This window comes from Massilia sp. UMI-21, from assembly GCA_015277795.1.
Lineage (GTDB): Bacteria > Pseudomonadota > Gammaproteobacteria > Burkholderiales > Burkholderiaceae_D > Telluria.
The window spans coordinates 2,235,608-2,291,099 of the sequence record CP063848.1 but is presented as its reverse complement, the minus strand read 5'-3'; the positions used below and the strand labels follow the sequence as shown (position 1 = coordinate 2,291,099).

At 67.7% G+C, this 55,492-nt stretch carries 55 protein-coding genes and 1 pseudogene (2 of these 56 cut by a window edge); 24 read left to right on the top strand and 32 right to left on the bottom strand.

What is annotated here, in order from left to right; genetic code table 11:
• On the bottom strand, nt 1-1,924 hold the 5' portion of the coding sequence (locus IM543_10150) for an EAL domain-containing protein (GenBank protein ID QOY96151.1). It extends 1,259 nt beyond the left edge of the window; the window shows 1,924 of its 3,183 coding nt (coding positions 1-1,924); the start codon lies at nt 1,922-1,924; its stop codon lies off the left edge, out of view.
• Between the two features lie 210 nt (nt 1,925-2,134).
• On the opposite strand from IM543_10150, the gene IM543_10145 reads away from it, so the two are divergent.
• Entirely contained in the window at nt 2,135-2,641 is a 507-nt protein-coding gene (locus IM543_10145) for a DUF1993 domain-containing protein (protein QOY96150.1), read from the top strand.
• 16 nt (nt 2,642-2,657) lie between these two features.
• Here the strand turns inward: IM543_10145 and IM543_10140 are convergent, their stop codons facing one another.
• Complete coding sequence (locus IM543_10140) at nt 2,658-2,867, bottom strand: DUF1289 domain-containing protein (protein QOY96149.1); 210 nt, start codon at nt 2,865-2,867, stop codon at nt 2,658-2,660.
• A complete protein-coding gene (locus tag IM543_10135; GenBank protein ID QOY96148.1) occupies nt 2,848-3,417 on the bottom strand; it encodes a DUF1415 domain-containing protein in 570 nt (189 codons plus the stop codon). Before IM543_10135 ends, IM543_10140 begins: the two co-directional genes overlap by 20 nt.
• A 429-nt stretch (nt 3,418-3,846) precedes the next feature.
• Between IM543_10135 and IM543_10130 the strand changes: the two genes are divergently transcribed.
• Both IM543_10130 and IM543_10125 read left to right on the top strand, forming a co-directional pair.
• A complete protein-coding gene (locus IM543_10130) occupies nt 3,847-5,112 on the top strand; it encodes a transglycosylase SLT domain-containing protein (GenBank protein QOY96613.1) in 1,266 nt (421 codons plus the stop codon).
• 380 nt (nt 5,113-5,492) lie between these two features.
• Nucleotides 5,493-7,148 (top strand): DEAD/DEAH box helicase, encoded by a 1,656-nt coding sequence (locus IM543_10125; protein QOY96147.1) that lies wholly within the window; start codon nt 5,493-5,495, stop codon nt 7,146-7,148.
• Between the two features lie 100 nt (nt 7,149-7,248).
• Here the strand turns inward: IM543_10125 and ltrA are convergent, their stop codons facing one another.
• Nucleotides 7,249-8,616 (bottom strand): group II intron reverse transcriptase/maturase, encoded by a 1,368-nt coding sequence (gene ltrA, locus IM543_10120; protein QOY96146.1) that lies wholly within the window; start codon nt 8,614-8,616, stop codon nt 7,249-7,251.
• A gap of 501 nt (nt 8,617-9,117) precedes the next feature.
• Here ltrA and IM543_10115 point away from each other — a divergent pair.
• Together IM543_10115 and selD are read left to right on the top strand one after the other, a co-directional pair.
• Entirely contained in the window at nt 9,118-10,104 is a 987-nt protein-coding gene (locus tag IM543_10115; protein ID QOY96145.1) for a TIGR04348 family glycosyltransferase, read from the top strand.
• Nucleotides 10,105-10,116: 12 nt separating this feature from the next.
• The gene (gene selD, locus IM543_10110) at nt 10,117-11,172 is read left to right on the top strand and encodes a selenide, water dikinase SelD (protein QOY96144.1); all 1,056 of its coding nucleotides are present in this window, start codon (nt 10,117-10,119) and stop codon (nt 11,170-11,172) included.
• Nucleotides 11,173-11,223: 51 nt separating this feature from the next.
• On the opposite strand, the gene IM543_10105 is transcribed toward selD, so the two are convergent.
• The 4 genes from IM543_10105 to IM543_10090 all read right to left on the bottom strand — a co-directional run bounded on the left by IM543_10105 (nt 11,224) and on the right by IM543_10090 (nt 13,433).
• Complete coding sequence (locus tag IM543_10105) at nt 11,224-11,859, bottom strand: DUF1906 domain-containing protein (protein ID QOY96143.1); 636 nt, start codon at nt 11,857-11,859, stop codon at nt 11,224-11,226.
• 33 nt (nt 11,860-11,892) lie between these two features.
• A complete protein-coding gene (locus IM543_10100; protein ID QOY96142.1) occupies nt 11,893-12,594 on the bottom strand; it encodes a DUF2589 domain-containing protein in 702 nt (233 codons plus the stop codon).
• A gap of 65 nt (nt 12,595-12,659) precedes the next feature.
• On the bottom strand, nt 12,660-13,169 hold the full coding sequence (locus IM543_10095; GenBank protein ID QOY96141.1) for a DUF2589 domain-containing protein: 510 nt from the start codon (nt 13,167-13,169) through the stop codon (nt 12,660-12,662).
• A gap of 18 nt (nt 13,170-13,187) precedes the next feature.
• Nucleotides 13,188-13,433, bottom strand: a complete 246-nt coding sequence (locus IM543_10090) for a hypothetical protein (protein QOY96140.1) — start codon at nt 13,431-13,433, stop codon at nt 13,188-13,190.
• A 220-nt stretch (nt 13,434-13,653) separates the two neighbouring features.
• Here IM543_10090 and IM543_10085 point away from each other — a divergent pair, with 220 nt between their 5' ends.
• Nucleotides 13,654-14,622, top strand: a complete 969-nt coding sequence (locus IM543_10085; GenBank protein QOY96139.1) for an IS1595 family transposase — start codon at nt 13,654-13,656, stop codon at nt 14,620-14,622.
• Between the two features lie 58 nt (nt 14,623-14,680).
• Here IM543_10085 and IM543_10080 read toward each other — a convergent pair whose 3' ends face one another.
• The 3 genes from IM543_10080 to egtD are packed head-to-tail and all read right to left on the bottom strand — an operon-like array spanning nt 14,681 to nt 17,837.
• Nucleotides 14,681-15,616 (bottom strand): YihY/virulence factor BrkB family protein, encoded by a 936-nt coding sequence (locus IM543_10080; GenBank protein ID QOY96138.1) that lies wholly within the window; start codon nt 15,614-15,616, stop codon nt 14,681-14,683.
• Nucleotides 15,613-16,854 (bottom strand): ergothioneine biosynthesis protein EgtB, encoded by a 1,242-nt coding sequence (locus IM543_10075; GenBank protein QOY96137.1) that lies wholly within the window; start codon nt 16,852-16,854, stop codon nt 15,613-15,615. Before IM543_10075 ends, IM543_10080 begins: the two co-directional genes overlap by 4 nt.
• A complete protein-coding gene (gene egtD / locus IM543_10070) occupies nt 16,854-17,837 on the bottom strand; it encodes an L-histidine N(alpha)-methyltransferase (GenBank protein ID QOY96136.1) in 984 nt (327 codons plus the stop codon). Before egtD ends, IM543_10075 begins: the two co-directional genes overlap by 1 nt.
• 210 nt (nt 17,838-18,047) lie before the next feature.
• Here egtD and IM543_10065 point away from each other — a divergent pair, with 210 nt between their 5' ends.
• The 6 genes from IM543_10065 (at nt 18,048) to IM543_10040 (ending at nt 22,559) form a co-directional block, all read left to right on the top strand.
• Entirely contained in the window at nt 18,048-18,935 is an 888-nt protein-coding gene (locus IM543_10065; protein ID QOY96135.1) for a putative selenate ABC transporter substrate-binding protein, read from the top strand.
• A gap of 20 nt (nt 18,936-18,955) precedes the next feature.
• Entirely contained in the window at nt 18,956-19,774 is an 819-nt protein-coding gene (locus IM543_10060) for an ATP-binding cassette domain-containing protein (protein QOY96134.1), read from the top strand.
• The gene (locus IM543_10055) at nt 19,774-20,598 is read left to right on the top strand and encodes an ABC transporter permease (GenBank protein QOY96133.1); all 825 of its coding nucleotides are present in this window, start codon (nt 19,774-19,776) and stop codon (nt 20,596-20,598) included. The genes IM543_10060 and IM543_10055 overlap by 1 nt, the downstream gene beginning before the upstream one ends.
• Nucleotides 20,595-21,395 (top strand): phosphonate ABC transporter, permease protein PhnE, encoded by an 801-nt coding sequence (phnE, locus tag IM543_10050; protein QOY96132.1) that lies wholly within the window; start codon nt 20,595-20,597, stop codon nt 21,393-21,395. The genes IM543_10055 and phnE overlap by 4 nt, the downstream gene beginning before the upstream one ends.
• Before the next feature lie 54 nt (nt 21,396-21,449).
• Nucleotides 21,450-22,094 carry an ABC transporter ATP-binding protein gene (locus IM543_10045; GenBank protein ID QOY96131.1) on the top strand — a complete coding sequence of 215 codons (645 nt, stop codon included), beginning with the start codon at nt 21,450-21,452 and terminating at the stop codon, nt 22,092-22,094.
• Between the two features lie 177 nt (nt 22,095-22,271).
• Complete coding sequence (locus tag IM543_10040; protein QOY96130.1) at nt 22,272-22,559, top strand: hypothetical protein; 288 nt, start codon at nt 22,272-22,274, stop codon at nt 22,557-22,559.
• A 70-nt stretch (nt 22,560-22,629) separates the two neighbouring features.
• Here the strand turns inward: IM543_10040 and IM543_10035 are convergent, their stop codons facing one another.
• The 9 genes and pseudogenes from IM543_10035 to IM543_09995 all read right to left on the bottom strand — a co-directional run bounded on the left by IM543_10035 (nt 22,630) and on the right by IM543_09995 (nt 32,388).
• The gene (locus IM543_10035; GenBank protein QOY96129.1) at nt 22,630-23,169 is read right to left on the bottom strand and encodes a hypothetical protein; all 540 of its coding nucleotides are present in this window, start codon (nt 23,167-23,169) and stop codon (nt 22,630-22,632) included.
• A 91-nt stretch (nt 23,170-23,260) separates the two neighbouring features.
• Nucleotides 23,261-24,189 (bottom strand): annotated as a pseudogene (locus tag IM543_10030) (HD domain-containing protein).
• Nucleotides 24,186-27,296: a response regulator gene (locus IM543_10025; GenBank protein ID QOY96128.1), complete on the bottom strand. Its 3,111-nt coding sequence runs from the start codon at nt 27,294-27,296 to the stop codon at nt 24,186-24,188. Before IM543_10025 ends, IM543_10030 begins: the two are co-directional and overlap by 4 nt.
• A 17-nt stretch (nt 27,297-27,313) precedes the next feature.
• Nucleotides 27,314-28,168 carry a transporter substrate-binding domain-containing protein gene (locus IM543_10020; protein QOY96127.1) on the bottom strand — a complete coding sequence of 285 codons (855 nt, stop codon included), beginning with the start codon at nt 28,166-28,168 and terminating at the stop codon, nt 27,314-27,316.
• A 97-nt stretch (nt 28,169-28,265) separates the two neighbouring features.
• Nucleotides 28,266-29,207 carry a hypothetical protein gene (locus IM543_10015; protein QOY96612.1) on the bottom strand — a complete coding sequence of 314 codons (942 nt, stop codon included), beginning with the start codon at nt 29,205-29,207 and terminating at the stop codon, nt 28,266-28,268.
• 101 nt (nt 29,208-29,308) lie between these two features.
• Entirely contained in the window at nt 29,309-29,746 is a 438-nt protein-coding gene (locus tag IM543_10010; protein QOY96126.1) for a hypothetical protein, read from the bottom strand.
• Between the two features lie 292 nt (nt 29,747-30,038).
• Entirely contained in the window at nt 30,039-30,770 is a 732-nt protein-coding gene (locus IM543_10005) for a CPBP family intramembrane metalloprotease (GenBank protein QOY96125.1), read from the bottom strand.
• 154 nt (nt 30,771-30,924) lie between these two features.
• The gene (locus IM543_10000; GenBank protein ID QOY96124.1) at nt 30,925-32,097 is read right to left on the bottom strand and encodes a GGDEF domain-containing protein; all 1,173 of its coding nucleotides are present in this window, start codon (nt 32,095-32,097) and stop codon (nt 30,925-30,927) included.
• A 15-nt stretch (nt 32,098-32,112) separates the two neighbouring features.
• Nucleotides 32,113-32,388 (bottom strand): hypothetical protein, encoded by a 276-nt coding sequence (locus IM543_09995; GenBank protein ID QOY96123.1) that lies wholly within the window; start codon nt 32,386-32,388, stop codon nt 32,113-32,115.
• Between the two features lie 108 nt (nt 32,389-32,496).
• On the opposite strand from IM543_09995, the gene IM543_09990 reads away from it, so the two are divergent.
• The 3 genes from IM543_09990 to IM543_09980 all read left to right on the top strand — a co-directional run bounded on the left by IM543_09990 (nt 32,497) and on the right by IM543_09980 (nt 36,663).
• Complete coding sequence (locus IM543_09990) at nt 32,497-33,276, top strand: fused MFS/spermidine synthase (GenBank protein ID QOY96122.1); 780 nt, start codon at nt 32,497-32,499, stop codon at nt 33,274-33,276.
• 132 nt (nt 33,277-33,408) lie between these two features.
• Nucleotides 33,409-36,297: an EAL domain-containing protein gene (locus tag IM543_09985; protein ID QOY96121.1), complete on the top strand. Its 2,889-nt coding sequence runs from the start codon at nt 33,409-33,411 to the stop codon at nt 36,295-36,297.
• A 126-nt stretch (nt 36,298-36,423) separates the two neighbouring features.
• On the top strand, nt 36,424-36,663 hold the full coding sequence (locus tag IM543_09980) for a hypothetical protein (protein ID QOY96120.1): 240 nt from the start codon (nt 36,424-36,426) through the stop codon (nt 36,661-36,663).
• A gap of 87 nt (nt 36,664-36,750) precedes the next feature.
• Here IM543_09980 and IM543_09975 read toward each other — a convergent pair whose 3' ends face one another.
• Both IM543_09975 and IM543_09970 read right to left on the bottom strand, forming a co-directional pair.
• Entirely contained in the window at nt 36,751-37,128 is a 378-nt protein-coding gene (locus IM543_09975) for a hypothetical protein (GenBank protein ID QOY96119.1), read from the bottom strand.
• A 60-nt stretch (nt 37,129-37,188) separates the two neighbouring features.
• Nucleotides 37,189-37,326, bottom strand: coding sequence for a hypothetical protein (locus IM543_09970; protein ID QOY96118.1), 138 nt, complete (start codon nt 37,324-37,326; stop codon nt 37,189-37,191).
• 166 nt (nt 37,327-37,492) lie between these two features.
• Between IM543_09970 and IM543_09965 the strand changes: the two genes are divergently transcribed.
• The gene (locus tag IM543_09965) at nt 37,493-37,690 is read left to right on the top strand and encodes a hypothetical protein (protein QOY96117.1); all 198 of its coding nucleotides are present in this window, start codon (nt 37,493-37,495) and stop codon (nt 37,688-37,690) included.
• Between the two features lie 450 nt (nt 37,691-38,140).
• Here the strand turns inward: IM543_09965 and IM543_09960 are convergent, their stop codons facing one another.
• The gene (locus IM543_09960) at nt 38,141-38,326 is read right to left on the bottom strand and encodes a hypothetical protein (protein QOY96116.1); all 186 of its coding nucleotides are present in this window, start codon (nt 38,324-38,326) and stop codon (nt 38,141-38,143) included.
• Nucleotides 38,327-38,552: 226 nt separating this feature from the next.
• Here IM543_09960 and IM543_09955 point away from each other — a divergent pair, with 226 nt between their 5' ends.
• Complete coding sequence (locus IM543_09955; protein ID QOY96611.1) at nt 38,553-39,383, top strand: alpha/beta hydrolase; 831 nt, start codon at nt 38,553-38,555, stop codon at nt 39,381-39,383.
• Here the strand turns inward: IM543_09955 and IM543_09950 are convergent.
• Nucleotides 39,380-39,670 (bottom strand): 2Fe-2S iron-sulfur cluster binding domain-containing protein, encoded by a 291-nt coding sequence (locus IM543_09950; GenBank protein QOY96115.1) that lies wholly within the window; start codon nt 39,668-39,670, stop codon nt 39,380-39,382. The genes IM543_09955 and IM543_09950 overlap by 4 nt on opposite strands.
• Before the next feature lie 124 nt (nt 39,671-39,794).
• Between IM543_09950 and IM543_09945 the strand changes: the two genes are divergently transcribed.
• Nucleotides 39,795-40,802 carry a murein L,D-transpeptidase gene (locus IM543_09945; protein QOY96114.1) on the top strand — a complete coding sequence of 336 codons (1,008 nt, stop codon included), beginning with the start codon at nt 39,795-39,797 and terminating at the stop codon, nt 40,800-40,802.
• A 28-nt stretch (nt 40,803-40,830) separates the two neighbouring features.
• Entirely contained in the window at nt 40,831-41,565 is a 735-nt protein-coding gene (locus IM543_09940) for a M23 family metallopeptidase (GenBank protein ID QOY96113.1), read from the top strand.
• On the opposite strand, the gene IM543_09935 is transcribed toward IM543_09940, so the two are convergent.
• Both IM543_09935 and IM543_09930 read right to left on the bottom strand, forming a co-directional pair.
• On the bottom strand, nt 41,559-43,355 hold the full coding sequence (locus tag IM543_09935; GenBank protein ID QOY96112.1) for a M4 family metallopeptidase: 1,797 nt from the start codon (nt 43,353-43,355) through the stop codon (nt 41,559-41,561). The genes IM543_09940 and IM543_09935 overlap by 7 nt on opposite strands.
• A 157-nt stretch (nt 43,356-43,512) precedes the next feature.
• Nucleotides 43,513-45,612, bottom strand: coding sequence for a TonB-dependent receptor (locus tag IM543_09930; protein ID QOY96610.1), 2,100 nt, complete (start codon nt 45,610-45,612; stop codon nt 43,513-43,515).
• Nucleotides 45,613-45,766: 154 nt separating this feature from the next.
• Between IM543_09930 and IM543_09925 the strand changes: the two genes are divergently transcribed.
• Nucleotides 45,767-47,056, top strand: a complete 1,290-nt coding sequence (locus IM543_09925) for a PepSY domain-containing protein (protein ID QOY96609.1) — start codon at nt 45,767-45,769, stop codon at nt 47,054-47,056.
• On the opposite strand, the gene IM543_09920 is transcribed toward IM543_09925, so the two are convergent.
• The 4 genes from IM543_09920 to IM543_09905 form a co-directional block, all read right to left on the bottom strand.
• Nucleotides 47,053-47,682 carry a hypothetical protein gene (locus IM543_09920; protein QOY96111.1) on the bottom strand — a complete coding sequence of 210 codons (630 nt, stop codon included), beginning with the start codon at nt 47,680-47,682 and terminating at the stop codon, nt 47,053-47,055. The genes IM543_09925 and IM543_09920 overlap by 4 nt on opposite strands.
• 9 nt (nt 47,683-47,691) lie before the next feature.
• Nucleotides 47,692-48,876 (bottom strand): glutathione-dependent formaldehyde dehydrogenase, encoded by a 1,185-nt coding sequence (locus IM543_09915; protein QOY96110.1) that lies wholly within the window; start codon nt 48,874-48,876, stop codon nt 47,692-47,694.
• Nucleotides 48,877-49,066: 190 nt separating this feature from the next.
• On the bottom strand, nt 49,067-49,927 hold the full coding sequence (locus IM543_09910; GenBank protein QOY96109.1) for a neutral zinc metallopeptidase: 861 nt from the start codon (nt 49,925-49,927) through the stop codon (nt 49,067-49,069).
• Nucleotides 49,928-49,959: 32 nt separating this feature from the next.
• Nucleotides 49,960-50,148, bottom strand: a complete 189-nt coding sequence (locus tag IM543_09905; GenBank protein QOY96108.1) for a hypothetical protein — start codon at nt 50,146-50,148, stop codon at nt 49,960-49,962.
• A 177-nt stretch (nt 50,149-50,325) separates the two neighbouring features.
• Between IM543_09905 and IM543_09900 the strand changes: the two genes are divergently transcribed.
• Nucleotides 50,326-51,261: a class I SAM-dependent methyltransferase gene (locus IM543_09900; GenBank protein QOY96107.1), complete on the top strand. Its 936-nt coding sequence runs from the start codon at nt 50,326-50,328 to the stop codon at nt 51,259-51,261.
• Between the two features lie 55 nt (nt 51,262-51,316).
• Here IM543_09900 and IM543_09895 read toward each other — a convergent pair whose 3' ends face one another.
• On the bottom strand, nt 51,317-51,739 hold the full coding sequence (locus IM543_09895) for a DoxX family protein (GenBank protein ID QOY96106.1): 423 nt from the start codon (nt 51,737-51,739) through the stop codon (nt 51,317-51,319).
• 71 nt (nt 51,740-51,810) lie between these two features.
• Complete coding sequence (locus IM543_09890) at nt 51,811-52,530, bottom strand: noncanonical pyrimidine nucleotidase, YjjG family (protein QOY96105.1); 720 nt, start codon at nt 52,528-52,530, stop codon at nt 51,811-51,813.
• A 188-nt stretch (nt 52,531-52,718) separates the two neighbouring features.
• On the opposite strand from IM543_09890, the gene IM543_09885 reads away from it, so the two are divergent.
• The 3 genes from IM543_09885 to IM543_09875 all read left to right on the top strand — a co-directional run.
• Complete coding sequence (locus IM543_09885; protein QOY96104.1) at nt 52,719-53,195, top strand: nuclear transport factor 2 family protein; 477 nt, start codon at nt 52,719-52,721, stop codon at nt 53,193-53,195.
• 137 nt (nt 53,196-53,332) lie between these two features.
• Entirely contained in the window at nt 53,333-54,733 is a 1,401-nt protein-coding gene (locus tag IM543_09880; protein QOY96608.1) for a nodulation protein NfeD, read from the top strand.
• On the top strand, nt 54,730-55,492 hold the 5' portion of the coding sequence (locus IM543_09875; GenBank protein QOY96103.1) for a slipin family protein. The gene runs 8 nt beyond the window's last position; 763 of the gene's 771 nt are visible here — the first part of the coding sequence; its start codon is at nt 54,730-54,732; the stop codon falls past the right edge of the window. Before IM543_09880 ends, IM543_09875 begins: the two co-directional genes overlap by 4 nt.

Below are 55,492 nucleotides of genomic sequence, written 5' to 3'. Positions count from 1 at the left end.
CGCGGACCATGGCATGCTGCAGGCGATCGTGGAACAGCAGGCGGTTCGGCAGCGCGGTGAGCGGATCGTGGTGGGCCAGGTGGTCGAGCTTGTCCTGCGATTCCCGGGCCTTGGTGATGTCGCTGAACACGCAGACATAATGCGCCAGCCCGCCGGCCTCGTCGTGCACGCTCGACACGGTCAGCGCTTCGAGGTACACCTCGCCGTTCTTGCGGGTTTCCCAGATCTCGCCGCGCCAGAAGCCGCGCTCGGCCAGGTCGCGCCGCAGCTCCTGGTGGAACGCGGCCTCGTGCTGGCCGGCGCGCATCAGCGTCGACTGCTGGCCCAGCGCTTCGCGTTCGGTGTAGCCGGTGATCCGGGTGTAGGCGGGGTTGATGGCCACCACGCGGCCGTCCACGTCGAGCACCATCACGCCGTCGGCGATGTGTTCCAGCACGGTGGCCGACAGGCGCAGCTTTTCGTCGGCCAGCTTGCGCTCGGTGATGTCGGCGAACACCCAGATGCTGCCGTCGTCGGGGCGGGCGCTGTCGAGCGGGCATCCGCTCACCAGCAGCCAGGACACGCTGCCGTCGCGGCGCCGGAACTGGATCTCTTCGCCGGCATCGGGGCCGCCCGCCATCTTCGGGCTTCGTTCGAACCACGGGCGGCCGTCGCCGGCGCGGCCGGGGAACAGGATCTCGGCCGAACCGCCCGCCATGCCGCCCTCGGCATAGCCGAACAGGGCTTCGGCGCGCCGGTTGGCCGAGACGATGCGGCGCTCGCGCACGAACAGCACGCCGAACATGACGTTATCCAGAATCGCACCCTGCTCGGTGAGCAGGGCCTCGATGCGCATCTCGTCGTGCTTGCGCTCGCTGATGTCGTAGATGATGCCGTCGATGCGGAAGTCGGCGCTGTCCCATGCGCCCTGCGGCTGGCCGGTCTCCAGCACCCAGCGCTCGATGCCTCCGGCGTCGATGATGCGGTATTCGATTTCGTAGCGGCTGCCGGCCAGCAGCGCCTGCTTGGCCAGGTAGCGGTGCATGCGCCGGTCTTCCGGATGGATGATATCGGCCCAGTCGTCGGTCGTGGCCAGCATGAAACGCTCGGCCGGGTAGCCCGAGATGCCTTCGATGGCCTCGCTGACGAAATCGATCTGGCCGCCGGGGCGCGAGCGGAACACGGCGCCCGGCACCTGCGCGACGATGGTGCGGAACTGCTCTTCGCGGCGGCCGATGTCGGCGAACAGCTGGCCGATCGCCATGCGCATGCGCTCCATCTGGCCCCCCAGGCGCCCCAGCTCGTCGTCGGCGGGGAGCGCCAGCGGGGTGTCGAAGTCGCCGCGCGCCAGGCGGTCGGAAAAGCCGGTGAGCGTGCGCAGCGGGCGCAGCAGGCGGCGCCTGATCAGCAGTGCGATCAGGAGCAGCGACACCGCCAGCTGAACCGCCAGCACCACCGCATAGTTGCGCTGCTTGCGGCGTAGTTCCTGCTGGCTGAGGTGGTCGTCCATTTCGATCAGCACATGACCGATGGCCTGGCCGCGCACGACGATGTCGCGTTCGGCGCGATACAGACGCGCGCCCTCCACCACGCCCGCGTGCCGGCTGATGAACTCGTTCTGCGACAGGTCGCGCACCGCGACATGCACCACGGCCGGGTCGCGCACGAAGGAATCGACCAGCGCACTCGCCGCTTCGAGATTCATGTCCCATAATGATTCCCGCAGCGCGAGCGCAAGCAGGTCGGCATTGCGCTGCAGCGCGTCGTTCATGGTGCCGGCGGCCGATTCGCGCTCCTGCACCGCGACCAGGAAGTAGCTGCCGACAACGGCAGGCACGGCCAGGCCGATGAACACCGCCAGCAGCAGCGCGCCATGGATCGAGCGGCCATACAGCTTGCGCAGCCTGGTGCGGACGGCGCGGCGTGAAAAGCGTGGCAGGGACATCGGATAGTGGGCCTGAGCCCCGCCGCGCGGCAGGGATTAGTCTATGAAAATGAGGTGCGGACAATGACATGCAGCAATGGAATTGCTTGATTATGCATGTTACATGTCCAAGAGTCATCAACTTGAACCCGCCCCCCGGCTTGCCGCCTGCGCAGGTGTCGGCAGGACGCGACAAGACTTGTTATGATTGAATCTTTCAAAGGGGAAACTATGAGCCTGTCCATGTACACCGCGTCGGTTCCGGTGTTCCAGAAAATGCTGCGCGCGCTGGGCGCGGTGCTGGAGAAAGCCGAGGCGCATGCCCAGCAGCACAAGATCGAGCCGGACGCCCTGTTGCAGGCGCGCCTGTACCCGGACATGTTCCCGCTGGTCGGCCAGGTCCTGATCGCGACCGACTTCGCCAAGGGCGCGAGCGCGCGCCTGGCCCGCCAGGAAGTGCCGCGCTACGACGACACGGAGCAGAGTTTCGTCGAGCTGCAGCAGCGCATCACCAAGACCCTGGGCTTCATCGAATCGCTGCCGCACGCCGCGTTCGACGCGGCCGGCGAACGCCCCGTCACCCACGGCGCCGGCGAGCGCGCCCGCCATTTCGAGCGCGGCGACGACTACCTGACCAGCTTCGTGCTGCCGAATTTCTTCTTCCACGTGACGACCGCCTACGCGATCCTGCGTCACAACGGCGTGCCGATCGGGAAGCGCGACTTCCTGGGGCTCTGACAGGATTGTCGGAAGATCAGGAATTCCTGCGCGGGTAGCCCTGCGCCAGGATGCGCACCCACACGCGCTCTTTTTCCTCGGCGTTCATCGACACCCAGTTCGCCACTTCTGCCACGCTGCGCCCGCAGCCGCGGCAGATTTCGTCGAAGGTGGTCGAGCACACCGCCACGCAGGGAGTGTCCGGACGCGGCGGCAGCGCCGCCGGATCAGCGTGCCGGTCCGACATCGAGCTTGTCCCAGCCTTCATGGCCGAGCCGTTCCATGGTGTCGATATTCTTCTCGAAGATCTCGGACGCTTCCGGGAAGGCCTCGACCGCGCGGTCGATGCTGTCCTCGCGCAGCAGGTGCAGGATCGGATACGGCGCCCGGTTGGTGTAGTTCGCGATGTCGTTGGGATCGGTGTCGGCGAACTGGTAGTCCGGGTGGAAGCTCGCCACCTGCAGCTCGCCGTCGAGCTGCATGTCCTCGACGGCGGCATCGGCCACATCCAGGAACTCGTTGTAATCCTCGAAATCGTTCAGCACGAAGGGATGGACCAGCAGGGTCGTGTCGACCTGTTCGCTCGGTGTATCCGACAGCAATTGCAGCTCGTCCATCAGCTGCTCGAGCAGCGCTTCGGGCGTGGTGGCGCTCGAGACGACGTAGCGCACCTGCTCCTTGACATAGACCGATTTGGCGAAGGGGCACAGGTTCAGGCCAATGACGGCCCGCTCCAGCCAGCGGCGGGTGGCAGCGACGATCGCATCGTCGTCGGCGTTCGGGTTTGGCGTACTCATGGATAACAAATGGAGGAAAGCGCGCTAGGCGGATGCCGGATTGTACGCACACTTTGCGTGCCCTCATAGATTGACAGCCTCGGCCAGCTAGGCTACGAGGGAAACGGATGAGAAGCCGCATGCTCCGCCGCCGCCGCTCCGGCGCAGGCGCGCGCAGGAAATATCGGCGATCAGGCCGGCATTTCCCGGCAATATCCGTTTTCATGATGTCAATTCATCGGAATTCCCAGCGGAAAGAAATTTGTAACGAGCTGGACATAGTCCTTGACTGACGCGAGCATGACTACGTACACTGCTCCACTTGACCAGTACATCCGTTCTCGGATGCAACATTGGAAAGCGATGCACGACATGATCCGCAAGACCGTAGCGACTGCCGCGCTGGCACTGCTGGCCACCTCCCCGCTCACCGCCCCGCTCGCCCACGCGATGGACGACGCGGCATCGGCAGGCGCTCCGGCGTCGACCGTCCCTGCGCTCGCCAACGCGCTCAATGCCCGCCCTGCCGCGCCCCTGGCGCCGGGCCTGCTGAAAGCGGACGACTACAGGGAAACCGATGTCTGGGGCCGCATCCGCAGCGGTTATGCGATCCCCGACCTCGACAACAGCCTGGTCAGCCGCCACACCCGGGCCTACAGCGCCCATCCGGACAGCCTCAAGCGCATCTCCGGCCGTGCCTCGCCTTATCTCTTCCATATTGTCCAGGAACTCGAGAAGCGCGGCATGCCGACCGAACTGGCCCTGCTGCCGGTCATCGAATCCGCCTTCAACCCGCAAGCCCTGTCGACCGCCAACGCGGCCGGCCTGTGGCAGTTCGTGCCGGGCACCGGCAAGGACTACGACCTGAAGCAGAACATGTTCAAGGACGAGCGCCGCGGCGTGCTGGCGTCGACCGACGCGGCCCTGAGCTACCTGCAGCGCCTGTACACCATGTTCGGCGACTGGCAGCTGGCCCTGGCGGCCTATAACTGGGGCGAAGGCAACATCCAGCGCATCGTCAAGCACAACCAGGCGCTCGGCAAGCCGACCGACTTCGACAGCCTGGCCGAACTCATGCCGCTCGAGACCCGCAACTACGTGCCGAAGCTGCAGGCGGTCAAGAACATCGTCGCCAATCCGGCCCAGTACAACGTGGCCCTGCCGGCGATCGACAACCAGCCCTACTTCACCGCCATCGACAAGACCAGCGACATCGATGTCGCCGTCGCCGCCCAGCTGGCCGAGATGTCGCTCGACGAATTCAAGGCGCTCAATCCGCAATTCAAGAAGCCGGTCATCATCGGTGGCGAGAAGACCAAGATCCTGCTGCCGAAGGCGAATGCCGAGAAATTCCAGCTGAACCTGGCCCAGTGGGGTCGCGAACTGTCGAGCTGGACCACGCACAAGATCACCAAGGCGCGCACCAGCATCACTGCGCTGGCATCGAAATTCGGCACCACCCCGGAAGTCATCCGCCAGGCCAACAACATCCCGGCACGGTCGACCGTCAAGGCCGGCTCGACCATCCTGGTGCCGAAGGCGTCCGCCTCGCAGGCCGGCGACATCGCCGAGAACATCATCGACAATGCGGTGCTGGCCTTCGAGGCAGAACGCAGTCCGCGCGTGAAGGCCTCGGCCTCGCGCTACAAATCGAAGGCGCGCTCCTCGCGCAAGCGCATTGCGCGCAACACCTCTGCCAAGCGCAAGCATCGTTGATCCACATCAAGGCCGGCGCTTAGGCCGGCCTTAAACGCCTCCTTTTCCCGGCCGCATCACCTTGCGGTCGCGTGCAGACTTTTTCAAACTCCTGTATAGTGTCGTTTGTGCGCTGCAATAGAACGTCCAACACAGACCGGACGCAGCAGTTCACCGTACTACAACAAGCAGCATCGCAAGCCTTGGCGACAAACGGTCGCCCTCCTTAAAAAGCCCTCCCGCCCTGCGTGTCAGCATCCAGACACCGTCCCGGCGCAAAGCTTTTGTGCCGAAATTTCTTTCATTTCTGAGTCATTTCGTAGTGTTGGTTCGCGTTGCTATTTTGCGCTCGTCATCTTGACACGCGCGATCATGATTTAATTCCGAAAGTAAAAGTACACATGAGTTTTGAAGCACTAGGTTTACACGCGTCGCTCGTCAAGGCAGTTGCCACCGCCGGCTATACCAAGCCGACCCCGGTGCAGGAGCAGGCCATCCCCGCCGGCATCGCCGGCCGTGACCTGCTGGTGTCCTCGCAGACCGGCTCGGGCAAGACCGCGGCATTCATGCTGCCGGCCCTGCACAAGCTGGCCAATGCGGAACCGGCTGCGCAATCCCGCACCCCTGCGCAGAACGCCCAGTCGGCGCGCGCCCGCGGCGAACGCGTCCGTTTCACCCCGGCCCAGCCGAAAATGCTGGTCCTGACCCCGACCCGCGAGCTGGCACTGCAGGTGACCACCGCGACCGAACAATATACTTCCGACATGCGCCGCATCCGCGCCGTGTCGATCCTGGGCGGCATGCCCTATCCGAAGCAGATGCAACTGCTGTCGAAGAACCCGGAAATCCTGGTGGCGACCCCGGGCCGCCTGATCGACCACATGGAGTCGGGCAAGATCGACTTCTCGCAGCTCGAGATCCTGGTGCTGGACGAAGCCGACCGCATGCTGGACATGGGTTTCATCGAAGACATCGAGAAGATCGTCGCCGCCACGCCGGAAACCCGCCAGACCATGCTGTTCTCGGCCACGCTGGACGGCGTGGTGGGCAACATGGCGCGCCGCATCACCCGCAACCCGCAGACGATCCAGATCCTGAGCGCGGCCAACCGCCACGAGAACATCGTCCAGAAGGTGCACTTCGTCGACGACCTGTCGCACAAGAACCGCCTGCTCGACCACCTGCTGCGTGACGAAAGCATGGACCAGGCCGTGGTGTTCACCGCGACCAAGCGCGATGCCGACATGATCGCCGACCGCCTGAACATCGCCGGCTTCGCGGCCGCCGCCCTGCACGGCGACATGCACCAGGGCGCGCGCAACCGCACCCTGGACAGCATGCGCCGCGGCCAGGTGCGCGTGCTGGTGGCGACCGACGTCGCCGCCCGCGGCATCGACGTGCCGACCATCACCCACGTGGTGAACTACGACCTGCCGAAGTTCCCCGAGGACTACGTGCACCGCATCGGCCGTACCGGCCGCGCAGGCCGCAACGGCCTGGCGATCTCGCTGGTGAACCACGCCGAAGGCATGAACGTCAAGCGCATCGAACGCTTCACCAAGCAGTCGATCCCGGTCGACGTGGTGGAAGGCTTCGAGCCGAAGCGTAGCGCCCCGACCCGTTCGGCCAGCCGTCCGGGCTGGAAGCCGGGCGACGGCCGCAATGCCGCCAAGCCGGGCCAGCGCAGCTTCGCCAAGCCGGGCTACGGCGCGCCGCGCGAAGGCGGCTATGCCGACCGCGCACCACGCGAAGCCGGCTACGCGCGCCCTGCCGAAAGCCGCTATGCAGACCGCGGCCCGGATACCCGTGGCCCGCGTGAAGGCTACGGCGCCCCGCGCACCGGCGGCTACGGCGACCGTCCGCAGCGTGAAGGCGGCTTCCGCCGTGACGCGGCCCCGCGCGAAGGCGCGCCGGCAGGCGCTCCGGATAGCCGGACCTCGCGCGAAGGCGGCTACCGTGGCAACCGCCCGGAAGGCGCCCGCCGTGAAGGCGGCTACGCCAAGTCGGCGCACCCGCGCTCGGCCGACGGCGTTCGCCGCAGCTTCGGCGAATACTGATCGTTGAAGTCTGATCGGCATAGGGGACGGCCCTGAGGGCCGCTCCCCTGCCACACCACCCGGCATGCGGGTCCGCACCGGGCGGTTCGAGTAGTTGAGGTCAAGACAGGCGAGGTACACCGAGTCGGTCGAAATAGCCGATAGTCATCACTGTTTTGAGTAACCTATCGCTGTTGTGCCACCAGCGGCGGCTGTTCGCCGCTACGTGCCTCGCTGCCGACGGCCAAGCCCCAAGTTTAAGGAGCTCCCGATACATGGTGCTTCCGCGCTTCCAGTGCTTGAGCTGGATAGCCCGCAGCCTGTGCCGCAACCATTCATCGAGTCCGCGCCATACCTTTGGGGTTTGCGCCAACTGGAAGTACCCTTTCCAACCCAGCATATAGGAACGAAGTCCCTGCACCACATCCGGCATGCTACGCCCACCAGATCGGCGGGTTAGCTCCCTGATGCGTTGTTTAAACGCTTGCAACGGCTTTTCCGCCACCTTGCGTTTGACTTCGCCCCCACGCCCCACCCACAGGCTGTAGCCGAGGAACTTGCGGCCAAAGACGCTGGCCACGGCGCTCTTGCCTTCGTTGACCACGAGGTGCAGTCTGGCATAGCAGCGCCGCAGCAGCCTCATCACCCGCTGGCCCGCACGCACGCTACGAACATAGACGTTCGCGTCGTCGGCGTAGCGCGCAAAGCGATGGCCGCGCCGTTCCAGTTCCTTGTCCACTTCATCGAGCATGACGTTGGCAAGCAGCGGACTCAATGGACCGCCTTGCGGCGTTCCTTCGTTCCGTTCCTGTACTACACCATGCTCCATGATGCCGCTGTTCAGATAGGCACGGACCAGCCGGATCACTCCAGCGTCGTCGATGCGTTTCTTCAAGCGGTCGATCAGGATGTCATGGTTGACCCGGTCGAAGAACTTCGACAGGTCCACGTCCACCACGATTCTCAGCCCGGACTGGACGTATGCCTGAGCGGCTAATACCGCATCCTGCGCACGCCTGCCCGGTCGGAAGCCGTAGCTATGCTCGCTGAAAGTGGGATCAAGGATCGGTTGCACCACCTGTAATAGTGCTTGCTGGATCAGCCGATCCGTCACCGTCGGGATGCCAAGCTCGCGCTCGCCACCGTCGGGCTTCGGAATCGTCACCCGACGTACCGGACTGGGCCGGTACGTCCCTGCCAACAGTTGTTCTCGTATGTGAGGCCACTCGGTTGCCAGCAGACGCGAGGTCTGGTCAATGTCCAGTCCATCCACGCCAGCCGCTCCCTTGTTGGCACGCACACGCTTGAACGCCCGCCGCAGGTTCTCTGTCGTCAGCGCCGCTTGCAGCAACGCTGACCCCGTGCCTCCGGTTGCATGCCGCGGGCAGAACGCTTCGTCGCTGAAAGCATCGAGCATGGCTTCACCTTGCCCTACGGCTTCCCGCCCCGCGTTTGCGGGCATCTGACGCTGTGCCTTCTGCATCGACATATCGGATTCACTCCTACTCGTTCGGTCCTTCGTCGGCGGAGTCGAGCCTTCCCAGCGCTACCTCCAACTACTATGACCTCTGCTGAGACCCCGCTCCGATTTTTTTTTCGTCGCCCTTTCAGGCACAAGGCGGGGCGTCCCCAGGTAAGGGCCGCACTCCTTCATCACACAACCGCCGCATCTACGCCACCTCTCCTTGACCACAAGAGCTTTGCGGTTCATGGCCCGCTCGCCCTGATCGGCAACGCCTTCTATGCGATTCGTGTTCCTCGGCTCATGATTTACGATCCACGCTTCCTTCCCACACTCGGTTACCCTCATGCAGTTGCGCTTCACTTCGCTCACTGTGGTCAGCTCGCGGCAGGACTTTCACCCGCAGGAGTGCGCCCATGCTGGGCGCACCATGAAGAATGGCTGCCCTCGGGCAGCCATTTTTTTCGTCTGCCGGGAGCGCACAGCCCCGGCTATAATCGCAGGCCAGCGTTTTCTGGAGACCCGCCGGTGCGCAAGCACATCCTCATCGTCAGCCCCGCCACCGCCCGCGAGAACAACGGCAACTGGCAAACCGCGAGCCGCTGGGCGCGCTTCTTGCGCAGCGCTTATCGCGTGGACGTGGCGGGCGACTGGACGCGCCCGGACCAGGCGCCGGACCTCATGATCGCCCTGCATGCGCGCCGCTCGGCGGCCGCGCTTGCCGCATTCACGCACGCCCATCCCGACCGGCCATCGGTGCTGGTCCTGACCGGCACCGACCTCTATCGCGACATCGCCAAGGACCCGCAGGCGCGTGCCTCGCTCGAGCGCGCCGATGCGCTGGTGCTGCTGCAGCCGGCCGGCCTGGCCCTGCTGCCGCCGCGGCTGCACCCGAAGGCGCGCGTCATCTACCAGTCGGCCCCCAGCCTGCGCGCCCACGTCCGCGGGGCGGCGCCGCGCCATGCCGACATCTGCATGATCGGCCACCTGCGCGACGAGAAAGACCCGCTCACCTACCTCCACGCCGCCGCCCTGGTCACCCACCCTGCGGCGCGGCTGCTGCACATCGGCGGCGCGCTCGATCCCATGCTGGGCCAGGCCGCGATGCAAGCGCAGGCGGCCAATCCGCGCTACCGCTGGCTCGGCGCCCTGCCCCACGCGGCCGCGCGCCAGCGCCTCAAGCGTTGCCGCGCGATGGCGATCACCTCGCGCATGGAGGGCGGCGCCAACGTCATCATCGAAGCGGTTACCAGCGGCGTGCCGGTGCTGGCATCCGATATCGGCGGCAACCGCGGCATGCTGGGCGAGGACTACGCCGGCTACTTTCCCGCGGGCGACGCCGCCGCGCTGGCCCGGCTGATCGACCGGATGATCGGCGACGCCGCCTTCGACGACCTGCTGCGGCGCCAGTGCGCGGCCCGCGCCGCCCTGTTCGCCCCAAGCGTGGAGCAAGCGGCGCTGCGCGACATGGTGGATAATCTTTTTCTTTCCGCGCCCCGCGCGGCCCGACACTGAAGGAACCTATCGATGAGCACGACGAACGACCAACCCATCAAACTCACCTCGTTCTCGCACGGCGGCGGCTGCGGCTGCAAGATCGCGCCGGGGGTGCTGGCCGAAATCCTGAACAAGTCGACCGGCTTCCCGGTGCCGAAAGAGCTGATGGTCGGCATCGAGACCGCCGACGACGCCGCCGTCTACAAGCTCAACGACGAGCAGGCCCTGATCGCCACCACCGACTTCTTCATGCCGATCGTCGACGACCCCTTCGACTTCGGCCGCATCGCCGCCACCAATGCGATCTCGGACGTGTATGCGATGGGCGGCACGCCGATCATGGCACTGGCCCTGGTCGGCATGCCGGTCAACAAGCTGCCGCTCGAGACCATCGGCCAGATCATCCGCGGCGGCGAATCCGTGTGCGCCGACGCCGGCATTCCGATCGCCGGCGGTCATACCATCGATTCGGTCGAGCCGATCTACGGCCTGGTGGTGATGGGCCTGGTGCATCCGTCGAAGGTCAAGCGCAATGCGGACGCCCGCGCCGGCGACCTGCTGGTGCTCGGCAAGCCGCTCGGCGTGGGCGTGCTGTCGGCGGCGCTGAAGAAGGATGCGCTGGGCGAGGAAGGCTATGCGGCGATGATCGCCAACACCACCAAGCTGAACAAGCCGGGACGCCTGCTGGCCGAAATGCCGGGCGTGCATGCGCTGACCGACGTTACCGGCTTCGGCCTGCTCGGCCACCTGCTGGAACTGGCGCGCGGCGCGCGCCTGACGGCCACGCTCGAGATGGACAAGGTGCCGCTGCTGCCGGGCGTGCTGCAACTGGCGCAGGACGGCTTCTTCACCGGCGCCTCCGGGCGCAACTGGGACGCCTACGGCCAGGAGGTGGCACTGGGCGCCGCCATCACACCGGCCCAGCGCGCCCTGCTGACCGACCCGCAGACCTCCGGCGGCCTGCTGGTCTCGTGCGACCCGGCGAGCGTGGACGAGGTGCTGGGGCTGTTCGCCCGCGAAGGCTTCGGCGAGGCGGCGGTGATCGGGCGCATGGAAGCGGGCGCGCCCGGCGTGAAGGTCGGCTGAAGTTCGGCAGAACCTGTCGCTTGAGTGCCGGCTGGCGGCCCGCCAGCGGTGTCAGCCCGGCTGGAACAGCCCGGGATCGCCGGCCGGATTGGTGCTGTCGGGATCGACATCCAGCGTGCAGCCGTCCAGCGCGATGGTTTTCGGCAGCGCCTGGATCAGGTCGTAGCGCAGGGCCTGGGCAAAGGCTTTCGATCCGGCGAAGCCGGTCGATTGCGACAGCCAGGTGCAGTCGGCCTGCCCGCGCTCGAGCAGGTAGCCGCAGCACATGCCCGATCCGTAGACGCCGATGCGGTAGCCGCAGCCCAGGGCCGAGGTGACCCCGGCGAAGTAATCGGCCACCGGACCGTCGAGGTCGGCCTGGGACGGGTCGTAGTCGACCGCGAAATAAATGCTCGACCCGGCCGGCTGCCCGACCGCGCGCGCCAGCGCCAGCGCACCGGCGCCGTCGGCCTGGCCCTGGGCGCGGCTGAAGTAGCCGGCGTGGGTGCCGGCGCTTTCCCAGACCGCCCCCAGGCGCAGTCCGGCCGCCGCCAGGGCCCGCGCTTCGACCGGTCCCAGGTTCTTCGCCGTATTGTGGCTGTAGTAGCGCATCACGAAATCGATCCCCTGCGCGCGCAAGGCCTGCGCATGGCGGGTCAGTTGCAGCGCGGTGTCGAAGCCTGTCTGTGCGCTCGTTGGCGTGGCCATCTCTCCCCTCCCTCGATGACGATCGATGCCGGTTTATGCGTGCGGCGCAGGGATCGATTGCTGCGTGTTTTGCTGCTGGGGCTGCCCGCCGGCCATGATCGGCTTCATGGTCATGTTATCGCCGAACATCTTGAGCAGCATCTTGATGCCTTCCGGGATCGGCTGCTGTTCGGCCTTCACCTCGACGTGGTACTTGGCATCGTTGCTCTTCTGGTAGGTCTGCTTGTCCGAATTCGACTGCGAGGAGTCGTGCGAGACCGAGCCCTTGACCTCGACCGAGAAGCAGCCCCAGCCCGCCTTGGCGTCGAAGGAGCCCTGTTCCTGGGTCTTGGACGAGGTTTCGGCATCGGTCTCGTGGGTGTAGCTCGACTTGACCTCCATGTCGAAGGCGATGTCGACCGAGGTCACCGCCAGCGAGGGGATCGGCACCATGGTGATGATCGGGAAATCGACGTTCAGGTGCGAATCGGCCGTGCTCACCTTGCCGTCGGCCGCGATCACCGGCTGGCTCTGGCCCATGGCGATGCTGGCGGTGATCGGGGTGTAGGTGATCTGGCCGTTGGCGTCCTTGGTCTGGTTGAAGCCGGTGTTCAGGATGTACTGGGTCTGGGTCATCGCCAGGCCCTGCTGGGCACTGGCCGCCGCCTGCAGCGGGCCGCCGATCAGCGAGTCCATCGGCAAGCCGGAGAACTGCTGGGCCATGCTTACCAGGCCGCCATCGATGCTGTCTGCCATTCTCTTCTCCTTCTGGGTTGGATGCGGGATGCAGCATCCCGCGGGGTGGAAGCCGGGGCGCGCCCTCAGGTGGGAAGCTGCGCGTTCAGGACTTTTTCGTAGGCGCCGACCAGGCGGGCGTAGCCCGGCGGCAGGTCGGCGGCATGCACGACGATCTTCACTTCGGCGCTATGCGGCCCCTTGTGGCCGAGCTTGACGGTGATGTCGGGCGGCAGGTCGGCCTCGCCGCGCGCCTCGGCGTCGGACAGTGGCGGCGCCAGCGAAAAGTCGAGCGTGGTCAGGAGCTCGACGCGCTCGATCACGTGGCTACGCAGCGGCAGCAGGGTAATCAGGGGAACATGCACGTCGCGCCGCTCGATCGACACCTTGCCGTTGCGGCTGGCCTCGTGCGGGACCTGCATGACGACGCTGCGCGCCTCCCATTGGCCGTCGGGGAATTGCAGGTCGGCCTTCTGCCCCGGCGCGGGCACGAAGTACTGCGCCAGTTCCTCCATGTGCTGCTCGGAGACGCTGCGGTGCGCGTCGACGACCGCGCGCTTGACGCCGGCCAGCAGGCCGCCCAGCTTGATCGACATGGGTCGGTTCCTCCAGGATCAGCGCAGGCGGCGCTGCGGGCCGGACAGCTCGGCCAGGCCGTCGATGTGCAGGTGGCCGAGGCGGAAGCCCTCGGCTTCAGGGGTCCAGGCGGCCACCTCGCCGCCAGCGCCGGCCGGAGCCCGGACCTGCGCCTGTTTGCGCAAGGACAGTGCGACCGCGCTCAGCGCCAGCAGCACGAGCAGCACGACGACCAGCGCCAGCGCGACCGGCAGGGGAAGGACGAGGGCGACAGTTTGGCTCATGGCATCTCCCAATAAGTTTGTTCTCGCACCCGATTGAGCTAGCCCAAACGTCTGCGCAAGACCTTACTGTGCCATTGCTTTCCAGATATAAATTGACAAACCGCAAGTACGGAACGGTACCAGCATTTTCCTAGGCTCTGTCAGCGTTAACTATGGATGAGGGCTGAACTGCTGAGCATCTCCCTGGTCGAACACCTGTCTCCATCGACAGGAAGCGGCCGTGAAAACACCCAGCTTCAGGAAGTGGTTCGCGCGGCTGCCCGCGCTGAACGGGGCGCAGCGCCAACAAACACTGGCGGCATTGCATCCGGCCGCAGGGCTGGACCGGATCGTCGCCCTCATCGAGCAGATCCGCGCACCCCAACGCGCGTGTCCGCGCTGCGCCTGCACGCGCTGCTACCGGCACGGCCATGCCAATGGCCTGCAGCGCTACCGCTGCCGGGAATGCGGCCGCAGCTTCAACGACCTGAGCGGCACGCCTTTTGCGCGGCTGCGGCTGCGCGAAAAATGGCTCGACTACCTGGACGCATTGATCGGGGCCAAATCGGTGCGCCGCGCCGCCCTTGATGTCGGCGTGCATCGCAACACCGCGTTTCGCTGGCGCCACCGCTTCGTCGACCGGGTCAAGCACGACCAACCAGAGCAACTGAGCGGCATCGTCGAGGCCGATGAAATGTTCATCCTGGAATCGCAAAAGGGCGCGCGCAAGCTGGACCGGGCGCCGAGAAAGCGTGGCGGCGCGGCGCGCAAACGCGGCATCTCGAACGAGCTCGACTGCATCCTGGTGGCACGCGACCGCGCCAGGCAGACCATCGGCGCATTGGTCGGGCGCGGGGCCTTGAAGACGGCGCACCTGGAACGCCACCTGCTGCCCAGGCTCGACCGGCAAGCACTCCTGGTCAGCGACGCCAACGCTGCCTACCGGGCGTTTTCACGCAAACATGGGATCGCCCACCAGGCGGTGAACTTGCGCGCCGGCGTGCGCGTGCGCCGTGACGCTGGCAACGCCCTCCACGTCCAGAACGTCAACGCTTTCCATCAGCGTCTGCGCGACTGGCTGGCCCGCTTTCGCGGCGTGGCATCGCGCTACCTGCCGAATTACCTCGGCTGGCACCGGGTGCTCGACCGCGCGCAGGTAATTGCTGCGGAACAGTTCTTACGCATCGCAATCGGGGTCATCAATAGATAAAGGTAACAGCGCCTTTTCCTACCGGCGCTTTCCTACCGACGTTTTCGTACCCGCTTGGTCAGGCCGGCGGATCCGTGTGCAGCGGCTCGGCCGGCCGCTCGGTCAGGCCATGCCCGACGCGCTCGTATTCGGCGATCACCTGGGCGCCCAGCAGCAGCAGCGTGGCAGCGATCTCGAGGCTGAACATCACCACGATTGCGGTCGTCATCGAACCATAGACGACGTTCACCTGCGACAGGGTCGAGAAGTACCAGACCAGCACATGGCGCGCCATCTCCCATAGCAGCGCCGCGCTGATGCCGCCGACCAGCGCGTGCCACAGCGACAGGCGCCCGACCGGCATCACCAGGTAGATCGAGGTCAGCACCAGGATCTCGCCGCACAGCCCGAGCAGGTAGAGCAGCGCGCCGGACACGCCGCCCAGCGACCACTGGTAGCCGAACAGCCAGACGCTTTCGCGGCCCAGCACTTCCAGCGTGCCCGCCACCAGGGTCACGATCATGACCCCCAGTCCCAGCGCCAGGATGTAGCAGTACGGAAGCACCGCCGACACCAGGAAATGGCGGCGCCGCACCGCTACCCGGTGCACGAAGATCACGCTCATCGCGTTCTCCAGCACCGTGAAGGCCAGCGAACTGAAAAACAGCATCGTGACCGCCAGCAGCCAGGTGATCAGCTCGCGGTTCTCGAGGAAATGCGCCACCTCGGCCACGATCGGCTGGGTCTGTCCCGGCACCAGTAGCCCGATATAGCGCTGCAGGGTGTCGAGCAGTTCGGCCTGGTCAATGAAGTGCGACAGCGCCACCACCACCAGCATCAGGAAAGGCACGATCGACAGCAGCGCGTAGTAGGCGACCGCGCCCGCCAGCAACAGGCCCTGGTTGGCACGGAACGCCCGGATCACCTGCAGGAAGAAGGCCAGCGGATGGGCCAGGATCCAGGCGTTCGCGCGCTGGTCCAGCAGGCGCTCGCGCCAGCTCCTGCGACGACTCATCGCGCCAGCCTGATCCCGGTGAACTGCCAGCGCGCCCCGGACGGAAAGAAGTTGCGGTAGCTGGCGCGCGCATGGCCCTCGGGCGTGGCGCAGGATGAACCGCGCAGCACGTACTGGTTGACCATGAACTTGCCGTTGTACTCGCCGATGGCGCCCGCGGCGGGCGCATAGCCGGGGTAAGGCGCGTAGCTGCTGCTAGTCCACTGCCAGCAGGCCCCGAACATCTGCAGCAGGCCCTCGCCGTCGGCTGCGGCCGGATGCAGGGCGCCGCCGGCCAGCGTCGCCTGGCGCGCGGCGAACTCCCACTCGGCCTCGGTCGGCAGGCGCAGGCCGGGCTGGCGGGTGGCGCGCCAGCGCGCATACGCGTCCGCTTCGTACAGCGAGACGTGGGTGACCGGACGCGCCAGGTCGAGCGCCTGTACGCCGTGCAGCGTGAATTCGCGCCAGGCGCCGCCTTCGCCGGCGATCCAGTACAGCGGATGCGTGATCTCGCCGCTGCACACGCGGTCCCAGCCCTCGGCCAGCCACAGCGCCGGGTCGCGGTAGCCGCCCGCGTCGATGAATTCCAGGTACTCGCCGTTGGTGACCAGGCGCGAGGCCAGTTCGAAGGGGGCGACGTAGGTACGGTGGCGCGGCAACTCGTTGTCGAAGCAAAAGCCGCTGCCGTCGTAGCCGATTTCGGCCAGGCCGCCGTCGAACGCGATCCATGCGGCCGGCTCCGGCGCCACCCCCGCGTCCATCGCTTGCGGCGCATAGGCCGGGTACAGGGAATTCTGGGCCAGCAGGTGCTTGACGTCGGTCAGCATCAGTTCCTGGTGCTGCTGCTCGTGCTGCAGGCCCAGCTCCAGCAGGCCGGCCACGGCAGCTTCGGCGCCGGCCGCCAGCAGGCGGGCGATGCGGCGGTCGACGTCCGCGCGGTAGGCCAGCACGTCGTCGAGCGACGGGCGGGTGAGCAGGCCGCGCTGGGGACGCGGATGCTTGGCGCCAATGCCGTTGTAGTAGGAATTGAACAGCATCCGGAAAGCCGGGTGGAAAGGACTGAAGCCTGCCTCATGCGCCTCGAGGATGAAGGTCTCGAAGAACCAGGTGGTGTGCGCCAGGTGCCACTTGACCGGACTGGCGTCGGGCATCGACTGGGCACAGCAATCCTCGCTCGACAAGGGCGCGGCGATCTCGAGCGAGCGCCGGCGTACCCGGTCGTAGGCATGCAGGAGGTCTTCGCGCTGCCCGATGCCCATCAGCCGACCGCCTGTGCGTGGATCACCGCGAACCAGCGCTGCGGGTCGGTCCACACGCGCGTGGCCTCGAACCCGGAACGCTCCAGCAGCGCGATGGCATCGGCCTGCTGGTACTTGTAGCTGTTCTCGGTGTGGATGCGATCGCCCGGCTCGAACACGCGCGAACAGGCCTGCTCGCCGCAACGCCAGTGCACCTCCTGGCGGCGCACCGCTTCCAGGTGCATCTCGACGCGGCCGCGTTCCGGGTTGTAGAAACCGTGGTGGCGCCAGGCGCGGATGTCGAAATCGGCATCGACCAGGTGGTTCACGTGGCGCAGCAGGTTCAGGTTGAAGGCGGCGGTGACGCCGAGCGCGTCGTCGTAGGCGGCATCGAGGGTGGCCTTGTCCTTGGCCAGGTCGACGCCGATCAGCACGCCGCCGTCGGGCCCGCACTGGGCGCGCAGGCGCTGCAGGAAGGCGCCGGCCTCGTCCGGCGTGAAGTTGCCGATCGATGAGCCGGGATAGAAGAACAGGCGGCGCTCGGCCCGTACCCGGGGCGGCAGCTCGAAGCGGCTGGAAAAGTCCATGCCCAGCGCTTCCATGTCGATGTGCGGGAAGCGCAGGCGCAGGCGCTCGAGCGCCTCGTACAGGAACTCGGCCGAGATGTCGACCGCCACGTACTGGGCGGGGGCCAGCAAGGGGAACAGCGCAGCAGCCTTGGCGCAGTTGCCCGCACCCAGGTCGACCAGGGTGGTGCCGCTGCCGGCCACGCGCGCGATCTCGGCGCCGTGGCGCGCGAAGATGGCCGCCTCGGTGCGCGTCGGATAGTACTCGGGCAGCTCGCAGATGGCTTCGAACAGCCGGGAGCCGAGCGCGTCGTACAGGAACTTCGGTGAGATCCAGGCGTCTTGCGCCTGGAGCCCCGTGTGCAGTTCGTCCGCCACATGGGCGTTGACGGCGCGCGGGCGGTCTTCCGTGCAGGAGATGTGCATAAGCGTTATCATTCGTGCCGCCACGCCGCGCCGTGCGGCCTGGCTTGGTTGCCAAGCTTGTATTCCCGGACCTGATCGACCGGACCTGAGTTGCCGTTTTTGCCATCATAGCGGAATTCGGCCATTTGCCGTTTCCGCCTGGCGTGCGGGCACGACGACCCCGGTTCAGCGTGTCCGCTTTGTTTCCGCTATTTAACTCCAGTCACTAACAAGAAAGACGCCATGACCCTGTTCTCGCCTTCGCGTATGTTGAAAACCATGTTCGCTGCCACCTTGTCGGCCGGCCTGATGTTCGCTGCCGGCGGCGCCGCTGCCCAGAATACCCCCGGCGTGCTGCGCGTCTCGGCAATTCCCGACGAAGCCCCGACCGAACTGCAGCGCAAGTTCAAGCCGCTGGGCGACTACCTGGCCAAGGCGACCGGCCTGAAGGTCGAGTTCACCCCGGTGACCGACTACGCGGCCTCGGTCGAAGGCCTGATCAACCGCAAGATCGACATGGTCTGGTTCGGCGGCTTCACCTTCGTGCAGGCGGACGTACGCAGCAAGGGCCAGGTGACCCCGCTGGTGCAGCGCGCCGAGGACGAGAAGTTCCGCTCGGTGTTCATCACCACCAACCCGTCGATCAACAAGCTGGAAGACCTGAAGGGCAAGACCCTGTCCTTCGGTTCGGAATCCTCGACCTCGGGCCACCTGATGCCGCGCTCCTACCTGCTGGCGGCCAAGATTGACCCGGATACCGATCTCAAGCGCATCGCCTTCTCGGGCGCGCATGACGCCACCGTGGCCGCGGTCGCGGGCGGCAAGGTCGATGCCGGCGCCCTCAACATCTCGGTGTGGGACAAGCTGATCGAGGCCAAGAAGGTGGATCCGAAGGTGGTGCGGGTGTTCTACACCACGCCGGGCTACTACGACTACAACTGGACCGTGCGCAGCGACATGAACCCGGCCCTGCAGAAGAAAATCACCGACGCTTTCCTGGCGCTGGACCCGTCCACCCCGGAAGGCAAGCAGATCCTGGAACTGCAGCGCGCCACCAAGTTCATCCCGACCAAGGCGGCGAACTACCGCGCCATCGAAGCGGCGGCGCGCAATGCCGGCCTGCTGAAGTAGTCAAGAGGGCAGCGGACGCGATGACTTTTCGCCTCGAGAAACTGACGGTACGGCATCTGGCGGCGGCGCGCGACACCGCGCCCGCCCTCTCCGCCCTCGACCTGGTCGTCGCACCCGGCGAGCAGCTGGCCCTGATCGGCCCCTCGGGCGCCGGCAAGACCACCCTGCTCGCCACCCTCGCCTGTGCCCACCGTCCGGCCCAGGGCGATTTTTCGGTCTTCGGGCAAGACCCGTGGGCCTTGCCGCAGGCGGCCCGCCACCGGCTGCGCGCGCGCCTGTTCCTGGCGCCGCAGACGCCGCCGCTGCCGCCGCGCCAGCGCGTGGTGACCGCGGTGCTGGCCGCGCGCCTGCCCCACATGAGCCTGTGGCAGGCCTTCGCCTCGCTGGTGCGCCCGAGCGACCCGGATGCCGCGCACGCCGCCCTGGCGCGCTTCGGCCTGGGCGACAAGCTGTATGCGCGCGTCGACCGCCTGTCCGGCGGCGAGCGCCAGCGCTGCGGCCTGGCGCGCCTGCTGCTCTCCAGCGCCGAAGCCCTGCTGGTCGACGAACCGATCTCCGCGCTCGACCCGGCGCTGGCCCGGCATACCCTGGCCACCCTGCAGCAGGAGGCGGGCAGCCGCAATGCCGCCCTGGTGTGCAGCCTGCACCAGGTCGAGATGGCGCGCGCCCACTTTCCGCGCCTGGTCGGCCTGCGCGCCGGACGCATCGTGTTCGACGCCCCGACCGGCGCGGTCAGCGACGCCATGATCGCGGCCCTGTACGAGAACGACGCGGTGCAATCCGCTTCGCGGCCTCCGCACGAATCGCCCGACCGCATCGCCGTCGGCGCCTGCTTCTGATGACCCGCGCGCTGCATCCCGATCCGGCCTGGCGCGGCCGAGTCGGCGCCACGCTGGTCTGCCTGCTGCTGCTGTGGCCGATGCTGACGGCGAGCGAATTCAAGCCCTGGCTGCTGTTCGACCCGCAAAGCCTGTCGGCGGCGGCGATGTTCCTGTCCGACTTCCTGCGCCCCGAGTTCGGGGCCGAATTCCTGGCGCTGGTGCTGCGCGAGACCTGGCAGACGGTGGCGATCGCCACCGCCGGCCTGAGCCTGGCGCTGCTGGGCGCCGTTCCCGCCACCATGCTCATCAGCGAGCGGCTGTCGATCTCGCGCCTCGGCACCGGGCGCATGCGCCCGGTTGCCGCCCTGGCGCGCCAACTGCTGCGCTGGGTGCTGGTGCTGCTGCGCAGCGTCCCGGAACTGGTGTGGGCGCTGCTGTTCGTGCGCATCGTCGGGCTGGGCCCCACCGCCGGCGTGCTGGCGATCGCCCTGACCTATTCCGGCATGCTGGCCAAGGTGTACGCCGAAATCCTGGAGTCCTCGAGCGCGCACGCGCTCGAGTCGCTGCTGGCCAACGGCAGCGGGCGCCTGCCGGCCCTGCTGTACGGCGCCCTGCCCGAATCCAGCGCCGAACTGGTGTCCTACACCGTCTACCGCTGGGAGTGCGCGATCCGCGGCTCGGCGGTGATGGGCTTCGTGGGCGCCGGCGGCCTCGGCCAGCGCATGGAGGAGTCCACCCGCATGATGGCGGGCGGCGAGGTATCCACCATCCTGATCGTGTTCGTGCTGCTGGTGGCGCTGGCCGACCTGGTCTCGAAACTGCTGCGCCGGAGGCTGGGATGAAGCCGGCGCCGTCTTCGCTGCCGCCGCCGCCGCCGCGCGCCACCGGCACCCTGGTGCTGCTGGGCGCGCTGCTGGTGCTGGTGGCGGCCAGCTTCGCCTCGCTGCCGCTGCAGTGGGCCGCCTTCTTCACGCCCGAGGCGGTGAGCTCGATGACCGAATTCCTGGCCGGCTTCACGCCGCCCGAGACCGGTCCGGCCTTCCTGTCGAAAACCTTCGTCGCCCTGTGGGAGACCCTGGCCATGTCGCTGGTGGGGACCCTGCTCGCGGTGGCCGGCGGCATGGCGCTGGCGCTGCCGGCGGCCGGGCGCCTGGGCGCGGTCCTGCGCGGCGCGGTCCGCATCGTGCTGAACGTCCTGCGCTCGATTCCGGAACTGGTATGGGCCGCGCTGCTGCTGGTCGCGGCCGGCCTCGGTCCGTTCGCCGGCACCCTGGCGCTGGCCGCGCACACCAGCGGGGTGCTGGGCCGCCTGTTCGCCGATGCCCTGGAAAACGTCGAGCCGCTGCCGGAAGCGAGCCTGCGCACCAACGGCGCCGCGCCCTTGGCGGCCTTCCTGTACGCGACCTTGCCGCAGGCCCTGCCGCAAATGCTGTCTTATACCCTGTACCGCTGGGAGAACAACATCCGCGCCGCCGCTGTGCTGGGCGTGGTGGGCGCCGGCGGCCTCGGCCAGATGCTGAAATACCATCTGTCGCTGTTCCAGATGCAGCGCGCGGCCACGGTCGTGATCGCGATGCTGCTGCTGGTGGCGGCGGTGGACGCGCTCAGCTTCGCGCTGCGCCGCGTACTGACCCGCTGAAGACCCCGCCCAAGACCACGCTGAAGATCAGATAACCGGCCGCCAAAGGAAACCATGCTCGTCCTCGACAACCTGACCAAGACCTACGGCGGGCGCAGCGTCCTGTCCGGGCTGTCGCACAGCTTCCGCGCCGGCGAATTCGTCGCCATCATGGGCGAGTCGGGGGTCGGCAAGTCGACCTTGCTGAACATCATCGCCGGCCTGGACACGCCGGACGGCGGCCAGGTGATCGTGGACGGCACGCCGATGTCGACCCTCGACGACACGGCCGCCACGCGCCTGCGCCGCACCCGCATGGGCTTCATCTTCCAGGCCTTCCACGTGCTGCCGCACCTGACGCTGCGCCAGAACGTGGCGCTGCCGCTGCTGCTCAACCGCAGCCCCGATACCCGCGCCGACGAGATGCTGGACGCCGTCGGCCTCGGCGGGCGCGGCAATGATTTCCCGCGCCAGCTCTCCGGCGGCGAACTGCAGCGGGTGGCGATCGCGCGGGCCCTGGTGCACCGCCCCGCCCTGCTGCTGGCCGACGAACCGACCGGCAACCTCGATCCCGAGACCGCCCAGGGCATCCTGTCCCTGCTGCGCCGCGAGACCCGCCTGAGCGGCGCCGGCGCCATCATGGTCACCCACTCCCACGCCGCGGCCGCCATGGCCGACCAGATCCTGCTATTGACACGTTCCGGATTGAAATTAGCTTAAATTCCAGGAAGAAAGACCGCTGTTACAGCACGTTACGCTCTATTCGTGAATCGCGCATGACACAATCGTAGTAATATCACAACGACCCGCCACAAATAGCCGATCACAACAGGCAGGGCTTATTTCCAGAACAGTCGATCCGTCCCGAATCCATGTTTACATATTCGGAGAAGCAACATGAGCGTACGACAGAAAAAACAGGAAATGCTCGCCGCGATGCACCGGGCTCGCGCCCTGGAACCGTCGAGCTTCGTGCCCAATAAACTGCTCGACACCCTGATCGAGCGCATGCAACTCAAGAACGATGCCGAGCTGTGCCGCGTGCTCGAGGTGCAGCCGCCGATCATCAGCAAGATTCGCCACCGCAAGCTCAACGTCGGTGCGACGATACTGCTGCGCATGCACGAGAAATCGAACATCCCGATCCGCGAACTGAAGGAACTGACCAGCGCCTCGATCCACTAGCGTCCGATCATTCCCCCGATGGCTGCGCCGCATCGCCGCGCCCCACATAGACCGTGGGGCGCGGGAAGCGCTACGGTGCAGCCGGAGGCCGCCCGGTCTTGAGCTGGGGCAGCGCTGCCAGCACCGACTTGAGGGTGGCGATGTCGACCTGGCCCAGCAGGGCCACGCCGATGCGCAGCAGTTCGCTCTTCTTGACATCGATGCCGGCGCGCAGGCAGGCCTGCTTGACGTCGGCAAGCACGGCGTATTCCTGCTCGGGCATGGTGAAACTGTCGCGCACCAGTGCCGGCCGGGCGGCGGCGGCGTCGCGCACCGGAAGCGCCGCGGCGGGCGCCTTGCGCGCGGCGCGCTTCGGCGCGGGCGCGGCCAGCGACTTCGCCGCCGCCTTCACGGCTGACTTGACGGCCGGTTTGGCGGTCGTGGGTGGCGCCGACCTGGCGGCCCCTGCCGGCTTGGGAATGGCCGGCTTCCTTGCGGACTTCGCCGCGGGCTTGGGCGCGGGCTTGAGCGCGGGCTTGAGTGCGACTCTTGCCGGGGCGGCCGCGGTGCGCGCGCTCCCCTTCGCTGCCGCCGTCACGGCAGCCGACTTCCTGGGCATGACTGGCTCCATCGTTCAACAAGCTAAACAATATAGTCGATTTACGCCACGACTGCCAACATGGTCCTGTTGAACGCGCAGCCGGCCGCGCTGCGAATGCCGCTCAGCCTGCATCCTGCCCGGCCAGTTCGTCCGCGTCGGCGAATTCCTGGGCGATGCGCCGGAATTCCGCTTCCAGCGCGAAGAAGGCGTCCAGCACGTCCGGATCGAAGTGGGTGCCGCGTCCCTGCGCCATGATCTCGAGCGACTGGGCGTGGGTGAAGGGCGGCTTGTACACGCGGCGCGAGATCAGCGCGTCGTAGACGTCGGCCACCGCCATCAGGCGCGCCGACAGCGGGATCGCCTCGCCGCTCAGGTTTTCCGGATAGCCGCTGCCGTCCCATTTCTCCTGGTGCGAATGGGCGATCTCGCGCGCGAACATCAGGAAGCTGTTGCTGCCGCCCAGGTGCTTCTCGGCCAGCATGATGGTGTCGCGCCCATAGGCCGCGTGCAGCTTCATCACCTCGAACTCCTCGGGGTCGAGCTTGCCCTGGTGCTGCAGGATGCGGTCGGGGATCGCGACCTTGCCGATGTCGTGCAGCGGCGCCGACCTGGTCATCAATTCGATGTTCTCGTCGCTCAGGCTGGCGGCAAAGCGCGGATGGCTGCGCAGCTTCATGGCCAGCGCCCGCATGTAGTGCTGGGTGCGGCGGATGTGGTTGGCCCCGCCGCCCTCGCCCGCCTCGCCGTCGCGGGTCTCGGCCATCGCGCCCATCGCCAGGATCAGCGCTTCCTGCATCAGCAGCAGCTGCGCGGTGCGCTGCCGCGCCATGCGCTCCAGGTGCTGGTTGTGCTCCGCCAGCTGCTTGCGCGCCGCGCGCAGGGTCAGGTGGGTCGAGACGCGCGCGAACAGGATCGGCGGGTGGCCACCTTGGTGTGGTACTTGTCTTTCAGCAGGCGCGACAGCAGCATGATGTTGTCGGGCGTGTCGTCGACGATCAGGACCGTCGGCCGGTACGGCTGTGCCTGCGCCTTGTCCTTGAGGGCATTCATAGGTGTTCCGCAATGGGGGGAGAAGCGCCCCGGGACTGGCTCAGCACCAGGCGCGCCTCTTCGAATTCGTAACGCGACAGGTGCGCCTCGAGGCGCGCCAGCGCGCCGGGGCCGAGCAGGCGGCCCAGCGCGGCGCGCACCGTGTCGAAATAATCGGTGGCCTCGCCCGAGAACTCGGCCAGCAAGCCCTCCAGCTGGACCGCCGCCATGTGGGCATCCCGGGCATCCCGGGCATCCTGGGCGTCATCGGCATCGGCCGCGCCGCCGGCCGGCGCTAGCGCCGCAGGCACCTCGGGGGCGTTGGCGAAGTAGCAGTCCAGCGCGTCCATCAGGTCGGTGATGGCGCGCTCGAGCGCGGACACGCTGCGGTCGAGCGCGGCCAGGTCGGGCGCCGGGCGCCCGACCTCCTGCTCGATCTCCTGCGACAGCGACTGCAGTTCGCGGGCGCCGATGTTGCCGGCCACGCCGCGCAGCGAATGGGTCCGGCTGGCCACCTCGCGCAGGCGCCCGCCATCGAGGTCGCTGCGGATGCTGCAGCCGGCGTCGCGCTGCGACGCGCGGAAGCGGTCCAGCAGCTCGACGTAGAGCGCGCTGTTGCCGCCCACGTTGCGCAGGCCGAAGCTGGAATCGATGCCGGCCAGGCCCGGCAGCGGCGCCAGGCTGGCCTGCGCGGCGCGCGCGGGCATTGCCTTGCCCATCCAGCGCGCCAGCGTGGCGGTCAGTTTTTCCGGATCGACCGGCTTGGTGATGTAGTCCTGCATGCCTTCGTCCAGGCAGCGCTCGCGGATCTCGGACAGGGCGTGCGCGGTCATCGCGACGATCGGCAGCTCGTCGAAGCGCGGGTCCTTGCGCAGTTCCACCGTCGCCGCATGGCCGTCGAGCTGGGGCATCTCGAGGTCCATCAGCACCAGGCGATAGGCGCCCGGTCCGCCCGCATGCAGCTCGTCCAGCGCCTGGTGGCCGGTCGAGGCCACGTCGACGTCCACGCCCTGGGCCTCGAGCAGTTCGCGTGCGATCTGCTGGTTGACCAGGTTGTCCTCCACCACCAGCACGCGCGCGCCTTGCTGGCAGGTGCGCGCCACCCCGGCGCCGGCGATGCCGGCCGGGGCGGCAGTGAACAGGCCGGACAGGGTATTCGACAGGGCGGACTGCACGAAGGGCTTGAACAGGAAGCCGTTCACGCCCGCCGCTTCGGCCCGGGCCTGGACGTCCTCGCGCCCGAAGGCGGTCACCAGCACGGTGAGCGGCGGCGCGCTCAGCGCGCGGTTGGCGCTAATGCGGCGCACCAGTTCGATGCCGTCCATGCGCGGCATGCTGCAGTCGGTGAGCACCAGGCGGTACGGCATGCCGGCGGCGTCGGCGGCGATGATCGCGCCTTCGGCATGGCGCGCATCGGACGCGCACTCCACCCGCAGCGGCAGCGCCGCCAGCGCCTCGCGCAGGATGGCGCGCGCCAGCGCGCTGTCGTCCACCACCAGCACCCGCGCGCCGTCGAGTTCGGGCGGCGCCGCCGGCGCCGATTCCGGCTCGCCCGAAAGCGCGAAGTCGAGGTCGAAGTGGAAGGTGGAACCGGCGCCGGGGGCGCTGTCGATCGCGATCCGCCCGCCCATCAGGCCCACCAGCTGCTGCGAGATCGACAGCCCGAGACCGGTGCCGCCGTACTCGCGCGTGGTCGAGCCGTTGGCCTGGCTGAAGGCGCGGAACAGCTTGGCCTGCTGCTCGTCGCCGATGCCGATGCCGGTGTCGCGCACCGCGAAGCGCAGCTTCACCCTGCCCGGCTCCGTTCCTTTCAGCGGGATGCACGACAGCTGCAATTCGCCCGCAGGCGTGAACTTGACCGCGTTGTTGACCAGGTTGATCAGGACCTGGCCGAGGCGCAGCGGATCGCCGACCAGCTTGCGCGGCACCGCGTGCGGCACGTGGAACAGGTATTCGAGGCGCTTGTCGGCGGCGCGCTGGCTGGTCACGCTGGCCACGTTGCACAACACCTCGTCGAGGCAGAACGGCACCTGCTCGACGTCCAGCTTGCCGGCCTCGATCTTGGAAAAGTCGAGGATGTCGTTGATGATCCCGAGCAGCGACAGCGCGGCGCGGTGAATCTTGCCGACGTAGTCCTGCTGCTTGGGATTGAGATCGGTGCGCAGCGCCAGGTAGGCCATGCCGATGATCGCGCTCATCGGGGTGCGGATCTCGTGGCTCATGTTGGCCAGGAACTCGGACTTGGCGACGTTGGCCGCTTCCGCGCGCAGGTTCGACTGCGTCAGTTCCTCGGTGCGGGCGGCGATCTTCTGCTCCAGGTCTTCGTTCAGCTCGCGCAGCTGCTGCTCGATGCGGCTCTTCTCGCGCAGCAGGCCATTGGTCACCTGCTCGGCCTGGCGCAGCCGGTTGAGGGTGTCGCGAAAGCTGCGCACCGCCGACGACAGGCGCCCGACCTGGTCGCGCCGGCCGATGCCGGACAGGCGGATGTCGGTCTCGCCGCGCGCCAGTTTTTCCAGGGCGTCCTGGATGTCGGCGAAAGGTTGCGACATGCGGCGCCCCACCACGAACACGCAGGCGACGATCGCCAGCGTCAGCAGGATGTTGGCGGCGGCGGTGTGGATGATCTGCTGGCGCAGGTCGCGGTCGATCTGCTCGCGCGAAAACGCCAGCTCGATGAGGCCGACCGAATAGGCGCGGGTGCCGTCGTTGTAGCTGATCCGACGGCGCACATGCAAAGCCGTTCCGCTGTCGTTGCGCTCGCCGGCGTTGCCGAGCGCGGCCAGCAGCGTGCCGTCCGGGGACAAAACGCGCAGGGTCTGTACCTCGGGCGTGGCGCCGAGCGCATCGACCACCGAGGACACGGCGGCGCTGTTGATGTCGAACAGCGGGCGCGCCAGCGCATGCGCCAATACGGTTGCCTGGCGCTCCATGCGCTCCTGCAGGCGCGCATCGGCATCCAGGCGCAGGGTGTGCAGGGTGTAAGTGGTGTAGACGCCGGTCGACAGCGCGACCGCCAGCACGATGCCGGCGCCGAGCCGGAACACGATGTTCTGGCGCCAGTTCTCGGCCAGGCGGCGCAGCAGGCTGCGGCGGCGGTTAATGGTTTCCTCCACGACGGTTGCCTCCATGATCGGGCTCCATCGCATCAAGCCTCAAGCTTGCCGCCCTGCTTGCCGCTGCGGCCGCGGAGTTGGCTGCCCAGCCGGCGCACGCCCAGTTCCTGCTGCTCGCGCTTGCGGTAGGCCGGGCTGGTGCGCACCTGCTCGACCGCCTCCCACAGGCGTGCGGCCAGCTGCGGCCGGCTGGCGACCAGGGCGCTCGAGAGCACCAGGAAATACGGTTTTTCGACCAGCGGCACCGGCAGCAGTTCGAGCCGCTTGCCGTAGGGCCCGCGCATCAGGCGCGCGGCGTCGCCGCCGCCGAGCGCGGCGCCGGCCAGGCGTCCCGCGATCAGCTTCTGCGCCAGCTCGTCGGCACGCTGGCTGCCCTCGTCGGTCGCGACACCCTGGGCGCGCAGGAAGTCGCCCACCGAATAGCCGAGCTGGAAGCCGATCCGTCCGTGCAGGTTGCGGAAGGCCTTGCCGTCCCAGTCGAGCCGGCTGCCGCGGCGCCGCACCAGCATGTAGGTATCGGTATGCATGCGCTTGGACGGGTCGGCGCGCGGCTCCGGCGCGCCCGCGGCCACGCCTGGATACGCCCCGAGCGCCATGCGTTCGCGGTTGAAGCTGACCGCGAACGCGCCGCCGACCTGGTTGGCCTTGAGCTGCTCGAGGCAACGCTTCCAGGGCATGCTCTGGTAGTCGAAGGTGACGCCGGTGCGCCTGGCCACCTCGGCCAGCAGTTCGAAGTTCAGCCCGCCGCCATCGAGCGTGCGCCAGGGACGCACTTCCTGGCGCTCGAAGCACAGGCCGATGTGCCCACGGGGACCGGCCAGGGCATGGACTTGCACCAGGCAACAAGCGGCCAACGCGGCCAACGCGGACAGGAGGAAGCGGCGCATGGAAACAGTGGGAGCATGGTTGATCGAACAACAGGAGTATGCCACCAGAAGTTTCTAAAAAACAGTAAAAAGAAGGACGCCATCCTGAAAACGACAGTCAGGCGCCGGCGCCGGCACGGCGGTGCAGGTCCCACAGCGCGCCCACCCGCAGGCCGGCGTGAACCGGCAGCACGTCGGCCACGCCACACTCTTCCATCAGCGCGACCAGCAGCGCCAGGCCGCCGGCCAGGTGCGGGGCACGCGCCGCGGCCGGCCAGGCCAGCCGCACCCGCGCCACGTGGCCGGCATCCAGGAACCGCGCGCGCAGGGCCTGCAGGCAGTCCCGGCCCAGGCGGCCGCCACCCAGGCCTTCCGCGTGCGCGATCTCGCTGAGTGCGCGCACGGTGCCGCAGGCGCCATAGGCGAGCGGCCAGCTGCGCCCGGCGAAGGCGGTGTCGGCGAAGCGGCTGCGCCCGGAGCGCACGGCGGCATCGAAGCCGGCCGCATCGATGCGGCCGTCGGCGAAGAAGCTCAGGCTCTGGCGCACCGCGCCGATCCGGAGCGACTCGATCCGTTCGATGGCGGCGCCCCGCCCCAGCACCAGTTCGGTCGAGGCGGCGCCGATATCGAGCACCAGGCGCTGCGGGTCGCCCGGCGCCGCCGCAGCATCGAGCGTGCTGGCCACGCCCAGGTAGACCAGGCGCCCGGCCTCGTCGCCGGCGATCGGTTCGATCGGCCGCCGCAGCGCCCCTTCGGCGGCGGGCAGGAATACCTCGGCATTGCGCGCCGTGCGGAACGCCGCGGTGGCGACCACCCGCACCGCCTGTGGACGCCAGGCCTCGAGCACCTGCGCGAATGTGCGCAGGCAGGCCAGCGCGCGCCGCATCGCCGCTTCGCACAGGCTGCCGTCCTCGTCGAAGGAAGCGGCCAGCGCGATCCGCTCGCATAGCGTCGCCTCCAGCACCAGCTCGTCGTGCTCGATGCGCCCGACATGCAGGCGGAAACTGTCGGAACCGAGTTCGACTGCGGCGTAGCGGGACAGGGCGGGAGGTGAAGGCATCATGGGGGGACTCCGGCGGCGACGATGCCGCAGGATACGTCGGCGATATGACCGGCATGTGACGCGACGGCGTGGCGCCGGTCGCGAAGCTGGGCTGCCTGCTACCCGGCTGGGCGGTGATCGGTGCCGGGCAGGCGCGCCGTGCCCTGGCGCGCGCGGATCAAGGTCTTGAGCTCGCGGACAAAGCGGTCGAGCGCGCTCGGTTCGGTACGGAAGTCGAGCGCCAGCTTGTTCCAGCTCTCGAAGCTGTGCTTCTCGTTCGACTCGATCGCCACGCTGCACACGCAATGCCCTGTCGCATCGAGGACGGACACCGTGACGCCCAGATAGGCATAGCTGTCCCGGCCGCCCGCCTCGAAGCCGACGGCCTGGCCGGCGACCAGCGCGAGCCCTTCCAGTGCGCCGGCCCATTGCTCCAGCGCGCGGTAGCTGGTGTACACCTGGGTGCTGCCGGCAAAGCCCCAGCTCGCGGCGTGGCCCTCGATGGTCAGCAGGCCATCGTCTTCAAGCAGCAGCTGAATCGTGAGCTGAAAGTCCATGGCAGTTGAAAGGCTGGTTGGCGTGATCGGAAACGGCTAGCTTGTCAGGGCCCGATGTGTCCTTCTCCGCCCGCCCGCGCCGCAGTGGGTTCGCCGGGCGCGGGCCGCCGCGTATCCACGACCAGCGTCCGTGTCTCCTGCCGGGCCGATGCCTTTTGCTCGACAACCGCTACCGCCACTGCACGGCCGTCGATGACCGGCCTTGGATGAAAGAAGTTAAACATTGATTCCTTCTATGAATAGCAACCGCGGAAGGGGTGAAGACATCACGGTGGCTGGCGGATGGGCCGGATCAGGCCCCGGCCGGCGAACCCAGCTGCCCTTCACGCGCGTTCGCGGCCTCGCGGCGGCCATGGGCACGGATCACTGCCGGGACCACGCTCAGGGGCAAACCGATATGGATGAGTATCAGCCACCATAGACTCTGGGTCCAGGCGTAGGCGATCGTGAAGATGAAGGCCGAGATGACGGAAGCGGCAAGCTGCTTCGGGCTTGTGTAGCCATGTCCGATGCCATAGGCCAGGGCGGAAGCAATGACCGCCAGGGGCAGGCCAGTGAGCGGCGTCAGCAGCAGGAGCAGGAAGCCGCGATAGAGCACTTCCCAGCCGGCCGTCATGACCAGCATGCTTGCCCCGAATGCCAGGGCTTCGGCCCGGTTCCGTGGCCAGGGCATCGATGCGTTCAGCATCTTGCGTTCGTCCTCGGCACGTGCCTGCGGCGTCTTGCGACGCTCGATCAGCTTGCCGGCAACGACCAGGCCGGCCAGCAGGAGCACTGCACCCGCCAGGCCCCAGGCGCCGGCACGCGAGAGTGGAAGATCAAAGCCGAGCTGGCGCGGGGTGTAGCCTGCCTGCCAGGCGCCGACCCAGAGCAGGCCCAGCAAGGCCAGCGAGTGCCAGCTCATGGTCCAATAGCGGCGTAGCAACGGACGCGGCGGCCGGTCTTTCTTCGGGCGCAGCGAGCGCCAGAGATTCAGCGCGGGGAAGACGAGCAGCAGGAACAGCGCCAGCAGATTGTTCAACATGTGCAGAAAGCAGCCGGGCCGCCGCGGACAAAGCCGCCGGACCGGTCGCGAAACGATAGGTCGGGCGAGCATAGCACCGTCCCGGCGCACAAAAAGTCACCAATTCCCACCGCGGACCGGTGCGGCACCGCAACCTGGCCTGCACGCCCCTTCCCTACACCTCGACCGGCGCCGGCACCGCCTGGCTGACCCGGTTGCGCCCCGCCTCCTTGGCCGCGCGCAGGGCGTCGTCGGCGCGCTGGAACAGGGTCACGGTGCTGTCTTCCGGACGGATCACGGTGACGCCGAAGCTGGCGGTCATGGCGATCATGGCGCGCTCGCTCTTGACCGGCGAGCTGGCGATCGCCGCCCGGATGCGCTCGGCCACCAGGGTCGCCTCGTCGAGCCTGGTGCGCGGCAGCAGGATCGCGAACTCGACGCCCACCAGGCGCCCCACCAGGTCGGAGTCGCGCAGCTGGCGCTTGCACAGTTCCACCACGTGGCGCAGCACGGCGTCGCCGGCCGGGTGGCCGTAGCCGTCGTTGACGCGCTTGAACTGGTCGAGGTCGAGCACCACCAGGGCGGTGGGCAGGCCGGGGCGGCGCGCCAGCGCCATCCAGGGCGCCAGCGCGTTGAAGAAGCCGCGCCGGTTCGGCACGTCGGTGAGCGGGTCGACCACTTCGAGGCGCGCCAGTTCGCGGCCGGCACGTTCGCGCCCCAGCAGCAGCATGCCGAAGGCGTTGACCAGCATCAGGAGGTAGAGCGCGGCGCTGGAGAGCTGGTGCAGCAGATCGCTCGAGAGCCAGCGCCAGCCGCCCGGCAGCAGCAGGACCGACAGGCCGCGCGCCGCCACCAGCAGTGCCAGCACGCCGGTGACCAGGGCCAGGAAGCGCCGCAGCAGGCTGGCCTGGCGCCAGCCTGCGCCGAGCGCCGCCGCGACGTTCAGGTACAGGGCGCCGAGCAGCAGCGAAGCGGCGAGGCTGCGCAAGCCTTGCTCGTCGATCAGGTAACAGACGAAAAACACCCCGATCGCCAGGCCGGCCGCCAGCATCGTGGGACGGCGCCAGCCGTCGTGGCCGGCCTCTTGCCAGGAGGCGCCGGCCTCGACGGCGACGCCCGCGAGCAGCAGCGCATAGCCGCCCGGCAGCGCCAGCAACTCGGGCACGACGCCTGCGCCGCCCAGAGCCAGCAGGGTCCAGGCGCCGGCCTGGATCTGTTTCGACAATGACCAGGCGCCGAGCGCCGGCGGGCGGGCGGGCCCGTGGTCGAAGAAGGTCAGCAGCGCGCACAGGGTCAGGTTGCCCAAGGCCAACACCAGCACCATCGTGGTCGCGTCCAGGTTCGTCATGGGTTCGGTCCCGCCTCAGTATTCGTGTTCGACCAGGGTCGTGCCGTCGCCAACCTTGCTGGCCCAGGCGCGGCTGAAATAGTCCTGTTCTTCGGCGCTGGGCGGCGCATGCCAGAACACGATCAGCGTGCCCTTGTGGTCGTGCAGCTGGGTCAGCTTGTCGACGAAGCCGGCATTGCCCGCGCTGTCGGCCAGGCCCATCACGTAGCCGTAGACGCGCTGCAGGCGCTCGAGACGGTCGGGCTCGGTCTGGGCATTGGTGGCGGTGATGGAAGGATGGTCCAGGAACATGGGGCAGTCCTATTGTTCGGATGGTCAGCTTATCAGAAAGCGATGCCGCTGAACAAGCCAAAGGGGGCCGGCGCCCCCTCGGGCCGGGAGCTCCACTATACTGGCACCATGCCCCCGCCCGAGTTTCCTCCGTCCCGGCAAGTGCCGCCTGCGCCGATCGTCTCCACCCGGGGCGACCGCCGTACGCTGGAATTCACGCCCGGCGACATCCAGAGCGAAATGCGCCTGTCGCGTCCGAGCGCGCTGGTCCTGCCCTATGCGCGCGCCATGATGTGCTTCGCCCTGCTGGCGCCGCGTCCGCGCCACATCGTCATGGTCGGCCTCGGCGGCGGTTCGCTGGCAAAATTTTGTCATCGCCACTTTCCGCAGGCCCGCATCACCGTGCTGGAGCTGCGGGCCGACGTGATTGCGCTGCGCCAGCAGTTCCAGGTGCCGCCCGACGACGCGCGGCTGCGGGTGCTGCACTGCGATGCGGCCGACTGGCTGGCGCGCTCGGATACCGCCATTGCCGACGTGTTGCTGGTGGACGGCTTCGACGCCGCCGGCCTGCCCCCTGCCCTGTCGAGCGCGGCCTTTTATGCCGACTGCCGGCGCGCCTTGCGACCCGGCGGCGTACTGGCGGCTAATATCTTCACCTATGATCCCGACTATGTATCTGCGGTGCAACGTTTACGCGCAGCCTTCGACAGCCACGCCTGTTGGCTGTCTGGCATCGCCGGCAACAACCAGATCCTGTTTGCACAGCGCCCGATGCACAAGGGCGCGGGCGCCGGCCAGGGCCTGCGACTACTGCGCGATACGCTCGGCAACCGCGGCCTCGGTGCGGCCCTGCTCAACCGCCTGCTGGCCCGCCTGGTGGTTGGATGCCTGTCAAGACGACAAGGCTGAGGCGGCTTCGCGGCATGCAACATCGGTAAGTACGCGCGACATTTTGTTTGCCGAACCGCCTGCGGATGTGACACACTTCGCGTATTGATGCCTGCTGGCAAGTCTTGCTCACGGATATATTCTGGAATCTCCATGCCGCTTCGCCTGCCCCTGTCGCTGACTCTCGCGGCAGCCCTCACGCTCGGGGGCGGCCTTGCCGCGTCCGGCGCCCTGTTCCTGGGGGTGAGCCACCTCGAGTACGACAATATGGCGCTCGAGTTCGCCCAGCGCGCCGACGAGCGCGTGGCGGCGGTGCGCCAGGGCATCGACCAGGCGGTCGAAGTGCTGACCGTGACCAACCAGTTGTTCGCACGCGGCGAGCCGGTCAGTCGCGAACAGTTCCGCGACTTCACCGCGGCCCTGCTGCAGCGCCACCGCTACATCCAGGCGTTTAATTTCCACCGCATCGTGCCGGGCGAAGCGCGCGCCGCCGTCGAACGCGAACTGCAGCGGGTCCGGCCGGGCACCGTGTTCACCGAACTGACGCCCAAGGGCCTGGTCGCGGCGCCCCAGCGGGCCCGCTACCACATCGTCGATTTCATCGAACCGATGGCCGGCAACGAACGCGCCTTCGGCCTGAACATTACCCAGAACGCCCAGGTGATGAGCGCACTGGCGCTGGCCCGCGCCGACGGCCGCGCCGCCGCGACCGACCTGCTCCAGCTGGCTCAGGACGAACGCCAGCAGCCGGCTTTCGAACTGATCATGCCGGTGTTCGACCGCCAGGGCATGCTCGCGGGCGACACCGCGGTGGTGATCCGCGGGCCCGAACTGGTACGCGCTTCGCTCGCCAATACCGGCCTGCTCGACCCGCGCGACAACACCAGCGACATCTTCGTCTCGGTCTACGCCGGCGAGCTTGCCAGCCCTGGCAACCTGATGTTCTCCACCGGCGAAACCGGCAGGCCAGGCGACAGCTGGCTGGCCGGCTTCCTGGCGCCCGGCCATGCCGGGCATGGCAGCAGGCTGCTTCGCATTGCCGGCAAGCCATGGCGGATCGAGGTGGCCAGCGCCCCGCGTCCCTTCCTGCAGGACCACATGGCCTCGAGCGCCCTGCTGGTGGGCGGCATCCTGATGACCCTGCTGGGCACGGCCTTCGTGCAAGCCTCCGGCCAGCGCGCCCGCAAGGTGCAGCAACTGGTGCGCCAGCGCACCGCCGACCTGCGCCGCACCAACCGCCGCCTGGTCGAGGACATGGCGGCGCGCGAGCGCGCCGAGCGCGCCCTGCAACAGAGCGAGCAGCGCTTCCGCCAGCTGGTATCGATGTCCTCGGACTGGTACTGGGAACAGGACCGCGAGCTGCGTTTCACCATGGTCACCGGCGGCTTCACCGAAAAGGCCGGCCTCGCGGTGGAAACCGTGCTCGGCAAAACGCGCTGGGAATACGTCCCCGCGCTGCTCGATACCGAGGTCGGGCGCGCCCACATGGCGCAAGTGAAGGCGCACGAACCCTTCGCCAACCTCGAATACAAGGTCGTCGACGAGCATGGCGATACCCGCTGGTTCTGCGTCAACGGCCAGCCGGTGTTCGACGACGCCGGCGCGCTGGCGGGCTACCGCGGCACCGGCAGCGACATCACCGAACGCAAACTCACCGAACAGCGCGTGCACCACGTGGCCCAGCACGACGTGCTCACCGGCCTGCCCAACCGCTCGCTGCTGCAGGACCGCCTCGGCCAGGCGATCGCCTACGCCAACCGCAGCGGGCGCCCGATGTGGGTGATGCTGATCGACCTGGATCGCTTCAAGTTCGTCAACGACTCGATGGGTCACAAGGCCGGCGACGTGCTCCTGATGACGGTGGCGGCCCGCCTGACCGGCTCGCTGCGCGACACCGACACCGTGGCGCGCCTGTCCGGCGACGAGTTCGTGGTGATCCTGTCGGAGCAGCACGACGAGCCCTTGTGCGCCGAGATCGTGCAGCGCGTGATGGATTCGGTGGCCCAGCCGGTCATGCTCGGCACCAAGGAATTCTTCGTGACCTGCTCGATCGGCGTGGCCGTGTACCCGAGCGAAGGCACGCCGGCCGACAGCCTGATCGAGCACGCCGACATCGCGATGTACAGCGCCAAGAAACTGGGGCGCAACAACTTCCAGTTCTACACCCCGGCCATGAACGAGGAATCGCTGGAGCGCGTGCGCATCGAAAGCGCGCTGCGCAACGCCCTCGAGCGCAACGAATTCGTACTGCACTACCAACCGCAGGTGGACCTGAAGACGGGCCAGATCGTCGGCATGGAAGCGCTGATCCGCTGGAAACATCCGGAACTGGGCATGGTGCCTCCGAGCCGCTTCATCGGCATCGCCGAGGAAACCGGCCTGATCGTCCAAATCGGCGCCTGGGTGATGCGCACCGCCTGCGCCCAGAACAAGGCCTGGCAGGATGCCGGCCTGGGCCGACTGCGGGTGGCGGTGAACCTGTCGGCGCGCCAGTTCGGCGCGGCCGACCTGATCGCCAGCCTGGAATCGGTCCTGGTCGACACCATGCTCGACCCGAGCTGCCTCGAGATCGAGCTGACCGAAAGCCTGTTCATGAGCGACGTGACGCCGGCCGTGGAACTGCTGCACCGCATGAAGTCGCTGGGCGTGAACCTGTCGATCGACGATTTCGGCACCGGCTACTCGAGCCTGTCCTACCTGTCGCGCTTCCCGATCGACGTGCTCAAGATCGACCGCTCCTTCGTTGCCGACATCACCCACGATGCCAACGACGCCGCGATCGTGACCTCGATCATTGCGCTGGCCCACAACCTGAAGCTGGCCGTGATCGCGGAAGGCGTCGAAACCGCCGAGCAACTCGACTACCTGCGCAGCCATGGTTGCGACGAAATGCAGGGCTATTTCTTCAGCAAGCCTTTGGCGGCCGAGGAATTCAGGCAGTTGCTGGTACAGGGTCGCGCCTTGCCCCCGCCGCGCCACAAGATGACGGAAACGACGCCGGCGATACCGATGAAAGCCGGCGCGCAGTCAGTTCCGGCTTGATCTAGCGCAATATCTGGACACATTCAGCAAATTAGCTGCCTTGCCGACATTTATTTGTGGCTATTTCAACATTGTTAGCCTTAAAATAGCCGTGTCTCTTTAGCAACCCCAGACATACGGATATTTATGATAATCAATGATAGCGCTGAGTTGACGGCCCTGACCGCGAGCGCGGGCAGCGCGGGCGACGCCAGGATCAAGCGGCAGCGCACCGACATCCGCACACGCGACCTGGTCAACCAGGCGGTGGCCTCGGTCCCGACCCTCGGACTGCAACGCGCGGCGGAATTCCTGGCGACGATGAACGTGCCGGCCGAAGTGGCGGTAAGGGTGCTGGTGTATCCGAATCGCCGCCGCGCCAACTAGGCGCAGCAAGGGAGCGCACCCACCAAGCGCACCAGTCAGGCGCGCCGCACGCCCGAGGCGGCGGCGTTCGCTGGCGACGGCAGCGCCTCAACGGCGCTGTTGCTGTTGCTGGCGCGTGATGTCGTCCAGCGTTTCGCGGCCCTTGTCGGTCAGGGCATAGCCGCCTTCCTCGAGCGGTGCGATATGCGACTTGAGGCTCAGGAAGCGGCCCACGTCGCCGTCGACCGGCGCCTGCGGATCGCCGGCCAGCGCCGTCAGGGTGTTCACGCAGCGGCGCAGGAACAGCACCTGCTGTCCTTTTTCAGTCAGCACGATACGCCCGTCGCGGGTGTATTCGAGCATCTTCAATCCCGACAGGCGCTTGGCATTGCGTCCCACGCAGGCGCCCGCGCTGTCGCGCTTGACGCCGCGGCGTACCAGTTCGAGGGCGTCGTATTCGTCCGTTGTCAGTTGTTCGTTCTTCATTTTGCTTTCTTTTCGGGCAGGGCGCGTCATGGTACCGGGCGCGCCGCCCTAGAGCAAGCCTCAGCGCAATGCGCGCAGGGCCAGCCAGCCGAGGCCGGCACCGGCCGCAGCACCCAGCACCAGCACCAGGCGGGCCCGGCCCGAGTAAAACAGCCGCCCGCGGCCCAGGTAGATCGTGTCGTACAAGGTATGGCCCATGGTCTCCTCCAGCGTCGCGTCCGTTCTCGTTCCGGCCATTATAGGCAGGCAAAAGTGTCAGGAGCATGACGTGGATCGGGCGGGCCGCCGGCAGCGTGCCTGCCGCGCGCCGACGCCCGGGTGGCCCTGCTAGGATCGTCCTATCGTTTAACCACTGGAGTAGACCATGAACCACCCGACCCGCCAAGTCGATCCCGCCGCGAAAGGCGGCAATGTGTTCCACGAAGCAGACATCGGCAGCGGTGAGAAATCGCCTGGAGAACTGGAAACCGAAGCAATGATCCGCGAGATTCCCCCGCTGCCGCCATCGGGAGCCCAGCCCAGCCAGGGATCCTCCGGCGCCCCGGACGAGGCCCGCGGCTAGCCACCCACTCGACGCCGGCCCATCGCGGCCGGTCACCTCCCGGCACGGCTGCCGGCAGCCGCTTCCGGCAGCCGCTTCGGGCAGCCACTTCCGGCATCCACTTCCACCATTGCCAAACGCACAGCCCGCCCGCACGCGGACTGCGGCGGGCGGGGCAAGCTTCGGCAAGGACAGGGATCAATCTGCCCGGATAGGGGGCTCGGGCAAACGCGGGTCTCCGACCGGCGCGTTGACCGGATCGGGCACGTCGTCCGGCACCGGGGGGCGCGGATCGGGCGCCGGGGTCGGGTCGGGCTGATCCGGTTCAGGGGTACTGTGGGCGTGCACGGGGGATGAACCGTGCAGCTTGTTCTCTTGTGCAAGCGTAGTCATGGTCAGCCTCTCGGGTTGGATATGAACCGGACCCGTCGGGTCCGGCGGCACGGAGGGCGGCGCCCCCCGTGCGTTCACTCAGCCATGATGTTTCTGCTTCGCGCCGCCGCCGGCACCTTCGTGCTTGCCCGCCTTGACGTTCGACATGTGGTTGTGGCTGCTCTTGTCGGTATTCTGGCCAGCGCGTTGCTTGGCCATTTCTTCTTCGGACAGGTGGTCCGATTGCTTGTTGGTCTCGTTACCACCGGATTTCGATTGGCTCATTGCATCCTCCTTGTTGACGTGATTGCATGTAGATGCAGCCTAGCATGGATGCGCATGCCGGGTTTTTCAATCGTGCGGGCGCACGCTGGATCGGACCCGGCATCCTCGGTATAGTGGCAGCTCAACTATTTCAAGTCCGATCATGCACCTTCGTCCGCACCTCCGTCCGCTCCTGCTGGCCGCCCTGTTCGCAGGCGGCATCCACGCCGCATCCGCCGCCACCCCCATGATACTGGCCGACTACCTCGCCCTGTCCGGCCCGGCGCCGACCGCCCGCCTCTCCTATGGCGAGGCGCCCTCGCAATATGCGGAGCTGTTCCTGCCGTCCGGCAGCGGCCCGTTCCCGGTGGCCGTGCTGGTGCACGGCGGCTGCTGGACCAGCAAGTTCGGCGGCATCACCCAACTGCGCAACATGGCCGGGGCGCTGGCGGCACGCGGCATCGCGGTCTGGAACGTCGAGTACCGGCGCACCGACGAAGCGGGCGGCGGCTATCCCGGCACCTACCAGGACATGCAGGCCGCGCTCGCGCTGCTGGCGGCCCAGGCGGCGCACTACCCGCTCGACCTCGAGCGGCTGGTGGCGGTCGGGCACTCGGCCGGCGGCCAGCTGGTGCAGTGGCTGGCGGGGCGCGAACGCATCCCGACCGGCAGCCCGCTGTATCGCACCGGGCAGCTGAAGGTGCCGGCCGTGGTCAGCCTGGGCGGCCTGGCCGACCTGCGCAACGAGGCAACATTGATCAAGTCCAGCTGCGGGCGCGACACCGCCGAACTGGCCGGCACGCCCGGTCCCGGACGGCCCGACGTCTTCGTCGATACCAATGCGGCGGAGTTGATGCCCAATGGCAGCCGCACCTGGCTGGTCACCGGCGAGCTGGACACGATTTCACCGCCGCGCGTGGCGCGGGACTATGCGGCGCGCGCACACAAGGCGGGCGACCATGCCGAGGTGGTGATCCTGCCGGGCGCCAGCCACTACGACGAAGCCGCCGCCAGCTCGCATGCTTGGGCGCAAGTGCTGGCGGTGATCGAGCGCGCGCTCGGCCGTCCCTCCCCCTAGGGAAGCCGGCGCGCCAGCGGCGCCTCGATCTCGAGCGCGCCGCGCGCCACCGCCACGCAGGGCAGGATCCAGCCTTCGCGCTTTTCCTCGAAAGACAGGCCCGGCCACTCGGTCAGGTGAGCCGCCGCGCCGCTCTTCACACGGCAGATGCAGGTGCGGCAACTGCCGTTGCGGCAGGAACTGGGCAGGTCGATGCCCGCCGCTTCGCAGGCATGGAGGATGCTAGTGTCCGGGTCCGCCTCGACGGCGAAACCGGCAGGCTGGAGCACGATGGTATGGCGGGTCATGGGGCGATTGTAGCCTGCATTCGGTCGAGCCCGGCCAGGTCGCTTGAGTTCGTTCTCGCACAGACCCACCGCCGGGCGACGCCTACTCTGGGCTTTCCAAAAGCTAGACTTGCAGGAAACTATCATGAGTAAATTGCACGCACTTCCCCTCTGCGCCGCCCTGCTGGGCGCCCTTCCCCTGGCCCAGGCACAGCAGTCCCCGGCCCCGGCGCCGCAGGCCAGCCCTGCTGCGGCTCAGCCCGCCGCCGAGGCCGGCGCAGCGCTCAGCCCGGCTGATGCCAGAAAGGCAGAATTCGAACGCAACCTGCGGGCCCAGGTCCTGCTCGACCGCGCCAACCTCTCGCCGGGCGAGATCGACGGGGCCTACGGTTCCAATATGCGGCAGGCCTTGAACACCTTCCAGGCGATGCGCAAGCTGCCGGTGAGCGGCAAGCTGGACGAGGCCACCTGGAACGCCCTGAACACCGACAACAGCCCGCATCTGGTGACCTATACGCTGGTCGAAGCCGATGTGGCCGGGCCCTTCCGTGCGGTGCCGGACGACATGATGGACAAGGCCAAGCTGCCCGAACTGGGGTACGAAAACGTGCTCGAAGGCCTGGGCGAGAAGTTCCATGCCAAGCCCGCCATGCTGGACGCCCTGAACCCGGGCAAGGATTTCAGCCGCGCCGGCGAGCAGATCATGGTGCCCAACGTGCACGGCAAGCAGCCGCTGCCGAAGGCGGCGAAGATCGTGGTCAAGGAAGGCCCCAAGGTGCTGCAATTGTTCGACGCCGGCGGCGCCCTGCTCGCCCAGTACCCGGTATCGACCGGCAGCGCCAACGACCCGCTGCCGATCGGCACCTGGAAAGTCAACGGCGTGCACGCCAACCCGACCTATCACTACAACCCGAAGCTGTTCTGGGACGCCGAACCGGGAGACAAGAAGGCCAAGGTGCCGCCTGGACCGAACAACCCGGTCGGCGTGGTCTGGATCGACCTGTCCAAGGAACACTACGGGATCCACGGCACGCCGGTGCCGGCCCACGTCGGCAAGACCGAGTCGCACGGCTGCATCCGCCTGACCAACTGGAGCGCCGCCGAAGTGGCGGGTGCGGTCAGCGCAGGGCTCGAGGTCGAACTGGAAAGCTGACACCCACGACAAGCCGACGGAGGATGACATGAAATGGCTGATGAGCTTCGTGCTCGGCGTGCTGGTCGGCGCCGGCGGACTGTTCGTTCTGTTGCGCGCCGTGCCCGACGACCCGGCGCCGGCGGTGGCGAGGACGGAGGCGCCGGCCGGCGTGCCGGCTGCGCAGATCGATCCGCAGTTGCCCGGCCCGCCGATGGTGCAGGCCGACCTCAGCGACGTCGAACTGCCCCTGCGGCCGTCTTCCGGCCCGGCCACGGCTGGCGCGACCACGAGCACGGCGCAGGCCCCGGCCGATGCCGCCGCCGCCGCCGTCCACGGCAAGCTCCTGGTGCCGGTGCAGGGCCTGAAGCTCGCCGGCCTGAGCGACACCTATGAGCAGCCGCGCGGCACGCAGCGCCAGCACGAAGCCCTGGACATCATGGCGCCGAAAGGCACGCCGGTGCTGGCCGCCGCCGACGGCAAGGTGGCCAAGCTGTTCGCCAGCAAGCCGGGCGGCACCACCCTGTACCAGTTCGACCCGAGCGAGAAATACGCCTACTACTACGCCCACCTGGACCGCTACGCCGACGGCATCGAGGAAGGCATGGACCTCAAGCGCGGCGACGTGATCGGCTATGTCGGCGTGACCGGCAACGCCGCCCCGAACGCGCCGCACCTGCATTTCGCGGTGTTCGAGCTGACGCCCGAGAAGCTGTGGTGGAAAGGGACGCCGATCAATCCCTATCCACTGATGTCGGACCGCCAGGCCGTCGCGGCTCAATAGGGCGAGGCGACCGCGCCCGGCTCGTCCACGTCGGCGCCGACATTGATGGCGGCATAGGCGCGCCGCACGGCCACTGCCTCCCGGCTCTCCTTGCCGTACAGCTCTTCGGCCGCCTCGATCATCCTGGCGCGCGCATCGGCGTAGTTGGTGGACGAGGTGAACTTGGTCGTATTCGCATGGAACCAGATGCGGAAGGCCTTGTCGGTGCCGATGCCGGTCATCGCCTTGGGCTGCTTGACCAGGTATTTGCTGTAATAGTCGCCCGCGCTGTCATCGCGCGAGCCCCGTGCCAGGAAGTAGAACATGCGGTTGTTCGGACCGCTGCTGTAGTGCACATCGAGGCGCCGCAGCGACGTGCTCCAGGCGTCCGGGCTGTTGCCGTCCTTGCTGGGGCGGTGCATCCAGCGCAGCGGCGTGGCGTTGCGGCTGATTTCGGTCCCCAGTTGCCAGTCGTTGCCTTCGTCCGGAAAGCTGTCGCCCTTGCCGCCGGCGCGCGCGTAGGCTTCCACCACCTCGCCGGCGATGTCCGAACTGGATTCGTTCAAGCCGCCCGATTCGCCCGAATAGATCAGGTTCGAGGTGGCCGCGGTGACGCCGTGGCCCATCTCGTGGCCGATGACGTCGATCGCGCCCAGGCTCGTGAAATAGCTGCCGTCGCCGATGAACATGCAGCGGCAGGTGTCGCTGTAGTAGGCGTTGTCATAGCCGCGGTTGACGTGGGCGGCAATGTAGGTGGCCGTGTCCTTGCCGTCCAGCGAGAGCCAGCCCAGCACATTCTTGTGCGCGTCGTAGGTGTTCATCAGGCCCCACATGGCGTTGACCGCCGCCGTCTGCCCGTTCGCGCCGGTGGTGCTGCCGCCCTCCACGAACTGCTTGCCGTCGCCCCAGACATTGGTGGCGTTGGTATAGACCTTGCCGGCGCTGGTGCCGTTGTTGGCATTGGTGATCGCCATCGCGCCAAAGGTGCCGCCCTTGCCGCGCTCGGGGTCGAGCATCTGGTAGCTGCCCTTGCTCAGCGTGGTGCTGACCGGGACCTCGCCGCTGTACTGGCTTCTTCCCACCCCGATCACGGTCTGCAGCATGTTCCACTGGTCGAGCACGGCGGCGTCGCGCGCGCTGACGATCGTGTCGAAATACACCGGCTGCTCGCCCAGGCGCATGCGGGTGCGTACCAGGTAGGCCAGTTCATAGCGCTCCACCACGTCCTGCACGTCGAGCGCGTTCAGCTCCGCTTCTTCCTTGGCGCCGGCCCCGACCACGCGCTGCATGCGCATCACCGGGTAGATCAGCAGTTCGGCGCCCGGCTTGACCACGTGCACCGCATTCTGTCCCAGGGTCGGCGCCAGCGAGGCCAGCGCGGCCGCGATTGCGGCCTTGCCGTTGATCTGCGGCTGGACGGAGAAGCTCGCGGTCAGCGCGCCCAGGCGGTTGGCGCTTCCCACGCCCAGGTCCTGGCGGCGCTCGGAGGCGGATTCGGACAGCACCTTCGCCGACTTGTCGAGCACCACGACCGAATCGGAGCCGAACACGCGCAGGCCCTTCCAGGTGTGGGCGGCGCGCAGGATCTGGGTGCCGTTGGCGCCCGGATGGTAGGCGGTGATCCGGTAGTGGTGGTCGGCGTCCAGGCCCTTGGCCTGGCGCTGTGCCAGCAACTGGGCCAGGACGGAAGACCTGGCCTTGGCGCTCAGGCTGGCCGGCGGGCTCATCGTCGGCGCGGCCGGCGCGCAATACGGCAGGAGCAACAAGGCGGCGCCGAGCAGCGCTGCCGGGAAAGTGGTGTGCGTTGTCATCTCGTCTCCGTCCGGGAACCGCGGCCCCCTTGGGCCGCCCATCGGACAGTTTGGACGAGCTCAGCAGAAAGTATTTGCTTGAGCGCAACTCTACTGCGCGCAGGGGACAGAAATGCGAAGCGGACGCCGAAGCGTCCGCCTGCCGGTCAAGCTTCGATCAGAAGCCGCGGTTCCAGCTCAGCGCCAGCGTGCGGCCGCGGCCGGCGTAGGTGGCGTTGACATCCACCGCGGAGGCCGACTGCGAGTAGTAGCCGACGTAGTACTTGTCGAACAGGTTCTCCAGGCTCAGGCCGATGCGTCCGTAGGCGGTCTCCCAGGTCGCGGCGACATCGACCAGGGTGTAGCCCTTGAAGTGCTCTTCCAGCTTGCTGGTGCCGACCCGGCGTCCGATGTTGATGTCGCGGTCGCGCAGGTGGGTGGCCTGCAGGCGCAACTGGGCCTGGGGCTGGAACTTCCAGTTGGCGCCCAGCACCGCCTTGTCCGGACCTTGCGAACGGGCGCCGAGGTCGAGGTCCATCGGCGCGCCCTGGGTGGCCGCGGTCTTGCCGTCGGTGGTGGCCCAGGTGCCGAACACGCTCACCTCCCTGGTCGGGCGCCACTCGGCATTCGCTTCCCAGCCCTTGACCGTGGTCGGCACCCGCTCGACCAGGCCGATGCCGGCTGCGGTAATGCGGATCACGCTGCCGAGCTTGGAGCGCGAGTCGTAGCGCGACAGGCCGAACTGGCCCTGCCGGCCGCGCCAATTGATGCCGACTTCATTGTTGCGGGTAATGATCGGCTGCAGGCTGATCAGGCTCGAGACCGACTGGTTCGGCAGGGTCACGCCGCGCAGCACCAGGCCGGCGTCGGGCAGCCCGAAGCCTTCCGAACTGCCGACGAAGGCCGACCATCCGGGGGCGAAACGCCACACGGCGCCGATGTTTTTCACCGACTTCGAGAACTCGGCCGAACCGCCCTCGACACTGCGGCTGCCGTAGGCGGCCAGGGTGGTGTAGGTATCGACCTCGAGTTTCGCGTCTTCGTAGCGCAGGCCGCCGCGCACGGTCACCGGGCCGAATTCGTATTCGAGCTGGGCGAACGGCGCCAGCGAACGGAACTTCAGCTCGGGCACCCAGGTACGGCCGGTGGCCGCCAGGCGCTGTTGGGTGTGATCTTTCAGCCAGTCGAGGCCGGCGGTCAGCTCCAGGCCCTGCACCAGCAGGTCCGGGCGCACCCAGGTGACCCGCGCGCCCAGCTTGTCGGCCACGACTTCCGACTGGTCGTACAGGCTGCCGGCAGGGGCGATGCGCACGTCCTGGAAAGTGGCGGTCTTGGTGGCGCCGTACAGCGACGAAAAATCGTGGCTGAACAGCTGCGCGCTCAGGCTGCCGCCGGCCAGGTCGGCGTGGCGGTAGTCGATGCTGGCGCTGCGCACCTTGTTGCGTGGCGGCATGCCAGGCGGCGTGCCGGGCACGGAACTGGTCGGGACGCCCTCGGCCAGTACGCCCGGCTCGCTGCGGTAGTCGCCGTCGCCCTGCAGGTCGAAGCGGTTCAGGCTGAGCTGCAGGCGTTGGGCGCCGAAGGACTTGCCGATCTTCAGGAACAGGTCATTGCCGCGCGAATCCATGGTGTCGCCCTGCACCGCGTCCAGGCCGATGCGGCGGCCATGGCCGTCGTAGCCCATGCCGCGCCGCTGCACGCTGGCATAGGCCAGCATGTCGAAGGCTTCCGACTTGTGGCTCACGGTCAGGCCGGTTTTCCAGTCCAGGCTGTCGGACTCGAACTGGCTCGACAGGCGGGTGTTGAGCGTATAGGTGGTGCCCGGGGTGCGCGGGGTCTTGGTGATGTAGTTGATGATGCCGCCGGTGGCGCCCATGCCCTGCATCGCCGAGGCGCCGTTGATCACTTCGATGCGTTCGATGATGGCGCTATCGGCAAAATACCCTTCGCGCATGCCGGCCCGCAGCGGGTTCGATTGCGGGATGCCGTCGAACAGGATCAGCGGCTGGCGGCCGCGCAGCGATTCGCCGGTCGAGGTCATTTTCTGGCGGCTCGGCGCATAGCCCGGCACATAGGTGGCCAGGGCTTGCGACGGATCGTCCGCGATCAGGTATTGGGTCGCCAGTTCCTGCTGGGTGATCACCGAGACCGCGCCCGGGATCTTGTCCACGGCCTTGGCGGTGCGGGTGGCGGTGACGACCACCGAGGCGAGGTCCTGTTCCTTCTCGGCGTCGCGCTGCTGTTCCTGGGCGGCGGCAGGCGCCATGGCCATCAGCATGCAGGCGGTGGCAACGGCGGCGGGCAGGGTCTTGAGCGGCTTGATCGGCGTCTTGTTGTTCATGGATGTGGGATAGACTTACTCAACAGGAATTCCTGAATGATAATCGTTATCATATAAGAGAGCAAGATCGAGAATCATTCTCATTTCGGTTATCATTCAGCGCATGAAACCGCTCATCCGTACCGTTCACCTCTGGGCCGGCCTGATTTTCGGCACCATCCTGGTCCTGCAAGGCCTCACCGGCACTGTCATCGGCTGGCGCCATGAGCTCGACGCCTGGCTCAATCCGGGCCTGCTGCAGGTGGCGCCGCCCGTGGGCGCGGTGGCCGGTGCGCAGGCGCGCCCCACGCCGGCGCAGGTGGCCGCGGTGGCTGCCCGCCTGGCGAACGATCAGCGCTACGGGCGGCCCGATACCCTGTTCCTGCCGGAAGTGCATGGGGATGTTTACGTGGCATGGTACCGGCCGGAAAAACCGTCGTCGAACTGGACGCAGGGCGTGACGCGCCAGGTCATGGTCGACCCGGGCAGCCTGGCGGTGCTGGGCGAACGCAACTGGGGCGAAGCCGGCCTGTCGCGGCCGCTCCTGATGCCGACCCTGTTCCACCTGCACCGCTACCTGATGCTCGGCGACGCCGGCAAGCTGGTGATTGCGGTGCAGGGCCTGGCCCTGGTGCTGCTCACCCTGACCGGGATCGTGGTGTGGTGGCCGACACTGACCCTGTCGGCGTTCTGGCATGCGATCACGGTGCGCCGTGGGGCCAACTGGCCGAAGTTCAGCTTCCAGCTGCACCGCGCGGCCGGCTTCTACGTGGCGCCGGTGCTGCTGGTACTGGGCTTCTCGGGGGTGTATTTCAATATGCCGGACTGGGTCACGCCGGCGATTCGCGCGGCCGCGCCGCTGACAAAACACGACAAGCTGGTCAACGCCAGCCCGCAGGACGCGCCGCGCATCGACGCGGGCGCCGCGATGGCGGCGGCGCAGGCGCGCTACCCCGAGGGCCGGGTGTCGCGCATCGGCATGCCGGCCAAGCCGGAGCAGCCCTACGAAGTGCGGGTGCGCCAGCCGGGCGAACTGCGCCGAGGCCCGGGCGCCACCCGCGTCAGCGTGGACGCCGGCAGCGGCGCGGTGCTGCGCGCGATCGATCCGTTGGCAGCGCGCGGCGGCGACTGGTTGGTCGGCACCTTGTACCCGCTGCATACCGGCGAAGCCTTCGGCGCGGCCGGACGCATCCTGGTCAGCGTGGTGGGCCTGAGCCCCCTGCTCTTCTTCATCACCGGCCTGGTGGTCTGGATCAAGTTCCGCCGCAAGCCGGCCAAGCGCAAGAGGCCGGCCGTGGCCGTGGCCGCGGCGGCCGGCAAGCGGCCAGCGCCGCGCGCGCCCCAGCCGGCATTGGGTGCCGACGGGGCAGGCGGGCTGGACGACAGGGTCGAGCGCGCCTAGCGGTAGTAGCGTTCGCCGTAGCGGTCGCCGTCGTGTCGGCTGTCCCCGCGGTCGCGGCGCTTCATCAGGTACACCGCCGTGCCGACCACCGCCGCGGTGATCGCCACCTTCTTCGCCAGCCCGGCCGGGTTGTGCTTCATTTCGGCCTTGATGCCCATCTCGCCCAGGATGTTGGGAACATGCCCGCGCGCCAGGTCTTCCGCGATGCCTTCGACCACGTTGATGCGGTCGGCCAGCAACAGCAGCATCCAGTGCCGCAGGTCGTTCTCGGTGGACTTGAAGGCCAGGCGCCGGATCATGCCCGACAGCCCCGAGGGCGGCTGGGCGGTGCCGAAGATCGGCGTGATGCCGGGCCGCTCGGGCGAGACCAGCACCTCGACGGTTTCCGGCTGCTGCGGCGGATCGCCCGGCTTGGCGTCGATGAAGCGCGGCGGGGTGCGCTCCATCGGCACCGCCGGACGGTTCTTGCGGTCGAGGTCGGCGCCCCAGCCCTGGATGTGCGAGAGCGCTTCGCGCGACGGACGGCGCGGTTCCAGGTGGCCTTGCGACGGGTGCATCTGCAGGTGGCCATGCTGGTGATCGTGGCCGTGATGGTGATGCGCGGTGTCTTCCTTGCGTGTTTCCATGTTTGCTCCTTAGTGCGTGGCGCTGGCCGTGACCGCGCGCACCTGGTTGGCGCTCGGCGGGATCAGGATGGGCTTGATGCAGTTGTCGAGCTTGCTCGAGAAGATATGGTAGGCGTCGCCCACCTCTTCGAGCGGAATGCGGTGCGTGATGATCTGTTTCGGATCGATGCGGCCGGCGCGGATGTGCTCGATCAAGCGCGGCAGGTGGCGCTTGACGCTGGCCTGGTTCATGCGCAGGGTCAGGCCCTTGTTGACCGCGTTACCGATCGGAACCGCGTTGAAGGTCGGTCCGTAGACGCCGACGATCGACACGTTGCCGCCCTTGCGCGCCGAATTGATGCACCAGTGCAGCACGGTCGCCGCGCCGGCCTGGGCTTTCATGAGGCGCCCGGTGATGGTCTGGGTCAGGTTGCCCGAAGCGTCGCAGCCGACCGCGTCGATGCAGACGTCGGCGCCCATCCAGTCGGTCATCTTCTTGATGTGCAGGGCCATGTCCTTCACTTCGAGGAAGTTCACGGTCTCGCACTGCGCAAAGCGCTTGACGAACTCGAGCCGGTAATCGACGCAGTCGACCACGATCACGCGCCCGGCGCCCATCAGCCAGGCCGACTTGGCCGCGAAGATGCCGACCGGGCCGGCGCCGAACACCACCACGGTGTCGCCTTCGGCGATGTCGCCCATCTCGGCGGCCTGGTAGCCGGTCGGCAGCGCGTCGGTCAGCAGCACGGCGTCGTCGTCATGGATGTCGTCGGGAATCAGGTAGGGACCGACGTCGGCCATCGGAACGCGTACGTACTCGGCCTGGCCGCCGTCGTAGCCGCCCGCGGTATGCGAGTAGCCGTAGATGCCGCCGACCGCGGTCGCTTCCGGATTCGTGTTGTGGCAATTGCCGAACAATTCGCGCTGGCAGTAGAAGCAGGAACCGCAGAACAGGTTGAAGGGCACCAGCACCCGGTCGCCGACCTTCAGGTTCTGCACGCCGGAACCGATGTCCTCGACCACGCCGATGAACTCGTGACCAAAGGTATGGCCGACGCGGGTGTCGGGCACCATGCCATGGTAGAGGTGCAGGTCCGAGCCGCAGATGCAGGAGCGGGTGACGCGCACGATGGCGTCACCGGGGTGCTCGATGACAGGGTCGGGCTTGTGATCGGCACGGACGCGATAGGGTCCGCGGTAGTTCATTGCCAGCATAACTCCTCCTCGATGATGTTCACAACGGGTTCAGGTCGCCCGCCTGCTCGACGGGCTGCGTGGCCACACGTTATGTCAGAACGCTAAGGATTGCGATACGCGCACGGAAACGAACAGGGCGTTTTGGCGGCGTTTCGAGGCTGCTGCACGCTCAACGGGAATTTGTCCTACATGGCCACGATATTGCCGATCACAGCTGGCGCGCCTCGAAGGTATTGCACCCCTCGACGCTGCCGGTCTCCAGGCCGCGCGTGAACCAGCGCACCCGCTGGGCCGAGCTGCCGTGGGTAAACGAATCCGGCACCACGGTGCCCTGCGAGCGGCGTTGCAGGGCGTCGTCGCCGATCGCGGTGGCGGCGGCCAGGGCGGTTTCGACGTCCCCTTTCTCGAGGATCTGCTCGCGCTGGTTGGTACGGTTGGCCCACAGGCCGGCAAAGCAGTCGGCCTGCAGTTCCAGGCGCACCGACAAGGCGTTGGCTTCGCCTTCGGAAGCGCGCTGCTGGGCGTTGTGGACCTGGTCCGAAATACCGAGCAGGTTCTGGACGTGGTGGCCGACCTCGTGCGCGATCACGTAGGCTTGGGCGAATTCGCCGGCCACCTTGAAGCGCTGCTCCATCAGGCGGAAGAAATCGAGGTCGATGTAGACGCGCTGGTCTGCCGGGCAATAGAACGGGCCGGTCGCGCTGCGCCCGGTGCCGCAGGCGGTCTGGACGCCCCCCTCGAACAGGGTCAGGATGGTGGGCTGGTATTGCGCGCCCTGGGCGCTGAACACCTGCGCCCAGACGTCTTCGGTGTAGGCCAGCGTGGTTTTCACGAACTGGGTCTCGCGGTCGTTCGCGGGCGCGCGCTGCCCCTGCTGGCCCTGCTGCACCGCAACCGGCCCGCCGCCGCCGCCGAGGATGACGCTCGGATCGATGCCGAACAGCGCGCTGCCGATGAGCGCGATGACCAGCGTCCCGATGCCCACCGTCTTGCCGCCGAAGCCGCCGAAACCGCCGCCGCCGCGGCGGTCGTCCACGTTGTCGCTCTGTCGATCACCTTCCCATTTCATCGCGGCCCTCCTCGTCGTTCGTCATTGGCCGGTCAACGTCCCGGCTGCCGTTTCAGGTTGCCGGTGTCGACGCGCTCGCGCGCATCCTTCAGCCGGAATTCCTCTTCCATTGCCGCCAGGCCGCTGCGCTCGTCGTCGTGCAGCGCACGCTCGCGGTGCTCGCGCGCGAGTTCGCGCTCGATCCGGCCCTGCGGTCGTTCGCTTCGATCCCTGCCTGCCATTCCTCGCCCCTTGTTGTCAGCTCTCCTGCAGGCCAGTATGGCCAGCGGCGGCGGCGCGGACTGTTCGCATATTCACATAGCAGTGGCAATTTCCTGTGTGCATGTCCTTTGTGCATGCTAAGACGCTGCGTTAGCTGGCGCACAGCAGCGCCGCCGCAGGCATGCGACGCTGGACGCATGACCAGTCCACATGCCCAAGCCCTCGTCACGCTCGGCCGCTACCTGCGCGAGCACGATTACCGCTTTATTACGGTAAGCCCGTCCACGCACCGCCGCATCAACCGCCGCCCCGGCAACGAGCGCGCCCATGATTTGCGCGGCATCTTCGGCTGGAGCCGCCCCTTCGCGCCAGAGGATGTTGCGCCGGAACTGCTGGCCCTGATGCACGAAGCCCGCATCGTCGCGCCCGACGGCGCCCTGCTGCGCTCGACGCTGCGCGCCTCGACGCTGGGCGAACTGCTGGTGTTCCACTCGGCCTACCCGACCACCGACGAGGACGCGGTCTTCTTCGGTCCCGACACCTACCGCTTCGTCGGCACCATGGGGCGCGCCTTCCCCTGGCTCGGCTCGGGGCCGACCCGGGCGCTGGATATCGGCTGCGGCGGCGGCGCCGGGGCGCTGGCGATCGCGCGCCATTTCCCGCATGCCGAAGTGACCGGGGCCGACATCAATACCCGGGCGCTGGCCCTGACGGTGGTGAATGCGCAGTTGGCCGGGCTCGACAACCTGCACGCCTGCCACAGCAACCTGTTCGACAGCCTGGACGGCGACTTCGACCTGATCGTCTCGAACCCGCCATACGTGCTCGACCCCTGCGAACTGCCCTACCGCCACGGCGGCGGCATGCACGGCGCCGAACTGTCGGTACAGATCGTGAAGGAAAGCCTGGGACGGCTGCGCCGCGGCGGCAGCCTGATGCTGTACACCGGCGTGGCGATCACCGGCGCCGCCGACGCGTTCCTGGAAGCGATCCGGCCGGCCCTGGAGGCCCAGTGCGGCCACTGGAGCTACGAGGAGCTGGACCCGGACATCTTCGGCGGCCAGTTGGGCGAGCCGGGCTACGAGGAGGTGGAACGGATCGCGGCGGTGTGGCTGCACGCAATCAGGCACTGAGCCGTTTGATGAACCAGGCGCATGAATCGCCACTGCGATTCATGCGGCCGCGACATTAATTAAAGCGCCCGGCCGGGCTGCCCAGGCTGTAGCGCCCCGCCCCCAGGAAGGCCAGCGCGATCGCGCTGCCCAGGTACATGCCCTGCAGTTCCAGCGCCCAGCCGCCGGTATCGGACAGGGTGAAGAATTCGCCGGTGTGCACCAGCAGCAGCGCGACCACCATGTTGATCGCCACGATGATGACCGCCGCGCGCGTGTACAGGCCCACCAGGATCAGCAGCGGCGCCACGACTTCGCCGATATACACGCCGTAGGCGAACAGCTCCGGCAATCCCGCCTTCTGCAGCATGTCGGCAATGAAGCCGACGCCACCACTGATCTTGGAAAAACCGTGGAACAGCAGCAAGACCGCAAGCACGATGCGCAAGATCAGCTTGCCGAGGTCGTCGTGGCTGCGATGGACGGGTGTGGTCTGCATGGTCGCCTCCGGGGATGGATGCTCGAGCATAGCACCGTCGCGCGGCAGGCCGGGCACGCCAGGATGTCCGCTCAGCCGGCCGGTTCGGCGGCCGCCAGGGACTGCAGCATGGGCAGCACCCGGTCCAGGCTGGCCACCTCGAAGGTGGGCAGCGCCGCCGTGTCATTGCTCAGGCGGTCCGGGTTGAACCAGCAGCTGTCGATGCCGAAACGGTTGGCGCCGAGAATGTCGGCGTCGAGCCGGTCGCCGACGATGATGGTGTCGTCTTTGGCAAACGGCCGGGCGCGCGCCATCCGCACGGCATACTCGAAGAAGCGCGGGTCCGGCTTGGCGTGGCCGCAGGCTTCCGAGGTCGCGACAAACGCAATGTAGTCGCCCAGGCCCGAACTGGCGATGCGCCGGTGCTGGATCTGCTGCACGCCGTTGGTGATCACCCCGATCTCGCCGACCGCGCTCAGCGCGGCGCACAGGGGCCCGGCGCCCTCGACCAGCACCACCGTCTCCGACAGCGATTCCAGGTAGAGCGCACTGGCCTGCTCCGGGTCCAGCGCCAGGCCGTTCTGCGCGAACGTGCGGCGGAAGCGCTCGACCTTGAGCAGCTCCTTCGACACCGTACCCGCCTCGAAGGCGCGCCAGAGCGCCATATTGATCGCCTGGTACTGCTGGAACAGCCCCTCGGCCGGTCCGTCGACGCCGAGCGCGCGCACGGTGCGCAGGAAAGAAAGCCGTTCCGAGGCCCGGAAATCGAGCAGGGTGTCGTCCAGGTCGAAGAGGAATAATCGGTGTTTCACTGTTGCCGCCAACCATAGTTGCCAAGCTGCATGGTAGCACGCACTCCCCGACGGTATCGCGGCCTGCGTCCCGCCGGTCCCGGCTTTTGCCCCGCTCGTCCCTGCGGCGCGTCGATCCGTCGGATTCGCCGTGCGCCGCGCCGGGCGCGGCGGCAAACTGCGGTTTTTCGACTGGCGAAAGATATCCAATGGACAAGTTACTGGCAGTACTGTGCCTGGCCGGAGCAGCCACCGCGCCGGTGGCTGCGGCAGCGGAACCGGCGCCGGAACCGGCGCAGGAACGGCTCGCAGCCGAGATCACCGCGGCCGACGCGCGCCTGTTCGGGGGGCTGAACGATCGCGATATTGCGCCGCTCAAGGCCGGCTTCAGCCCGCGCCTCGAGTTCTACCACGACAGCAGCGGTCTCACCGGTTATGCCGAGAACATCGCCATCTTCGAGAAGAACTTCCGGGCGCCGAACCGGATCCGGCGTGTCGCCATGCCGGAAACCGTGGCCATCTTCCCGGCCGGCCCCATGCATGCCATGCATATCGGGAAACACCGTTTCTGCAACAGGCCCACGCCGACGGCCGCCGAGGAATGTTCGGTCTATGGCTTCTCGATGGTGTGGGAACGCGACAAAGGGGATTGGAAGCTGCTGCGCGTGCTAAGCTACGGCCATTGACGGCGCGCCGCGGGAACACGCGGCGCGCGACAGTTGTCCAACTCCTTCACCGGTCCAGTCCGGGGCCGGGATCCGCGCATGGGGAGGCGAAGGTGAGGTGTCACAAACCCGCTTCGGCTGCAGGCACGCTGGTGGCCATGCTGGCGGCGCTGCTGGCAGTGCTGCTGGCACTACTGCCATCCACGCCGGCATCCGCTTTCGCGCCTGCCATCGCACCCCGCCCCGTGGCCGTCGGCCTCATCACCATCGATGGCGCCATCGGCCCGGCCAGCGCCGACCACGTGGTGCGCGGCATCCAGCGTTCGGCAACGCTCGGCCACAGCCTGCTGATCCTCCAGATGGACACGCCGGGCGGCCTCGACACCTCGATGCGCAGCATGATCAAGGCCATCCTGGCCTCCCCCGTGCCGGTGGTCGCCTGGGTGGCGCCCAGCGGCGCGCGCGCCGCCAGCGCCGGCACCTATATCCTGTATGCGAGCCACGTCGCCGCCATGGCGCCCGGCACCAACGTCGGCGCGGCCACCCCGGTCGAGATCGGGCTGTCGCCGCCCGCCCCCGCCGGACAGCCGCCCGCCGCCGACGGCAAGAAAGACGCGCCGCCCCGTGCGGAGCCGGCCTCGCCCATGGCCGCCAAGCAGATGAACGATGCCGCCGCCTACCTGCGCGGCCTGGCCCAGCTGCGCGGGCGCAACGCCGACTGGGCCGAGCGCGCGGTGCGCGAATCGGTCAGCCTCACCGCCGAGGAAGCCCTGCGCATGCAAGTCATCGACGTGCTGGCCCCGGACGTCGCGACCCTGCTGGCCCGCCTCGACGGCCGCACCGTCGACGTGCTGGGCCAGCCGCGGCGCCTGGCCACGCAGGGCGCCGCGCTCAACGCATACGCACCCGACTGGCGCACCGGCGTCCTGGGAGCGATCGCCAATCCCAGCGTCGCCCTGCTCCTCATGACGATCGGCATCTACGGCCTGGTATTCGAGTTCATGAATCCGGGCGCGATCGCACCGGGCGTCATCGGTGCGATCTGCCTGCTGCTCGGCCTGTACGCCCTGCAGCTGCTGCCGGTGAACTATGCCGGCCTGGCCCTGATCGTGCTGGGCCTGGCCTTCATGGGCGCCGAGGCCTTCCTGCCCAGTTTCGGCATCCTCGGCCTGGGCGGCATCGCCGCCTTCGTCGCGGGCGCGCTGATGCTGATCGACACCGAACTGCCCGGCTACGGCATCCCGCCCGGCCTGGTCGGCACGCTGGCGATCGGCAGCGCCCTGCTGCTGTTCGGGATCGTACGGCTGGCGCTCAGGACCCGCCGCCTTCCGGTCGCCAGCGGCGCCGCCGCCATGATCGGCGCCCTGTGCACCGTGGAACGGACGCGCCGGCACCACCCCCACGAAGCATGGGTGCGGATCGAAGGCGAGTTGTGGCAGGCCGTCTGCAGCAGCCCCCTGCATCCGGAGCAGATCGTCCGCGTCGTCGGCCGCAACGGCCTGCGGCTGGAAGTCGTTCCCCACACCGACAACACCAACATCTTCCAGGAGTACCCATGATCCCCGGATTCAGTATCGGCTTGGCCGCCCTCTTCATCCTGTTGCTGGCACTGCTGGCGTCGTCGATCCGCGTGCTGCGCGAATACGAGCGCGGCGTCGTGTTCCAGCTCGGCCGTTTCGTGGGCGTGAAGGGTCCGGGCCTGATCATCCTGATCCCGGTCCTGCAGCAGATGGTGCGGGTCGACCTGCGCACCATCGTGCTCGACGTGCCGACCCAGGACGTGATCTCGCGCGACAACGTCTCGGTCAAGGTCAACGCGGTGATCTACTTCCGCGTGGTCGATCCCGAGCGCGCCATCATCCAGGTCGCCAACTTCATGGAGGCCACCAGCCAGCTGGCCCAGACCACCCTGCGCTCCGTGCTGGGCAAGCACGAGCTCGACGAGATGCTGGCCGAACGCGAGCGCCTCAACCTCGACATCCAGCAAGTGCTCGACGCCCAGACCGACGCCTGGGGCATCAAGGTGGCCAACGTCGAGATCAAGCACGTCGACCTCGACGAATCGATGGTGCGCGCCATCGCCCGCCAGGCCGAGGCCGAGCGCGAGCGGCGGGCCAAGGTGATCCACGCCGAAGGCGAATTGCAGGCCTCGGAAAAACTGCAGCAGGCCGCACAGGTCCTGGCAAAGCAGCCGGGCGCGATGCAGTTGCGCTACCTGCAGACCCTCAGTTCGATCGCCGGCGACAGATCCTCGACCATCGTCTTCCCGCTGCCGGTGGACGTGCTGGCAGGCGTGCTGGGGGGTTCGCTCAAGAGTC

Bases quoted from the DNA above. Each gene is read 5' to 3' on its own strand.
- IM543_10145 (QOY96150.1), top strand. From the start codon at position 2,135: ATGAGCCTGTCCATGTACACCGCGTCGGTTCCGGTGTTCCAGAAAATG.
- IM543_10140 (QOY96149.1), bottom strand. From the start codon at position 2,867: ATGTCGGACCGGCACGCTGATCCGGCGGCGCTGCCGCCGCGTCCGGAC.
- IM543_10135 (QOY96148.1), bottom strand. From the start codon at position 3,417: ATGAGTACGCCAAACCCGAACGCCGACGACGATGCGATCGTCGCTGCC.
- IM543_10130 (QOY96613.1), top strand. From the start codon at position 3,847: ATGGACGACGCGGCATCGGCAGGCGCTCCGGCGTCGACCGTCCCTGCG.
- IM543_10125 (QOY96147.1), top strand. From the start codon at position 5,493: ATGAGTTTTGAAGCACTAGGTTTACACGCGTCGCTCGTCAAGGCAGTT.
- ltrA (QOY96146.1), bottom strand. From the start codon at position 8,616: ATGTCGATGCAGAAGGCACAGCGTCAGATGCCCGCAAACGCGGGGCGG.
- selD (QOY96144.1), top strand. From the start codon at position 10,117: ATGAGCACGACGAACGACCAACCCATCAAACTCACCTCGTTCTCGCAC.
- IM543_10105 (QOY96143.1), bottom strand. From the start codon at position 11,859: ATGGCCACGCCAACGAGCGCACAGACAGGCTTCGACACCGCGCTGCAA.
- IM543_10100 (QOY96142.1), bottom strand. From the start codon at position 12,594: ATGGCAGACAGCATCGATGGCGGCCTGGTAAGCATGGCCCAGCAGTTC.
- IM543_10095 (QOY96141.1), bottom strand. From the start codon at position 13,169: ATGTCGATCAAGCTGGGCGGCCTGCTGGCCGGCGTCAAGCGCGCGGTC.
- IM543_10090 (QOY96140.1), bottom strand. From the start codon at position 13,433: ATGAGCCAAACTGTCGCCCTCGTCCTTCCCCTGCCGGTCGCGCTGGCG.
- IM543_10080 (QOY96138.1), bottom strand. From the start codon at position 15,616: ATGAGTCGTCGCAGGAGCTGGCGCGAGCGCCTGCTGGACCAGCGCGCG.
- IM543_10075 (QOY96137.1), bottom strand. From the start codon at position 16,854: ATGGGCATCGGGCAGCGCGAAGACCTCCTGCATGCCTACGACCGGGTA.
- egtD (QOY96136.1), bottom strand. From the start codon at position 17,837: ATGATAACGCTTATGCACATCTCCTGCACGGAAGACCGCCCGCGCGCC.
- IM543_10065 (QOY96135.1), top strand. From the start codon at position 18,048: ATGACCCTGTTCTCGCCTTCGCGTATGTTGAAAACCATGTTCGCTGCC.
- IM543_10060 (QOY96134.1), top strand. From the start codon at position 18,956: ATGACTTTTCGCCTCGAGAAACTGACGGTACGGCATCTGGCGGCGGCG.
- IM543_10055 (QOY96133.1), top strand. From the start codon at position 19,774: ATGACCCGCGCGCTGCATCCCGATCCGGCCTGGCGCGGCCGAGTCGGC.
- phnE (QOY96132.1), top strand. From the start codon at position 20,595: ATGAAGCCGGCGCCGTCTTCGCTGCCGCCGCCGCCGCCGCGCGCCACC.
- IM543_10045 (QOY96131.1), top strand. From the start codon at position 21,450: ATGCTCGTCCTCGACAACCTGACCAAGACCTACGGCGGGCGCAGCGTC.
- IM543_10040 (QOY96130.1), top strand. From the start codon at position 22,272: ATGAGCGTACGACAGAAAAAACAGGAAATGCTCGCCGCGATGCACCGG.
- IM543_10035 (QOY96129.1), bottom strand. From the start codon at position 23,169: ATGGAGCCAGTCATGCCCAGGAAGTCGGCTGCCGTGACGGCGGCAGCG.
- IM543_10025 (QOY96128.1), bottom strand. From the start codon at position 27,296: ATGGAGGCAACCGTCGTGGAGGAAACCATTAACCGCCGCCGCAGCCTG.
- IM543_10020 (QOY96127.1), bottom strand. From the start codon at position 28,168: ATGCGCCGCTTCCTCCTGTCCGCGTTGGCCGCGTTGGCCGCTTGTTGC.
- IM543_10015 (QOY96612.1), bottom strand. From the start codon at position 29,207: ATGCCTTCACCTCCCGCCCTGTCCCGCTACGCCGCAGTCGAACTCGGT.
- IM543_10010 (QOY96126.1), bottom strand. From the start codon at position 29,746: ATGGACTTTCAGCTCACGATTCAGCTGCTGCTTGAAGACGATGGCCTG.
- IM543_10005 (QOY96125.1), bottom strand. From the start codon at position 30,770: ATGTTGAACAATCTGCTGGCGCTGTTCCTGCTGCTCGTCTTCCCCGCG.
- IM543_10000 (QOY96124.1), bottom strand. From the start codon at position 32,097: ATGACGAACCTGGACGCGACCACGATGGTGCTGGTGTTGGCCTTGGGC.
- IM543_09995 (QOY96123.1), bottom strand. From the start codon at position 32,388: ATGTTCCTGGACCATCCTTCCATCACCGCCACCAATGCCCAGACCGAG.
- IM543_09990 (QOY96122.1), top strand. From the start codon at position 32,497: ATGCCCCCGCCCGAGTTTCCTCCGTCCCGGCAAGTGCCGCCTGCGCCG.
- IM543_09985 (QOY96121.1), top strand. From the start codon at position 33,409: ATGCCGCTTCGCCTGCCCCTGTCGCTGACTCTCGCGGCAGCCCTCACG.
- IM543_09980 (QOY96120.1), top strand. From the start codon at position 36,424: ATGATAATCAATGATAGCGCTGAGTTGACGGCCCTGACCGCGAGCGCG.
- IM543_09975 (QOY96119.1), bottom strand. From the start codon at position 37,128: ATGAAGAACGAACAACTGACAACGGACGAATACGACGCCCTCGAACTG.
- IM543_09970 (QOY96118.1), bottom strand. From the start codon at position 37,326: ATGGGCCATACCTTGTACGACACGATCTACCTGGGCCGCGGGCGGCTG.
- IM543_09965 (QOY96117.1), top strand. From the start codon at position 37,493: ATGAACCACCCGACCCGCCAAGTCGATCCCGCCGCGAAAGGCGGCAAT.
- IM543_09960 (QOY96116.1), bottom strand. From the start codon at position 38,326: ATGAGCCAATCGAAATCCGGTGGTAACGAGACCAACAAGCAATCGGAC.
- IM543_09955 (QOY96611.1), top strand. From the start codon at position 38,553: ATGATACTGGCCGACTACCTCGCCCTGTCCGGCCCGGCGCCGACCGCC.
- IM543_09950 (QOY96115.1), bottom strand. From the start codon at position 39,670: ATGACCCGCCATACCATCGTGCTCCAGCCTGCCGGTTTCGCCGTCGAG.
- IM543_09945 (QOY96114.1), top strand. From the start codon at position 39,795: ATGAGTAAATTGCACGCACTTCCCCTCTGCGCCGCCCTGCTGGGCGCC.
- IM543_09940 (QOY96113.1), top strand. From the start codon at position 40,831: ATGAAATGGCTGATGAGCTTCGTGCTCGGCGTGCTGGTCGGCGCCGGC.
- IM543_09935 (QOY96112.1), bottom strand. From the start codon at position 43,355: ATGACAACGCACACCACTTTCCCGGCAGCGCTGCTCGGCGCCGCCTTG.
- IM543_09930 (QOY96610.1), bottom strand. From the start codon at position 45,612: ATGCTGATGGCCATGGCGCCTGCCGCCGCCCAGGAACAGCAGCGCGAC.
- IM543_09920 (QOY96111.1), bottom strand. From the start codon at position 47,682: ATGGAAACACGCAAGGAAGACACCGCGCATCACCATCACGGCCACGAT.
- IM543_09915 (QOY96110.1), bottom strand. From the start codon at position 48,876: ATGCTGGCAATGAACTACCGCGGACCCTATCGCGTCCGTGCCGATCAC.
- IM543_09910 (QOY96109.1), bottom strand. From the start codon at position 49,927: ATGAAATGGGAAGGTGATCGACAGAGCGACAACGTGGACGACCGCCGC.
- IM543_09905 (QOY96108.1), bottom strand. From the start codon at position 50,148: ATGGCAGGCAGGGATCGAAGCGAACGACCGCAGGGCCGGATCGAGCGC.
- IM543_09900 (QOY96107.1), top strand. From the start codon at position 50,326: ATGACCAGTCCACATGCCCAAGCCCTCGTCACGCTCGGCCGCTACCTG.
- IM543_09895 (QOY96106.1), bottom strand. From the start codon at position 51,739: ATGCAGACCACACCCGTCCATCGCAGCCACGACGACCTCGGCAAGCTG.
- IM543_09885 (QOY96104.1), top strand. From the start codon at position 52,719: ATGGACAAGTTACTGGCAGTACTGTGCCTGGCCGGAGCAGCCACCGCG.
- IM543_09880 (QOY96608.1), top strand. From the start codon at position 53,333: ATGCTGGCGGCGCTGCTGGCAGTGCTGCTGGCACTACTGCCATCCACG.